Origin of the sequence: Ruminococcus champanellensis 18P13 = JCM 17042 (assembly GCF_000210095.1) — a bacterium.
GTDB classification, from domain to species: domain Bacteria; phylum Bacillota; class Clostridia; order Oscillospirales; family Ruminococcaceae; genus Ruminococcus_F; species Ruminococcus_F champanellensis.
This window is the reverse complement of the sequence record NC_021039.1, coordinates 774,873-829,053: the sequence shown is the minus strand read 5'-3', so window position 1 is coordinate 829,053 and position 54,181 is coordinate 774,873. Positions and strand designations below refer to the sequence as shown.

The following is a 54,181-nucleotide window of genomic DNA, read 5'->3' as shown; positions in this document are numbered from 1 at the left end:
TATAGAGGACATTGACTCCATTCTGTCCCAGCTTTCTGCACCTGCAGCAGAGCCGAAGCCTGCGGCAGAAGCACCCAAGGCAGCACCTATGGAGGACATTGACTCCATTCTGTCCCAGCTTTCTGCGCCTGCAGCTGAACCGGAGCCTGTAAAGCCGGAAGTGATCCAGCCGGAGCCGGTACATCCCGGATCCATCTCCATCACCACCGGTGCATCCGACATTGTAGCAGTGACCGAACAGCAGATGCAGAGCTGGGATGACGTGGCAAACAGCCTGTTCAGCAATTCCCAGCCCTCCAAGGGATATACCGCTTCCTTTGATGAAGAACCTGCTCCCATTCCCGTAGAGCCGGTTGCAGTTGCACCCAGTCCGGCACCTGTTCCGGTACAACCCGTTATGCCGGAGTCTGCTCCCATTCCCGTGGAGCCGGTTGCAGTTGCACCCAGTCCAGCACCTGTTCCGGTGCAGCCTGTTATGCCGGAGTCTGCGCCCATTCCCGTAGAGCCGGTTGCAGTTACGCCCAGTCCGGCACCTGTTCCGGTGCAGCCTGTTATGCCGGAACCTACGCCCATTCCCGTGGAGCCGGTTGCGGTTGCGCCCAGTCCGGCACCGGTTCCGGTGCAGCCTGTTATGCCGGAGCCTGCGTCCATTCCCGTGGAGCCGGTTGCAGTTGCGCCCAGTCCGGCACCTGTTCCGGTGCAGCCTGTTATGCCGAAGCCCGCACCGGAGGAAGCCATTGCGCCGCCCCCTGCACAGGTGGTGGACAACATCGACGATGTTCTGGCAAGCATGCAGCAGAAATTCGCTGCCACCGCCCCGGTTCAGGCGGATGCCCCCACACCGGCACAGCCCACGGCACCTGTCAAGCCCAACCCGATCTTTGTGGGCTACAGTGCCCAGGGACAGCCGGTATACCAGGAATTCGACAACTATGGTCAGCCCATTCCCATTACCCAGCCGGTATACAGCCTGCCTCCCGTACAGCAGACACCGCACTCCTCGTATGGGACAAATGGAGGAAACGTGTTCCAGCAGGCAATCTCCAATCAGAATGCAAACAAGCGTTCCGTCTTTGATATGGAAAACGGCAACGCCACACCTCCTGTCATCAGCAGCGTAGAGGATATGCTCAGCGCCATGGGTGAAACAGTCACCAAGAAAAAGCAGGATGACGACAAGGTTGCGATAAACTTTGTAGAATACAAGGCGCCCCCAAAGCAGAAGCCTGCACCCAAGGCTACGCCCAAGCTTGCAGAGCCGCCCAAGCCGACTGCACCCATGACCAAGGCAGAGGCAAAGCGGCAGAAGAAGCTGGATAAGATCAACGCAGAATTTGAAAAACAGCTGAAGGCACGGGGCTTTGACACCACAGAAGGCAACCGCATGAAGCGGGGTTAAACGGAAGGACGAAACACGATGGCAACCACAATCCAAGAAGCTCTGGCAATTTGCAACGCCAATCTGACCGGAGATCTGAAAACCGACATTCCCTACCTGGAGGGGCAGGTGCGCCGCTATGCCCACGAGCCCAACGGCGAGGAGCTGGCAAAACGCATTACCGAGCTGGCATTCAGCCTGCTGCCCAAGGAACAGCAGGATCAGTTTATGACCGCTACCACCCTGAACGGCAAGCGGCTGGATGAGCTGTTTCATGAGGCACGGGAGCTGCTCAACCAGGAAAAATACCAGGAGGCAGCAGTGTCACTGCGTGCCTTGACTGCAAAATGCGAGGAGGGCTTCGGCAAGGAAAGCAAGCTGCATTATTTCAGCTTCCGGAATCCCTTTGAGTACCACCTGTACCGGATGCTCTATCCGGGACAGTCCAATATTGAACGTGCCCCCTATGATTTCGCCATGTACTATACACTGTACGGCTACGCCCTGGTGGAGCTGGGAAAGCTGGACGATGCAATCGAAGCGCTGGAGCAGGGCATCCGGTTCAACCCGGTAAGCTGCGATGTACGCTTTGAACTGGCGGAGGTCTACAAGCTGAAAAAGGAACCGGAAAAGCTGCTGGCTGTAATCAGGGAATTGTTCCCCATTGCCAACAGCACCTATGCCATGTCCCGGATCTACGCAGACCTTGGATTCTACGCCATTGCGGTGCATGATTACGATGCAGCGGTATGCTTCTTCTACGAAAGCCTGGTCTACAACAATCACCCGGGAGTACAGGCAGAGCTTGTAAATCTGCGAGGGCTGATGGGGCATAACATTGAACCGCCCACCCGGAAACAGGTTCTGGCGGTATTTGAAAAGTACGAACTGCCTGCCGGCCCCAATGAGGAACTGATCCGGCTGGCGCTGGTGCTGGCGAAAACTGCCGTACAGGATGAGCAGATGCAGCTGGGGGCATACTTCTACTCCATTGCCTATGACCTGACCCGGGATCCGGAAATCAAGAAGCAGATCGACGCCATCCGGGCTGCCATGACACCGGAGGAAAGCAAGCAGGCATGAGCATGCGGCGAACAGACCGGCAGATGGACAGGGATTCTGCCTGGCAGGCAGTGGACGCATGCAGCTTCGGCACGGTTTCCATGCTCCTGCCGGAAGGTGAACCCTACTGTGTGCCCCTTTCCATTGCACGGATCGGAGAAACCCTGTACTTTCACTGTGCCCAGGAGGGACTGAAGCTGAAGGCGCTGCGGAAGCATCCGGCAGTGTGCGTCAGCTGCGTGGGTATGGCGGAGCCGGTGCATGACAAATTCACCACCCGGTATACCTCAGCCATTCTCACCGGCACAGCCCGGGAGGTTACGGATGAGGCGGAAAAGATCCGGGCACTTCGGGCGATCTGTGAAAAGTATACCCCGGAGAATATGTCCCGGTTCGATGCCGCCATTGCGCAAAGCCTGTCCCGCACGGGCATCTGGCGGATCGATGTGACGGGTATTACGGGCAAATGCAAAAAATAAGGCGAAAGCCGGAGGAACTTCATCCTCCGGCTTTTTTGCGTCCGGAAGTATGTTTCCCAAAAAGCAGCCCATACTGCTACCAGAGCGGCAGAAGCCGCAGCCGCAGTGCGGCGGAAGGGAGCAGTTTATGAAACAGTTTGTGTATACCATTACGGACGAGAACGGCATCCACGCAAGACCTGCCGGGCAGTTGGTGCAGGCTGCAAAGGCATACGAAAGCGAGATCACCCTGACCAAGGGGGACAAAACCGCCAGCGCCAAGAAGCTGTTTGCTCTGATGGGACTGGGGGTCAAGCAGGGGGATCCGGTAACAGTGACCGTGGAGGGATCGGACGAAGCAGAGGCTGCTGCCGGGGTAGAAGCCTTTCTCAAAGCAAATCTGTAAGCCGGAGGGATGGACATGAACAAAATACAGGGCAAGGGGGTCTGCGGTGCCGTCACCATGGGGAAGCTGTACTTTTACAAAAAGGACAACGACACCATCAGCCGGAAAACCATAACGGATCCGGAGGCGGAGCAGCAGCGATTTGACCGGGCAAGGCAGCAGGCAGCACAGGAGCTGGATGCACTCCACGAAAAGGCACTGCGGGAGGTGGGGGAAATCCACGCCCAGATCTTTGAGATTCACCGGATGATGCTGGAGGATGAGGACTATTGCAGCAGCGTCAGCCACATTATCCACACCCAGCGAGTGAATGCAGAATACGCCGTGCTGCGCACCTCCGACTCCTTCTCCCAGATGTTCTCCACCATGACCGATGAGTACATGCAGGCACGGGCGGCGGATGTGGTGGATATCTCCAACCGGCTGATCCGCTGTCTCAGCGGCGGCAGCGAGGAATCCCTGCTGACCCGGGAGCCAGTGATCCTGGTGGCAGAGGATCTGACCCCCAGCGAAACAGTCCAACTGGACAAGGAAAAGATCCTGGCGTTTCTCACCCTCCGGGGCTCGGAGAACTCCCACACTGCCATTCTGGCACGCACCATGGCAATCCCGGCAGTGGTGGGGCTGGGTCATCTGGATCCTGCCATGGAGGGGAAAACCGCCATTGTGGATGGATTCACCGGGACAGTGTGCATCGATCCGGATGCAGAAGCCATTGCCGCATACACCCGGAAAAAGCAGCAGGAAGAGGAAAAACACCGGCTGTGGCAGTCGCTCCGGGGCAAGTCCAACACCACCCTGGACGGCAGGAGCATCCGGCTTTACGCCAACATTGGGGGGCTGGATGACATCAGCGCCGCCCTGCAAAACGATGCCGGGGGTATCGGTCTGTTCCGCAGCGAATTTCTCTATTTGCAGAACGACCACATGCCCACGGAGGAGGAGCAGTTCCGGGCATACCGGGAGGCGGCGGAGAAACTGGCGGGAAAGCCCGTCATCATCCGCACCATGGACATCGGGGCAGACAAGCAGATCGATTATTTTCATCTGCCCAAGGAGGAAAATCCGGCGCTGGGGTATCGAGCCATCCGGATCTGTCTGTCGGAACCGGAGCTGTTCCGTACCCAGCTGCGTGCCCTGTACCGGGCAGGGGTATATGGGGATCTGTCCATCATGTTCCCTATGATTACCAGCCCAGAGGAAATCCGGCATATCCAGAAACAGGCGGAGCTTGCCAGGCAGGAACTGCGTCAGCAGGAGATCCCCTTTCGGGAACACATGGAAACCGGCATCATGATCGAGACCCCTGCCGCTGCGGTCATCAGCGATATTCTGGCACCTATGGTGGATTTCTTCAGCATCGGCACCAACGATCTGACCCAGTACGCCCTTGCCATCGATCGGCAGAACCCCTCCCTGGAGGCTTTTTATCAGCCCCATCACGAGGCGGTGCTGCGACTGATCCATCAGGTGATCCGAAATGCCCACAAGGCAGGCATCTGGGCGGGCATCTGCGGCGAACTGGGGGCGGATCCGGCACTGACGGAGCGATTCCTGCGAATGGGCGTGGATGAACTGTCCGTATCCCCAGCACAGATCCTGCCCATTCGGGAAAAGATCCGCAGTATGGATCTAAGGCAATAACTGAGGAGGTAATATGGAAATCAAGCTGATCGCATGCGATCTGGACGGCACCCTGCTGGACAGCCGGGGCAGGCTCAGTCCGGAAAACCTGGATGCCATCCGCCGGATGACGGACAAGGGCTATTGCTTTGTGCCTACCAGCGGCAGGAACCGGGAACAAATCCCCCAGGCGCTACAGCAGTTTCCCGGCATCCGGTATCTGATCACCCTCAGCGGTGCCTGCGTCACACAGTTGCCGGAGGGCAAAGCCCTGTTCCGGCATCCGCTCTCCCGGGAGCATGCAGACCGACTTCTTCGCATTGGCAAACAGCAGGGAGCCGCCGTGCTGCTGTATACACCGGAGGGGGTGCTGCTGGAGCATGGGGCACTGGAACAGCGGCAGGATCGTGCCCTGTTGGAGGATGCCATCGGTATATGCCGACCGGTGGAGGATGCACAAGCCTTTTGCCTTGCCGAAGATGTGCAGGTGGAAAAGGCAGTGTTCTTCTGCCGGGATGCTGCCCAGGAAACCCGGCTGCATCAGGCACTGGATGACGGCACATTTCAGCTTTGCGTCTCTGCGGAAAACTGCCTGGAGGTCACCGCCCGGGGCATTCACAAAGCCACCGGCATCCGGGCACTGCTGCTCCGGCTCAAGCTGCTGCCGGAACAGGTACTGACCATCGGCGATTCCGGCAACGATGTTTCCATGCTGGAGCTGACCCCGAACTCCTTTGCGGTTGCCAACGCCATGCCGGAAGCAAAGCGTGCAGCCCGGCATCTCACCGTGTCCAATGACCAGCATGTGGCGCTGCGCATTGCCCGGCTGCTTGGAATATAGGGCAGCACCGCACAAAGCTGTGCGATGTTGCCTAAAACCCGTGACAAGCCCCGATTTTTGTGGTATACTAAAAGACAACATAAAGGACAACACCGGAGGCATTACATGGAACCCATCGCATACATTCACACGGACTTTCCCACCAAATTCGGACTGCCCCGTCAAAGCGGCCTGGTGGAGGCGCTGGAGGGGCAGGTAGTCTTTCTGCCTGCCTACAGCAAGCCGGAGGCATTCCGGGGACTGGAGCAATTCTCCCACATCTGGCTGATCTGGGAGTTCTCCGCCGCCAGGAAGCAAGGGGACTGGTCTCCCACTGTGCGGCCGCCCCGGCTGGGGGGCAACCAGCGCATGGGGGTATTCGCCACCCGCTCCCCCTTCCGGCCAAACAGCCTGGGGCTGTCCTGCGTCCGGCTGCAGGGGGTCAGCTTTGAGGGCGGACAAGCCGTGCTGCACGTTTCCGGCATTGATATGATGGATGGCACCCCGGTTTACGATGTAAAGCCCTACATTCCCCTGGCGGACTGCCGGACGGACGCAAGCCAGGGCTATACCCGGCAAACTGCAACCCACCAGCTAAAGGTTCACTTTCCGGCGGCATTGCTGGAACAGCTGCCGGCAGACAAGCGGGATGCGGCAGTGGGCATTTTACAGCAGGATCCCCGGCCGGGCTATTCTGAGGATCCGGATCGGATCTACGGAGTTGCCTTTGCCGGATTCGATCTGCGGTTCACAGTGACGGAGAATCAGCTGACGGTTCGGAGTGTGGAGCCTTTGGATAAACCATAGACAACACCGCACAGAGCATGCCTGGCGGCCGCCCATAAAATATCGCCCGATCTGGCATCAGATCGGGCGATGGTGTTATATGACAAAATCCCCGCCGGATTTGTCTGCGATCAGGTCCGCAATGGTAATCCCGGAGAAGAACTGGGTAATCAGCTCATACAGCCTCTTCCACATATCCAGCGTCCGGCAGTATGCAGCCCGGTCACAGGTCTTTGCGCCCGGTTCCAGACATGCCACCGGTGCCATGGAGCCCTCGGTTACATACAGAATATCCGCTACCGTGTACTGATCCGGCGCACGGTTCAGCCGATAGCCGCCTCCCTTGCCCCGGAGTGCATCCACCAGTCCTTTTTTGCTGAGCATGGACACAATGCTTTCCAGGTATTTCTCCGAGATCTCCTGCCGCTCGGCAATATCCGCCAAAGGTACATATCCGCCGCTGTTGTGCTCCGCCAGATCGATCATCACCCGCAGGGCATACCGTCCCTTCGTGGAGATCATCATAATTCCCACCTCCTTTGTTCAGCCGGTCATGGCTGCCTCTGATCTTATAAACCTATTATACCACAGGAAAAATAGAATTTCAACTCTTTTTTTCTGAAAACCCCTTGACAAGCAGGAAATGTTCTGCTATAATACAATCAACATATAAACCCACCGGGTAAATGAAAGGAAGGAATGTTATGAGTTATCAGTTTGAAACATTGCAGGTACACGCAGGACAGGAGAAGCCGGATCCGGCTACGGATGCCCGGGCAGTGCCCATCTACGCCACCACGTCCTATGTATTCAAGGACAGTGCCCAGGCGGCAGGCAGATTTGGTCTGACCGAAGGGGGCAATATCTACACTCGTCTGATGAACCCTACCTCCGATGTATTTGAACAGCGGATTGCTGCTCTGGAAGGCGGCGCAGCGGCTCTGGCAGTTGCCACCGGCTCCGCAGCCATTACCTACGCCATCCAGAACATTGCCCTTGCCGGGGATCATGTAGTCGCATCCCACAACCTGTACGGCGGCACCTACAACCTGCTGGCAAACACTCTGCGGGAACAGGGCATTACCACCACCTTTGTGGATCCTTCTGATCCGGCGAACTTTGAAGCAGCCATCACGGACAAGACCAAGCTGATTTACGCTGAGACCCTGGGCAACCCCAATTCTGACGTGATCGATCTGGAAGCCATCAGTGCAGTTGCCCACAAGCATGGCATTCCTCTGATCGTGGACAGCACCTTTGCAACCCCCTATCTGCTGCGTCCCATCGAGCACGGTGCAGATGTGGTGGTGCATTCCGCCACCAAGTTCATCGGTGGTCACGGCACAGTAATGGGCGGTGTCATCGTGGATTCCGGTAAGTTTGACTGGACGCAGAATGACAAGTTCCCGGGACTGACTGCCCCCAACCCCTCCTACCACGGAGTAGTATTCTCCCAGGCATGCGGCAACATTGCCTACATCATGAAGATCCGCACCACCTTGCTGCGGGATCAGGGTGCCACCATCTCCCCCTTCAACTCCTTCCTGCTGCTCCAGGGTCTGGAGACCCTGTCCCTGCGGGTAGAACGGCATGTGGAAAACGCCCTGAAGGTGGTGGACTATCTGTCCAAGCACCCCCAGGTTGAACGGGTCAACCACCCCTCCCTTGCCACCGGTCACGCCAAGGAGCTGTACGACAAGTACTTCCCTAATGGCGCAGCTCCCATCTTCACCTTTGAAATCAAGGGGGGCGCAGAGGAAGCAAAACGCTTTACAGAAAGCCTGCAGTTGTTCTCCCTGCTGGCAAATGTGGCGGATGTAAAATCCCTGGTGATCCACCCTGCCTCCACCACCCACTCCCAGCTGTCGAAGGAGGAACTGCTGGCAAGCGGCATCAAGCCCAACACCATCCGGCTGTCCATCGGCACGGAGCATATCCAGGACATTCTGGCAGACCTGGAACAGGGCTTTGCGGCAGTACGCTAAACACACAACCCTTCTACGGAGCATGCAGATCTGCATGCTCCGTTTTTGTTTTGCAAAAATAATATCCCCCGGGGGATTGATTTCACATGGGATTTTCGGTATAATATAATAGTATGGGTCCGATAAGACCCGAAAATGATACCAGCAAGGAGCAAAAACATGCTTGAATTACAGAACGTCTGTTTCGAGGCAGAGGGCAAGCAGATTCTCCGGGACATCAGTCTGACTCTGGAGGATCGCTTTGTTGCAGTCACCGGGCCCAACGGCGGCGGCAAATCCACCCTCGCCAAGATCATTATGGGCATCGACCAGCCCACCAGCGGCAGGATCCTCTTTGACGGCACGGATATTACCGGCATGTCCATCAGCGACCGGGCAAATCTGGGCATCAGCTACGCTTTTCAGCAGCCGGTACGGTTCAAGGGACTGCGGGTGCAGGATCTGCTGAAGCTGGCAAGCAAAAAGGATACCACCGTCACGGAGGCGTGCAGCGTCCTCAGCGAGGTGGGACTGTGCGCCCGGGATTACATGAACCGGGAGCTGAACAGTACCCTGTCCGGCGGCGAATTAAAGCGGATCGAGATTGCCATGGTACTGGCACGGGGCACCAAGCTGTCCATTTTCGATGAGCCGGAGGCAGGCATTGACCTGTGGAGCTTCCAGAATCTGATCCACGTATTCGAGAAAATGTACGAGAAGATCCGGGGCAGCATCCTCATCATCAGCCACCAGGAGCGGATCCTGAACATGGCGGACAAGATCCTCTACATCAAGGATGGTTCCGTTGCCGCATACGGCGCAAAGGATCAGATCCTGCCCCAGCTTCTGAAAAATCAGGACAGCAGCACCTGCAAGGTACTGACGGACAAGCTGGCAGAGGGGAAAAAGGAGGTGCCGGTGGCATGAAGGAACTGAACACATACGAAAAGGAGCTGCTGCACCAGGTAGCCGAGCTGGATGCGCTGCCGGTGGGGGCATACAACATCCGTGCCAACGGTGCAAGTGCTGCCCGGAATACCACAGCGCACATTGACATTGTGACCAAAACGGACAAACCCGGCATCGACATTATCATCAAACCCGGCACCGTGAATGAAAGTGTACATATTCCGGTCATCATCAGCGAAAGCGGACTGAAGGACAATGTGTACAACGATTTCTTCATCGGCGAAAACTGTGACGTGACCATCATTGCCGGCTGCGGCATCCACAACTGCGGCTCCGGCGACAGTCAGCATGACGGTATCCACACCTTCTTTGTGGGGGAAAACAGCAAGGTGCGCTATGTGGAAAAGCACTACGGCGAAGGAGAAGGCAGAGGCAAGCGGTTCATGAACCCCACTACCATTGTGCATCTGAACAGGAATGCCCGGATGGAGATGGAAACCACGCAGATTGCCGGCATTGACGACACACTGCGGAAAACCACTGCGGATCTGGCGGAGGGCTCCAGCCTGGTGATTCACGACAAGATCATGACCACCGGGGATCAGCACGCCATTGCAGAGTTTGATGCAGATCTGAACGGAGCAGGCAGCAGCTGCAACATCGTCAGCCGCAGCGTTGCCAAGGAGAACAGCAGGCAGGAATACACCAGCCGGCTCAACGGCAATGCCCCTTGCAGCGGCCATACGGAATGTGACGCCATTATCATGGACCACGGCTGCGTACTGGCAAGTCCCCAGCTGACTGCCAATCATGTGGACGCATCCCTGATCCACGAAGCCGCCATCGGCAAGATCGCCGGAGAGCAACTGATGAAGCTGATGACCCTGGGACTGACCGAAAAGGAAGCGGAAGAACAGATCATCAACGGGTTCCTGAAATAACATCCTAACGCAAAACAGTCCGGGAAGCAATGCTTCCCAGACTGTTTTTTACGTTATGGGCGGTGGCAGCTGCACACCCGGGAAAAAAGCGGAAACGAAAGGAACCTCCGGGGCGGTCACGATCCTGCCGCTAAGAGGTGCCAATGCACCATCCAGTTCCGGAAAGCCCAGCCGCCACGCCCAAAGCTGCTGGGTGAACACCCGGTACCGCCGATTTGCCCGGACGCTTCCATACTTGTTATCCCCCAGCAGGGGCGCTCCCAGATGGGCAAGATGGGCACGGATCTGGTGCGTCCTGCCCGTATGCAGAGTCACCAGTACCAGACTCAGTCCCTGCTCCTGCGCCAGCACCCGGTATTCCGTATCAATGGGCGCAAAGCCCTCCGCCGGTGCATCCCGGATCTCCACCAGGTTTCCGGCAGGCTGCTTCCGGTGGTATGCCTGCACCCGATCCTGCTGCCTGGGAGGCAGCGCCGCCGTAACGCACAAATACTGCTTGCACAGCTGACGACTGCGGATCAACTCGTTTACATCCCGTAAAGCAGCGGCGGTCTTTGCCGCGATCACCAGCCCTCCCGTGTTCCGATCCAGTCGGTTGCACAAAGCCGGCGTAAAGGACTGCTCCCCGGCAGGGTCATAGGTGCCTGCCTGGTACAGATGATGCAGCACCCGGTGGATCAGGGTATCCTCCGTGCCTCCATTGTCCGCATGCACCACCAGTCCCACCGGCTTGTTGAGAATCAGCACCTGCGTATCCTCATACACCACGTCCAGCTTCGCAGGGGCTTTGAGAAAGTCCGGAGTCTGCTGTGGGGCATGCTCCGGAAAAAAATCATCACTGATGAAAAAGGTCAGCACATCCCCCGGCTCCAACCGGTCGGAAATGGCGCAGCGCTTGCCGTTCCGCTTGATATGCTTGGTGCGGATGAATTTGCACATAAGCCCTTTGGGCAGAGCAGGCATGGATTTGGCAAGGAACTTGTCCAGCCGCTGTCCGGCATCGTTTTGCTGAATGGTAATCTGTCGCATGGCGGCTCCTTATGAGAACCGGATGTTCAGATCCACATCCCCTTCGATGCCCGGCACCTTCCCCTTACAGCTATACTGCCAGTACTGACAGTCATAGTAGTAAGTGGGGATGCTGCCGTATTCCGCCAGCCAGAAGGAAATGCCCTGGAGCCGGGGCAGATCCAGCTTCAGTAAGGATGTACGCTTGTTCTGGTAGATCATGGGCTCGTAGCCTGCATGCTCCACCACCCCGGAAAATGCCAGGCAACAGTCCGTCAGCACGTCCACCGGCACATTGTCCGTCCGGGCAGTATCGTCATAGATCAGCTCCCAGTCGTAGGTCACAGGCAGCTCCAGCTTGCAGCCCTGCAATTGCTTGACCACAAAGTTCGCCTCCTGTACAGCCTCCTCCTCACTGATGGCCTGGGAGAAGAAATAGACCCCCACCTGGAGTCCGGCAGCCTTTGCGCCCTCGTAGTTCTGCCGGAACATACTGTCCGCCATAATGTCCCCGCCGCCGTAGGTGCGGTAGCCAATGCGGATGAATACAAAATCGATGCCGGACGCCTTCACCTTGTCCCAGTCAATATCCCCCTGGTGGGCGGACACGTCAATGCCCATGTCGGAAGTGATCTGTCCGTCGCTGACATAATACCGTCTGCCGTTCCGGTTCACGATCTGCTCCCGGTTCTGGGCAAAGGCAGGCACGTTATCATATACCGGCAGGTAGATCTGTCCGTATGTAGCATCACTCAGCAAAATTTTCTTGCCAGACAGCTCATAGTTCCAATCCACCTCGATCTCCCCCTTGGGGATCACAGAGATATCCTCCTGCACGCTGTTCTGCGCCATCCCTGCATTGGCTGGCACCGCCGGTTCCTCCTGCTGACGCATGCGGATCAGCAGAAATGCCACCAGGCACAGCAGCCCCAGGATCAGCACCGACTGGATGCAGATGATAAAATTTTTACGGGTTTTCGCCATAGCTTGCTCCTATCCTTCTTCTCTTTGTATGCCTGATACAGAAAGGCAATACCCCACAAGTCTGTGCGATATTGCCTGAAACACCGAACGGGTTATTTACATACCCCGTACTGTTCACGATATGCAATCATCTTGTCCAGGTATTCCTTGCCGGGCACAATATCGTTGGCAATGGCGTCAATGATATCCGCCATGGTCACGATGGGGTACACGTCAATGCCGAACTCTGCCTTGACCTCCTGGACGGCGCTCTTGTCGCTGTTCAGCCCCCGTTCCATCCGATCCACGGTGATCACCATGCCGGTAATGTTCACGTCCGCTGCACCCTTCAGCTTGGGGTATACCTCCCGGACAGCCTTACCAGAGGTCATTACGTCCTCGATGATGACAACCTGTTCCCCGGCTTCCAACTGCTTACCTACGAACATGCCGCCTTCTCCGTGATCCTTGACTTCCTTCCGGTCAAAGCAGTAATGCACGGACTTGCCATACTTGTGATACAGGGCAACTGCCGCAGATACGGACAGGGGAATGCCCTTATACGCCGGACCGAACAGGGTCTGTACCGGAATGTTGTTCTCCTGGATGCATGCAGCGTAGTATTCACCCAGCTTTGCCAGGTGCTCTCCGGTGTTGTAATTGCCCGCATTCACAAAATAGGGCGCAACCCGTCCGCTCTTGAGGGTAAATTCTCCGAAGGTCAATACTCCGCAGTCCACCATGAATTTGATAAAGCTTTCCTTGTACGTCATAATATCCTCCTATGTATGGGGCGATGCCCCAAAATTATACATCAATCTGTTCCAGCTGCCGGATCCACTGCGCCACACAGGCATCGCTGGGCATCCGCCAGTCTCCTCTGGGAGAAAGGGTCACGCTGCCGATCTTCACCCCGTCCGGCAGGCAGGAGCGCTTGAACTGCTGACTGAAAAACCGCCAGTAGAACTTCCGCTCCCACTTTAAGATCACATCCGGGGCAAACTGCCCGTCAAAGGCAATGCACGCCATCCGGAAGATCTTCTTCGGAGGCATGCCGAACCGCACCATGTGATACAGGAAAAAGTCATGCAGCAGGTAGGGCCCCACCAGATCCTCGGTTTTCTGACGGATCTCCCCGTTTTCCTCCGGCGGCAGAAGCTCCGGGCTTACCGGCGTGTCCAGCACATCCAGCAGTACGCTGCGCAGTGCTTCCTCCGACTGTTCCGCCCGGTGTGCAACCAGATACCGCACCAGGGTCTTGGGCACGGAGGCGTTGACCCCGTACATGCTCATATGATCCCCGTTGTAAGTCGCCCAGCCCAGCGCAAGCTCCGACAGATCCCCGGTGCCGATCACGATGCCCCCGCACTGGTTGGCAAAATCCATCAGCACCTGGGTACGCTCCCGTGCCTGCCCGTTTTCATAGGTCACATCGTGACAATCCGGATCGTGACCAATGTCTGCAAAATGCTGCATCACGCTGTCCCGGATGGGGATCTCCCGGAGATCCGCCCCGTATGCCTTTGCAAGGGCGCAGGCGTTCCGATATGTCCGGTCTGTAGTGCCGAAACAGGGCATGGTAATGGCGTGAATCCCATGATGGGGCAGTCCCAGCCGGTCATATGCCATAACGGTGACGATCAGCGCCAGGGTGGAATCCAATCCCCCGGACAGACCGATCACCACGTCCTGGCAACGGATATGCCGCAGCCGGGTCATAAGCCCTACCGCCTGCATCTGCAGGATCTCGCCGCACCGGTCGTCCAGCTCGCTTTTCCCGGCGGGCACAAAGGGCGTTGCCGGGAACTGCCGCTCCAGCCGGGTCTCCCGGATGGGATAATCAAAATACTCCACCACAAAGGCAGGCTCCTCCGCCCCGTGGGCAGTGTTGGTGCGCCGCCGCTCTGCCGTCAGCTTCTGTATGTCAATATCCCCGTAGAGAATGCCTCCGGCAAAGCGCTTTGCCTCCGCCAGAGTGGTGCCGCTTTCTGCGATCAGATTATGCCCGGCGAACACCATATCCGTGGTAGATTCTCCGATGCCTGCATCCGCATAGGCATAGGCACAGAACAGACTGCCGGACTTGGCTTCGATGATCTTCTTCCGGTACGCCGCCTTGCCGATGGTTTCATCGCTGGCGGACAGATTCACGATCAACACCGCTCCCTGGGCAGCCAGCCGGTCGGAGGGGCTTGCCCCCACCCACACGTCCTCGCAGATTTCCACGCCAAAGGAAAACTCCGGCATATCCACGCAGGAAAACCGCATGTCCGCTCCCATGGGGCAAGTGCGCCCGTGGATGCTGCAATGCCGCACCATCCGGTTGCCGGGGGTGAAATAGCGCAGCTCCTGGAATTCCCCGTAATTGGGGATATTCAGCTTGGGCACGATGCCCAGGATCTGTCCGCTCTGGCATACGGCAGCGCAGTTGTACAGCTTCCCGTCCACTGCAATGGGCAGTCCGATCACTGCGAGCATATCCAGTTCCTCTGTCTGCTTCAGAATGTCAAACAGAGCGTCCAGTGCCCCCTCCAGCAGGGTGTCCTGCAAAAACAGATCCAGACAGGTATAACCTGTGATGCAAAGCTCCGGAAATACCGTCAGCGCCGCTCCGGCATGTGCCGCCTCCTGCATCATACGGACAATCTGCTCCCCGTTATAAGCGCAGTCTGCCACATGCACATCCGGTGTTGCGCAGGCGATTTTCAAAAAGCCGTCCTTCACGCCCTGACCTCCCTTTCTTCTGACGGCATCCCATCAGTTTGATTCAGATGTATTTATTATACCCTGAATCCACATAAAATGCAAGGGGACGGAGAGAAATCCCCGTCCCCGAAGCTTTTATGAAATGCGGAGGGATGCTGCCGCCCAGCCTTCCTTTTCCCGAACCTCCAGCAGGGTGAAGCCTGCGCTTTTCAGCTGATCCAGCACCTCGTCCCGGCGCTCCATGATGATGCCGGACACGATCAGCGTGCCCTCCGGTCGCAAAAATCGCCGGAACAGCTGCTTCATGGCGATCAGCACGTCCGCCACAATATTGGCACAGATCAGATCATAGCCATCACCGATCTCCCGACACAGCGTTTCATCCTCCAGCACATTGCCGCAGAATACCCGGTACAGGGTCGGGTCAATGTGGTTCTTCCGGGCATTCTCCGTTGCAGTGGCTGCCGCATTTTCCTCGATATCCACTGCGGTGGCGCCGGATGCCCCCAGCAGCAGTGCCCCGATGGACAAGATCCCACTGCCGCAGCCCAGATCCAGTACACGATCCCCCGGATGCATCAGCTGCTCCAGCAGCTCCAGGCAGAGCCGGGTGGTGTGGTGCTGCCCGGTGCCGAAGCTGGATGCCGGATCGATCTCCAGCACTGCCCGGTTCCGGGGATTTTCACATGTCTCCCAGGAGGGCTTGATGAGGAGCCGTTCTCCCACGGTGAAGGGCTTGAAATACTGCTTCCAGTTGTTCGCCCAGTCCTCCTCCCGGACGTTTTTCAACGTCAGCTCCAGGGTGCCGAACAGTTGCGCATCGTCCCGGGCGTGGATCTGCGCCAGCATTGCCCGCAGGGCAACCAGCTGCTCCGCCCCCTGGGCATTGTCCGGCAGGTACACAGTCACTGTCGTGTCCCCCTGGGCCATGCCCAGCAGATCCTGGTCAATGTAGTCCCACTTGCCTTCCTTGTTCTGCAAAAACTCCTGGAAATCTGCCGGATCCGCAATGGAAAAGCCCTTGATGCCCAGATCCGTCAGCATGGCGCAAAGGGCATCCACCCCGGCAGAGGCGGTAATAATCTGTGTTTCGATCCAATTCATGTGGTATAATCCTTCCAATCATATAATCCATCCTGCATGCGCTGCATCAGCACCACATCCATCAAGGTCAGTTCGCCGTCCCGATCCACGTCCGCAGCCTCCAACTGTCGGCTGTTCAGCTCCAGATTTCCTGCCAGATACGCATACAGCAGCACTGTATCCACAGCGTCCACCTGTCCGTTGCCGTTCAGATCGCCCGGCATCAGCGTGTCCATCGTGGTCGTGGTGGTCTGCTCCGGCGCTGTCGTTACGGGCACTGTGGTCTGTGTGGTTGTGGTGGTGCTGGTAGTCGTGGGCTGGGGCGTGGTGGTTGTGGTGGTTGTAGTTGTGGTAGTAGTGGTGGTCGTAGTCGTTGCAGTCGTAGTGGTGGTCGTAGTCGTTGTTGTGGTGGTGGTAGTAGTGGTGGTCGTTGTCGTTGTTGCGGTAGTAGCAGCTACCGGCTCCATATACTTCATACATACCCAGCCGGTCTTGCCTTGATAATTCAGCCTGCCCCAGCCATCCTGCACCTCCAGGATCTCTACTTCCTCCAGATACGCCAGCATGCCGATGGCACCGGTGGTGGAACCCACACCGCCCCGCACATACAAGCCGTTGTCCGAGGTGGAGCGATACCGCCCCGTGGGATAGGAGTAATCCCCTTCCACATAGGTACAGTATTCCAGACAGATCCAGCCCACCTTGCCGTTGTAGGTGATCCGACCCCATGCACCGGAGGTACCCTCCACGGTCACCAGAGTACCCTTGGGGATATCCGCCAGGATCTCATAGGTGATGCCTGCGTTCGCCCGGAAGTTCAGCCCCGTATTGGTGGTGTATCTGCCGGTCTTGTAATAGCTCTCCACCGGTGCATTCCCGGTGGTAGGCGGAGGATTCAGCCCCTTGAACAGGCGGATCTGGGTCACGCCGGCGCAGTCGTAGGAATCAAACAGATTGGTCTTTGCGTTGCTTGCCGGATCCATGATATACACTTCCCCGTCCTTGATATAATCCACTGCCACCCAGTGCCCCTGATTCTTCACGGACACCGCCATGTAGTATCCATCCTGGATGTATTTTTCAAGCTCCGCCACTTTTTCAGCCTCCGTGGTGGTCTTGAAGCTGGTGTATGCACAGAAGTGGAATTCCGGCACAAGTCCGGTTACTACAGTCCAGTAAATATTGCCGGAGCTGTCGAAACCGCCGTTTTTGCTCAAATAGTTGCACAGCTTACCCGGGTCAAAGGTTTCCTCCGTTGCAGAACCGGAATGTACCACCAGCTTCGCAAGGGATGTGACGGCGCAGCCAATTCTGGACATGGTTGCGCCACTGGAACCCAGCTGAATGCTTCCCCAACGGGAGTCTGTCTGCAGCCAGCTTTTATATTCGCCAGTTGCTGCCTGCACCGGGATGCTCAGACGGCATATGCCTGTGATCATGATCATAGCCGCCAGCACCGCTGCTGTCATTCGCTTTCCGAGTATGTTCATCATAATCCCCACTTTCGGTTCAGTTATGCCAATTCCATGCTGTCCCCTTTTTTTCGTTTTCTTCTTTTCTTTCTTGCTTCTCTTTGTACCTGTGTGATCCGATCCCGTGCCAGGGTGTATTCTACATACAGTCCCGGAACCGCCGCCCCCTCCATGGGTCTTTGTGCGTAGATGCACTGCTCCAGTGCAGCAAGGATCCTGTCACAGCCTGCCTGATACTGCACTTGCAGCTGCCGTGAAAGCTCCTCAGCGGTACAGCCATCGGAAAGCTGTGCCTGTTTCTTGATCCGTGCCATCAGCAGGGATGCTGCCTGCTCCGGCGCAGTGCGGAATACCCGCCAGCGGAACCATGCCTCTGCAATGCGCCTGTGCAGCAGCCACCAGAGCAGCACTGCCAGCGCAAAGCCACCCAGCACCATCAGTCCGATGAACCGCACCAGGCTATCCACCTGAAGCCCATCGGATGTATCCCCGGCGGAAATGGTAGGATCCATGGAGTACCAGCCAATGCCGGTCAGATACACCTCCGCAAAGGCGTGGGCGTCATCTCCCCGGATCACGAACATGCCCTTCTGGTCGGTTTCGTTCATGGAGTACCCTTCCACATACCGGGCAGGGATCCCCACCGCCCGGCACATCAGCACATAGGAGGTGGCAAAGTCAAAGCAGATGCCCCGGCGGGTGCTTGTCAGAAAGGTCTCCGCATTCTCCCCCGGACTTTTGTAATAGGTTTTGTCGTACACAAAGCCGTTGTGCCAGAAGTACTGCTCCAGCAGCTGTGCCTTTTCCAGGTCGCTCTGTGCATCCCCCACGATGGACTGGGCAAGGGCCTTGACCCCCTCCGGAATCTCCGGTGCATCCGCAGCCATGTAGTCATCTGTCAGCAGACGGCTGTACCGGACAATGCGGTAGGCACGCTTCAGCGCCTCTCTTTCCTCCGCGGGCAGGTCGCTTGCCCCGAACCAGGCATGCCGCAGCAATTGCTTCCACTGCTCCTGATCCAGCGTCCGGTTCAGGTACACTGCCAGCTCCGTCAGCTGATCCTGCTGCCCGTAGTACTGCACCCGGTAGCTGCGCATCACACTGTTATCATACAGCACGCCGCTGCGGGTCACGCTGCTGTTGTTGGCGCCGTAGCAGATACTCCAGCAGGTAGGAGTCAGTCCGAAGTTATACTGTGCCTTTTCCGCATACACCGTGCAGGCACGGGCAGTGGTGCGGGGCTGTTCGGAAAAGCCCGTCAGATCCAGCCCGTATCGCGCCCCGATGGAAGGATCCGCAGTCAGCACATGCAGCAGCGCATTGGACAGCAGAGCTGGATCCACATTCACCGGATCCTCTGCCGGCGATATGGTACCATCCGGTTTTTGATCCTGCTTCCCTGCTTTCCAGGTATCCGTTGCGGGATCGTACAGAGTGAAGGTCTTGAATTTCAGATTCAGCGGCTCCTGTGCCTGTACATAGAACATGATCTTGCTGCTGTTCTGATAGAACCCATCCACATGGGAGGAATCGGTAAATTCATTGATGCGTTCCATCAGGAAATCCGTCAGAGAGTCAAAATTCAGCAAGCTTTCGATCAGCTGCCGATCCGCCTGCACCGCAGGCTTCGGCAAAATCAGCACCGCCGCCAGAGCAATCCACAGAAAGATGGTGCCGGAGCAGATTTCCGCCGGCTTCGGTGCATCCGAACTGGGTCGCCGGTTCCGGCAATAGATCATCACCGCAAAATAGGCTGCAGGCAGCAGGAGCATCAGCCATACCGGCATAGGATCTCCTTCACGGCCGAACAGCAGGAAGGGGAACATCATCAGTACAAAGGTCACCAGAACCCTGTACTGAATCCGGGTAAAGAAATGGACACAGAAGCCGATGAAAATGCCGAACAGCAGGAACATCACCAGGGTGTAGGACCCGGAAAAGTCCAGAACGGACTGGGGGGTCAGCACCCAGATGAAAAACTCCACCTGCTGACTTGGCTCGACCAGCTGAATCAGCTGGGAGATCAGAAACAAGGACAAGATCAGCCCTGCCAGATAGATCAGCCAGCCCCGCCAGCGCATTTTGTGGATCCAATCCAGTACCCGGAATTGCACCAGCATCACAACCAATGAACCCACTGCCGCCAAGGGCAGGTAATGCCCGGCGTAATAGCTCATGATCCCGGTCAGAATCAAGGCGGCAAACACCACCGGCACCCAGTCCAGCCTGAGCAGCCGTTTTACCATAGGACGTTGTAGCAACAGTTCCATAAGCGCATCCTTTATGTCATCGGCAACAGCCGGAAATCAGACTGCAGCCACCAGAAATGCAGCTTTGCGCCGGCAGCATCCATGCCGCCGGGCATTACGATATGTACCTCGCCCCGCATATGGGCTGCCTGGGACAGCAGCTCCGGATCCGGGTTTGCAGTATAGATGAGATACACCCCGTTGCCGGAACCGGACAGAAAACTGCCGGACAGCCGGGCTGCACCCAATTCTTCAGAAAAGCCCCGTTCCAGCACATGCAGTGCCAGCTCCTCCACCGCCTCCGGGCTTTCTGCCAATACCTCCTGCCAGCCGGACAGGCTTTGATAGGAAAATACCGCCGCCATGCCCTGCCGGGCACAAAGCGCCAGCATGCCAAGCGCCCCCTCGGTGATCTGCTGCTCCAGCAGGAACCGGGACTTGTATGCAGGGGCGCCCTGAGGCCGTGCCAGATCCAACAGCACATGTACCCGGGACAGGGAAACCGCCTCATCCATCCGCACCATCAGGCTCTGCCGCTTGGAGGACAGCTTCCAGTTGATCCGCTTCAAAGGATCCCCCGGCACATAATCCCGGTGTTCATAGCCTGCAGTGGTGGCAGCGCCAAACGCAACCTGGGTATTGGTCTCCTCCTCGCTTTCTGTCTGCACGGCGGTGCTCATAACGGTAAACAGCGCATCCTTGGCGGTCAGCTCCGGCACCTGGGGCACGATCATGACCTGCGCCGGGGCGGGCATCTCCAGTTTCAGCTTTAAAAAGCCAAAGTAGCCAATCACCCGTGGATCCGCCGCATCCACCTGCGCCTGTCCGCATATCCGGGGCAGAAGCTCCGCTTGTCGGGTGTCCTGCCTGCCGAATGCCAGAGCCGTCTGCACCGGCACCATGGGAGAATCAAAATGCCCGTCCGGCTCCAGCCGGAACCGGACAAAAGGCAGTGGAATCCGCCAGCGCTTGGTGATCTCCGCTGTCAGCATGCATGTCCCACCCTTTTTCACGCTATCAGGCAGGGTCAGCCGGATTTTCAGCTGCCGCCGGGCAAGAAGGGTCAGCAGGGCGGACGCTGCCGGAAGCAGCAGATACACCGCCAAAAGCTGCACCCCCGTATCTCCATCCATATAGAAGGTGAACAGAGCCAGGATGCCCAGCACCGCCAGATAGCCCACTACCGCTGCCATCACTCAGCCCATGGGCACAGCCACACGATCCAGCACGGATGCCAGACACGCCTGGGGTGTGCCAAAAACGGTTTTGCCCTTTGCGGAAAGCAGGATCCGGTGCGCCAGCACACATTCCGCCATGGCCTTCACGTCGCCGGGGGTCACATAGCTGCGCTCGAACATAAAAGCGTTTGCTTTTGCCGCCTTGTACAGTGCGATACTGCCCCGGGGGCTGACCCCCAGGGTGACCTCCTCCATGCTCCGGGTGGCACTGACGATGGAAAGGATGTATGCCTTCACACTGTCCGCCACGGTGACCTGCGCCACCTGCTGCTGCAACCGGAGAACGGAATCCAGCGTTACCGCCGGTGCTTTGATATTTTCAATGGGATTGTAATGCTCCGTGCGCTCCAGGATCCGCATTTCCTCCTCCGGGGTGGGATACCCCATGCTGATGCGCATGAAGAAGCGATCCATCTGCGCCTCCGGCAGGTGATAGGTACCGTAGGTCTCCACCGGATTCTGGGTAGCCAGCACCATGAAGGGACGGGGCAGCGGACGGGTCTGACCGTCCAGACTGATCTGATATTCCTCCATGACCTCCAGCAAACTGGACTGCACCTTCGGGGAGGCACGGTTGATCTCATCCGCCAAAAGAAAATTGCACATCGCTGCACCGGGACGGTATTCCAGCTTTCCGGTCTGCTGATCCACCATAGAAAAGCCCACCACATCAGAGGGCATAATATCCGGCGTCAGCTGAATCCGGTTGAAGCTCCCACCCAGGGAACGGGACAGGGATGCTGCCAGCTGGGTCTTGCCCACCCCGGGCACATCCTCGATCAGTACATGACCATTACAGAGCAGTGCAGCCACTACCCGGGTAATCACCGGGCGCTTTCCTACGATGACCTGCTCCACACTGTCAAGCAGCGCCTGAATCTGATTGTTCATAACTTCCCTTTCTGTCAACAGCATCTTTACAATGCTGCATATTCTATCTATGTCTATTCATTATAGCATAGAATCCGTGTTGTTTCAAGGGCATTTTTGTATGTTTCCTACAGAATAATTTGGATAAGGATCAAAACCAAAACGGCAGCGTTCTGCTGCCGTTCCGTTTGTTACTGAGGCTGCTGAGGGTTCTGATCCTGGGGATCCGCCGGAGCCTGGGGCTGTTCGGTCTGAACCGGAGCCGCCGGCTGCTGGGGTACGGCTGCCTGTGCAGCTCCATTGGCTTTGTTCATCTTGAGGATCTTGAACACGAACACCTCAATGCTGATGAGTCCTGCCAGAACGGCAAGAACAATGATCCACAGCTTGCTGCCCCCATCCTTCTTTTCCCCGGACTGGTTGGAGGCTGCTGCCGCTGCCTGCGGCGTGCTGCCTGCCACCACCGTACCGGTGCCGGCAGTACCCGCTGCGGAATTGGATGCAGGGGTGGTGGTCGCATTGGCTGTACCGCCGCTGCCGTGGGTCACGGTAATGCCCCCTGCCTTTTCTGCCAGGAATGCGGTCATCCATGCCAGAGGGGTGTTCCAGTTGATGGTGCACTCATTCACAGACCAGGCTTCGATGTGATCCAGATAGCACTTTGCCGGTGCGATCTGTCCCTCCTTCCAGCCAGAGCCCTTTACCCAGGGATCCTCCATGCCGGAGTTGGGACCGCCCACCAGAACCCCGTTGGGTGCCAGCGGGTAGGAATCCTGCACCTGATGCGCCCAGAACCGATGGTGGGGATACTTGACGGCGTGGGTGCCGTAGCCTGTTACATAGGAGTAATCCATGGGGTTTCTGCCCAGCAGATAGTCCATGGCGCTGACTGCCCCGGTGAGATATGCGTCATTTTCCGTCATATCGTAAGCGTAGGACAGCAGGATGGCGTTGTCCGCTACAAAGGAATTGGAACCCCAGATATAGCCGGTATTCTTGTTTGCGTAGGAAATGGTGCTCTGCCCATAGGGCTGCCCATAGCCCTGGTCTGCCGCCAGCTTTGCGAAATAATCCCCTGCGGTGGTCAGATTGCTCTTGAGCTGATCTGCGTCAGCCCCCAGTTGATCGGTGTACAGGGTCAGGGTCAGAGAACCCAGAGCTGCGGTATGTCCCCAGTCAAAGCAGCCCACCGTATCCACGGATTCGCCGCCGCTCAGTGCTGTGGGCAGTGACAGATAGTGCTTGGAAGCCTTCATGTCGTTCAGATAACTGCTGTCCCCGGTGGATACAAACAGCTCACAGGCTGCCCAGTAGAATTCATCCGTTGCGTCGTTGTCCCCGTATGCGCCGCCGCCCTTGGATTCATCCAGAGGTGCGTACATTTCCGGATGCGCCTTGGCTGCGGTGTATGCCGCCTTGGCAGTATCCAGACACTTCTGTGCAAATGTGGCATCAAGCTCCTTCCACAGCCGGTACGCCTGCGCACCGCATGCTGCCACGTTCAGGGTTGCCGCTGTCGTGGGCGGCTTGATGATACGCTCCTCCGTATCCTCCGCCGGTGCCACTGCCAGAGCTGTCCACTTGGAGTCATGCACCTTGTGGTACGCCATGCCTGCATAGTCTCCGCTCTGAACGATCATCTTCATGAACCATTCCATTTCATACCGGGCTTCATCCAGCAGATCCGGATAGCCGTTGGCGTTCTCCGGAATGGACATGGTTCCGTCTGCGTATACCGAAACATCCCCCTTCTTGAGGGCATGCTCATACTGGTTCTGCATCAGCCACAGGGAAATGCCGCCGTTCACCACATATTTTCCGTGGTCGCCGGCATCATACCAGCCGCCGGTAATGTCCTGGGTGCCGCTGCTGCCGCTGTAGCCCCAGGTCTGCTCGATGGTGGCAGTATCCGGGTTATGACCTGCCGCCCGGGCAAGACTGGCGCTGTCCCCGGAAATGATGTACTGGCTCTGGATCTCGATGCCGCTGCGGTTCTGATAGAAATAGTTCAGCGCATCGTACAGCATATTGGAGTACAGTCCCCCGTTGCCGATCTGGAACTCCCGGCTCTTGGCGCCGGAGGCAGTTTCCAGATAATACGTTCCGACGGTGGTGTATTCGCTGAAATTCAGCTCATGCACATTGTCCCCGGAATCCGCATCCAGTCCCTTAGGGGTGGAGGTACCAGTGTACACGGTGCTGCCGCTGGCATCCTTCAGATAGAACTCCACACCGCTGCTGTCACTGGAAAGCAGGGTTGCCTTCTTGCTCATGTTCTCAAAGTAGCCCAGCTGGTTGGTGAGGATATCCGAGCGCACCCAGGGCTGCTCCGCCACATAGTCATGCTCGCTGCTGTCCGTACAGATCAGGGACATGTTGTCAAAGGTGAAGACGGTACCGGGCTGCACGCTGTCGCCGCCGATGTGGAATGCCCACTCCACCTCCGCAGTGCGCTTTGCGGTAAAGCTGCCCTTCACGGTGGTTTTCTGGTTGGCTGTCAGCTGCTTCACATCCCAGTAGCTTTCATGCTGGGAATCGTCCGGCTCACCGTGCCAGTCCTCCACAAAAGGCTCACCCATATCGCCGATCTTGGTGTAATAGGTGCAGCTCTGGCTGGCGGTGATATCAAAGGATACCTCATAGTGACAACCGCTGACCAGAGTCAGCCCTCTGTGCCGGAACTGACAGTCCCAGCGATCCTCGCCGCCCCGGGATGCGCCCCCCGGATTGACGATCTCGATGGTATACACCCCGTTGTCAATGTTAAAATTCATTTTACCCGTCAGAGACTCGCATACATGCCAGGGCAAGCCCACCCCGTCGTCAAAATTGGTCTGTCCCAGCTGCTGTCCTGCGGATGCAGGCAGTGCGCAAAGGCTTCCTCCTGCCACCAGGGTCGCCGCCATTGCCGCCGAAATTACACGCTTCCATATCTGATTCAAGAAAATGACCTCCTTGTTGTACTCGTTGTATATACTGTAATCTATTTTTCGGCACTTGTAAAGACCAGTATTTCCCTTTCCAAAAAGTTTGGCGGAATTGTCCAGTTTGGAGAATGGTTCCCCCTGCTCTTTTGAGCATATTATTTTACGATTGTTTGAACAGAATATTGAAAGTCTGTGCGCAGTAAAATCGGCATTTTCGGGCATGCTAAAACAAAGGCAGCCATTCGATCCCGGACTGCACAGAAAGGATTTGATTATGGATTTACTGAACGTGACCGCAGCCTCCATCGGCTCCATCATCGCCCTGTTTCTGTTGACCAAGCTCATCGGCAACAAGCAAATGTCCCAGTTGAACCTGTTCGACTATATCAACGGCATCACTATCGGCTCCATTGCTGCCGAAATGGCGACTTCTCTGGAAAGCGACTTTCTCAAGCCCCTGCTGGCTATGGGCATCTACGCCCTGGCAACAGTACTCAGCGATCTTGCCTCCAACCGGTGGCTGTCTGCCCGGCGCTTTCTGGAGGGGCGCTCCCTCATTCTTTACGACAACGGCAAGCTGTACCGGAACCACCTGAAGCGTGCCCGGATGGATCTGAGCGAATTTCTCACCCAGTGCCGCACCGGCGGCTACTACAATCTGGATAGCCTGCAATTGATCGTTATGGAGGCAAACGGCAGGCTGTCCTTTCTGCCCAAGCCGGACGCACGACCCGTGACCCCGGCGGATCTCAACATGCAGCCCCAGCCGGACAGCCCCCAGATCCCTGTGATCCTGGACGGGAAGATCCTGACGGGTAATTTGCAGGACAGCGGCAAGGATATGCAATGGCTGAACCATCAGCTTGCCATGCACCATTACACCCCCAAGGAGGTGCTGCTTGCCCTGTGCAATCCGGACAATACCCTGTCCGTATACAAAAAGGAAGACACCAACAGGCATACGGATCGGTTTCAATAAAAAATACCGCACAAAGCCGGGACCCCAGCCTTGTGCGGCATTGTCATTTACTTTTGCATACCGGATACATGAATGCGGTTCAGTGCCCGCTGGAGCTTCAGCTCTGCACGGCGCAGCTCCGCATCGCTTTTTGCCTTGTTTTTACGATCGATCGCCTGCTGCTCGGAGCGCTTTGCCCAGGCAAGGTCAATATCCTCCGCCCATTCTATGGCACAGGCAAGGATGGTAGTCCCCTCCTTCTCCACCTGCACCACGCCGGTGGAGAGGGCTGCATAGCGATCCGCACCGTCCACGGTGATCCGTACCGGGCCGGAGGGCAGGCTTGCCACAAACGGTTCATGCCGCGCCAGAATACACAGGTCGCCCTCTGAGGTGCGCAGCACCACACGCTCCGCCGAGCCATCAAAAAAGATCTTCTCCGGCGTCACGATCTTCAACGGGAATGCCGTCATTCACTCACACCCTTTTTCGCCTTTTCCACTGCCTCATCAATGGTTCCCACAAACAGGAATGCAGACTCCGGCAGGTCGTCGTGCATGCCCTCAATGATCTCCTTGAAGCCCCGGATGGTTTCCTTGATGGGCACATACTTGCCCTTCATGCCGGTAAACTGCTCCGCAACCGAGAAGGGCTGGGACAGGAACCGCTGGATCTTTCTTGCCCGGCTCACCGTCAGCTTATCCTCCTCGGACAGCTCGTCCATGCCCATAATGGCAATGATATCCTGCAATTCTGTATACCGCTGCAAAATGGTCTGCACTGCCCGTGCTACCTCGTAATGCTCCTGTCCCACGATCTCCGGGGTCAGGATCCGGGAGGTAGAATCCAGAGGATCCACCGCCGGGTAAATACCCAGGGAGGAGATCTGACGGGACAATACGGTGGTGGCGTCCAGATGGGCAAAGGTGGTGGCAGGTGCCGGGTCAGTCAGGTCATCCGCCGGCACATAGACTGCCTGTACGGAGGTGATGGATCCCTTGTTGGTGGAGGTGATCCGCTCCTGCAAAGCGCCCATTTCCGTTGCCAGGGTGGGCTGATAGCCTACGGCGGAGGGCATCCGCCCCAACAAAGCGGAAACCTCGGAGCCAGCCTGGGTAAACCGGAAGATGTTGTCGATAAACAGCAACACATCCTGCCCTTCCTGATCCCGGAAGTACTCCGCCATGGTCAGACCGGACAATCCCACACGCATTCTTGCCCCGGGGGGTTCATTCATCTGACCGTACACCAGCACGGTCTTGTCGATGACGCCGCTTTCCTTCATTTCGTTGTACAGGTCGTTGCCCTCACGGGTACGCTCCCCTACGCCGGTGAACACGGAGATGCCTCCGTGCTGATTTGCCACGTTGTTGATCAGCTCCTGGATCAGTACGGTCTTGCCTACGCCGGCACCGCCGAACAGACCGATCTTGCCGCCCTTCAGATAGGGGGCAATCAGGTCGATGACCTTGATGCCGGTTTCCAGCACCTGGCTGGATGCGGTCTGCTCCTCATAGCTGGGGGCTTCCCGGTGGATCGCCCAATGCTCCTTCACCTGGGGGGCAGGCTTATCATCCACCGGCTCACCCAGCAGATTGAATACCCGGCCCAGGGTCTCTCTGCCCACCGGCACCCGGATGGGACTGCCGGTATCCACTGCATCCGTGCCCCGCACCAGACCGTCGGTGGTGCCCATGGCAATGCAGCGCACCACATCGTCACCGATATGCTGGGCAACCTCCAGCACCAGCCGAGCGCCGTGATTGTCCACTTCGATGGCGTTCAGCAGCTTGGGCAGATGCTCCGGTGCAAAGCGGACGTCCACCACCGCACCGATGATCTGCACGATTTTTCCGATATTCTGCATACTCTATGGTTATGACGTGCTTGAGCCAGCGCCGTCATGCTCCTTTCCTGAATCGGTCAGCTTTGTGCGTTGGCACCGCTGACGATCTCCGTAATTTCCTGGGTGATCGCCGACTGCCTTGCCCGGTTGTAAACCAGGGACAGATCCGTGATCATCTCTGTTGCATTGTCCGTTGCGTTTTCCATCGCCAGACGCCGTGCCGCCTGCTCTGCGGCAAAGGATTCGATCACCGCACAGTACAGCATCCCCGCCAGATATTTGGGGATCAGTGCGTCAAACACCGCCTCCGGAGAGGGCTCGTAGGTGGTCAATGCATGGTAGCCGCCGGGGGCGTACTCCAGATGCTCTACCGGCATCACATGCATATGGTGCGCCTCCTGCACCAGAGGGGATACATAGTTGGTGTAGATCAGCTCTACAGCCTGAATGTCGCCCTTTTCGTACAGGGTCACGATCCGTTCCGCAATATCCAGCGCCTTGTATACGGTAATATCCTCGCCGATGTTTTCAAACTCCGCCAGGATCCGCACATTCCGCCGCTGGAAATACTCCACCGCCTTTCTGCCGATGGCAATTACCACCGGCTCCCGGCCTGCCGTCTGCAGCTCCTCCATCCGGATCTGCACCTGCTTGAACACGTTGCTGTTGAAGCCCCCGGCAAGCCCCCGGTCGCCGGCAATGGCGATCAGCAGAACGGCGCCGCCGGTGTGATGCTGCAAAAAGGTGGACTGAAAGTCCCCGGATTCCGCTACGATCTGACACATCATCTGGTACAGCATGTTGAAAAACGGCTCGGCACGCTCTGCCTTTTCCTTGGCACGGCGCAGCTTGGAGGACGCAACCAGTTCCATCGCCTTGGTGATCTGCATGGTGCTTTCCACGCTCTTGATCCGACGCTTGATATCCTTTAAATTCGCTGTTGCCATGACATTTCCCTATGCCTGAAAACGGCATATCTCCTTTCGGGTTATTGGGCGCTCAGATACTGTGCGGCAAAGTCCCGGAGCACCGCATCCAGAGCCGCCTGGGTTTCCTGGTTCAGATCTCCCGTATCCCGGATGGATTGGATGATGTCCGGATGGGTCTCGTCCACATGGGTGCAGAGTGCATGCTCAAAGTCGGAAATCTCCTTGACCGGGATCTCCCGCAGGAAGTTATTGACCACCGCATAAATCACGATCACCTGATGCTCCACCGTCATGGGAGCATTCCGGTTCTGCTTGAGCACCTCCACGATCCGTTCGCCCTTGGCAAGCCGCTCCTTGGTGTCCTGATCCAGATCGGAGCCGAACTGGGAGAATGCCTGTAGCTCCCGGTACTGGGAGTAGGACAGCTTCAGAGAGCCGGATACCTTCTTCATGGCCTTGATCTGGGCAGCGCTGCCCACACGGGATACGGAAATACCCGGATTGACCGCCGGCCGCACACCGCTGTTGAACAGATCCGTTTCCAGGAAGATCTGTCCGTCTGTGATGGAGATCACGTTGGTGGGGATATAGGCGGAAACGTCCCCTGCCTGGGTCTCGATGATGGGCAGCGCCGTCAGACTGCCGCCCCCGTATTTTTCATTCAGGCTGCATGCACGCTCCAACAGACGGGAATGCAGATAGAACACATCGCCGGGATATGCTTCACGCCCCGGGGGACGCTTCAGCAACAGGGAAAGTGCCCGGTATGCCACAGCATGCTTGGACAGATCATCATATACACACAGCACATCCTTGCCCTGGGCCAGGAAATATTCGCCCATGGCACAGCCTGCATAGGGGGCAATATACTGCAAGGGTGCCAGCTCGGAGGCGGTTGCGGATACCACAATGGTATAGCGCATGGCACCTGCCTTTTCCAGGGTTTCCACCACGTTTGCCACAGTGGAGCGCTTCTGTCCGATGGCAACGTAGATGCAGATCACGTCCTTGTCATGCTGGTTGATGATGGTGTCCAGGGCAATGGCGGTCTTGCCGGTCTGCCGGTCGCCGATAATCAGCTCACGCTGTCCTCTGCCGATGGGGATCATGGAATCAATGGCCTTGATGCCTGTCTGCAAGGGCTTGTGTACGGACTTTCTTGTAATAATGCCGGAGGCCACCTTCTCCACCGGGGCGGTTTCATGAGTCAGAATGGCGCCCTTGCCGTCAATGGGCTGTCCCAGGGCATTGACCACTCTGCCCAGCAGCTCCTCCCCTACGGGAACGGATACGATCCTGCCGGTACGCTTGACCGCAGCACCTTCCTTGATGTCCCGATCCGAGCCGAGCATAACGGCACCTACAAAATCCTGTTCCAGGTTCAGCGCCATACCCTGCACGCCGCCTTCAAACTCCAGCAGCTCACCGGACATACACTTGTCCAAGCCGTGAATGGTGGCGATGCCGTCGCCTACGGTCACGACCGTACCCACATCGTTCAGCTCCAGCTGGGCATGGTAATGCTTCAGCTGCTCTTTGATAATGCCGGTTATTTCATCCGGGCGTAAATCCATAGATACACCTTCTTTGTTCTGTTATGGCAGCACCCACAGAAATTGTGCTGTGCCGCATTATTGTTTCAGCTGCCGTCTGACAGCCTCCAGCCGGGATCTTACACTGTTGTCCAGCAGGGTGTCTCCGTACTGTACGATGACGCCCCCCAGAATGGCGGGATCGATCCGTTCCGTCAGTTCCACCTGCTTGCCGTATTTTTTCTGCAAAGCGGCGATCAGCTGCTGCCGCTGGGTATCCCGCAGGGGCACACAGGTAGTCACCGTCATCCGGGCAATGCCCTTGTGCTCCCGGTAGAGATCGTTAAACGTATCCGTCACCGCCTGCACATAGGGGATCCGCTGCCGCTGGGTCAGCATGCATACCAGGGATACCACCGTCTGGTTCCCTGCAAACAGCCGTTCCACCAGCGCCCGCTTTTCCTCCAGGGGAATGGTGGGCACCTCCAGCAGCTGGGCAAGCCCCGGCTCCTTCCGGAACACCGCCGCACAGGCGTTCAGATCCTTGTATACCGGCTCCAGCGTGTCCTCCTCCAGGCAAAGGTCAAACACTGCGTCCGCATATACCTTTCCTACCTGCCCGGTCATTGGCTGTCACCCACCGAGTCAATGAAATCCGAAATCAGACGGTCATGATCGCTCTGATTGAGATCACGCTCCACAACCTTCTGGGCAATCTCTACCGCCAGGTCGGAGATCTCGCCCCGCAGCTGGTTCCGTGCCCGTTTCTTGTCCTGCTCGATCTGCGCTGCCGCATGCTCCAGCATGTCCCCGGAGTCCTTCCGTGCCTGGGCAAGGATCTCCTCGGAACGGGACTGGGCGGTTCTTGTGGCATTGCGGATCAGCTGTTCGGATTCCGTCTTTGCGTTCTGCATCAGTCCGGTGTATTCCTCCTCCAGTTCGCTTGCGTGTCTGGAGGCATCCTCTGCATCCTGGTAGGTCTTGGCGACCTCCTGCTGTCTTGCCTCCAGAACGGCATGCACCCGTCCGAACAGGAAATGCTTGATGACCAGAAACAGGATCAGGGTATTCAACAGTGTAAAAAGCAGACTGCCAACATCAATGGAAAGAAAATCTAACATGCTATGACATTGTTCCCCGGATCCAGAGACGGGGAAGCTCCTCTACTTTCTGTAAATTTCGGAGCCATGTTCCCACAGGACTCCTGCATGGATCAAAGCTTGCCCAGCAGCGGATTTGCGAACAGCAGGATCAGGGCAACCACGAAGCCGTAAATACCGGTGGATTCTGCCACCGCACAGCCCACGAACATGGTTCTGGTGACCGGACCGGAGGCTTCCGGCTGACGGCCGATTGCCTCACAAGCCTTACCAACTGCGTAACCCTCACCGATACCAGGGCCGATACCTGCGATCATTGCAAGACCGGCACCAATCGCAGAGCCTGCCAACAAAATTGCCTTTTCCATAAACAACCTCCAAAATATCAATCAGAATTTGCGGGATGTACCCGCCCGAAGCCCTATTCCTCCGAACCAAAGGCGCTGTCAAGATACGCCATGGTCAGCATAATGAAAATAAATGCCTGCATGAACCCGGTAAACAAGTCGAAGTAAACCGAAAGCAGTGCGGGGATGCCCACTGTCAGAACCGGAACTGCAAGTCCCAGGGCAGTGGACGCTGCCGTCAGCGCAAAGTACAGCAGACTGGTGATAATCATACCGCCTGCCACATTGCCGAAGTGACGGAAGCCCATGGACACCGGCGTTGCCGCCTCACTGAGCAGATTCAGCGGCAGCATCAGCGGGATCGGCTCAAAGAAGCCCTTAAGGAATCCGCCTATGCCGCTGGTCTTGATCTTCGCCCGTTCCACCAGCACAAAGGTCATCAGACCCCAGCAGAAGGTGGTGTTGAAATCGCCGGTCACCGGCCGCAGACCGATCAGACTGATCAGACTGCCGAAGCAGGAAAATACAAAGATCGTAGCAATATAGGGGGCAAAGCTGCGGAATTTCTTTCCCATACTGCTGTCCACCAGATTTTCCACCGTCTCCACCAGCATTTCTGCAATGGCCTGCCGTTTGGTCACCGCCCTGACCTGCATATTATGGGTCAGAAACAGAATGACAGCCAGCAGGATCAGAATCACGATCCAGCCCACAACAATGGTTTCGGTCAGATTTATCGTCAGATCGATCCCGGGAATGGTAAAGGACGTAATGACCTTCGGCCCGTTTACCTCAACCTCCTTGACGCCTGTCAGAAAATCTGACAATTTCATAGCTTGCATCATCTCCTATCAATCTCCTAAGATGCCGGACTGCATGTCCAAAGCCGGCACCGCACAGAACCTGTGCGGCACTGGATTACAGCTGCTCGCCGTTTTTGTGCAGACATGCATGCCCCACATAGATCAGCCGGGGATAAACCAGAGGGATCATTGCCGCAAAGGCGTTGATCCAGCTGATCTGCATCGCCAGCAGGAACACTGCACCGATCAGCACCAGCCGCAGCAGATATCCGCTGACCATCTGTACCTGGGGACGGCCGCCGGGCTGCTCCACCGACCGGGCAACCGACCGGGACAGCAGAAGCAGATAGACGAACAGCAACGCTGTGCCAAGCAGAAGCCCCACAGCAAAGGAAAGCGTAAACCCCTGCACCAAGCCGGAGATCAGATAGACCGCAATATTCAGGAACACGGTTCGTATGCCGATCACCCGGAATTCATGCAGCAGCGCATCCTTCTGCATCCTGTTTCCCCTCCTTTCTGAACTACATCTGTATTATAACATGGAAAACCGAAAAACAAAATAGGCTTTTCTAAGAATTTGCACAAAAAGTCGAAAAAACTTCTGTATAAACAAGCTGCACCCTTGTGCATTTTGCCGCATTGACTTTTTCTGACCCATGCATTATAATGTAAGTATGCTACATCCATGTTAAAACATACAAGGAGGACGAGATTATGAAATTTGAAACGCAATGCATGCATGAAGGCTACACACCTGCCAACGGAGCACCCCGTGTCATGCCCATTGTGCAGAGCACGACCTATGCGTTTGATTCTACGGATCATATCGGTGATCTGTTCAACCTGCCCAACGAACACATGTACTCCCGCTTCTCCAATCCTACAGTAGAATGTGTGGAAAAGAAGATTGCCGCTTTGGAGGGCGGCGTGGCAGCAATGTGCACCTCCAGCGGACAGGCTGCAAGCCTGCTGTCGGTCATCAACGTATGCAGTGCCGGAGACAGCTTCATTTCCACCAACTCCATCTACGGAGGCACGGTCAATCTATTTGCTGTGACCCTGAAGAAGCTGGGTATCGAGTGCATTTTCGTCAGTCCGGAAGCCTCTGACGAGGAGCTGCAGGCTGCCGTCAAGCCCAACACCAAGCTGGTATTCGGTGAGACCCTGGCCAATCCGGCTCTGACCGTACTGGATATTGAACGTTTTGCCGCATTTGCCCACCGGAATAACCTGCCTTTGATTGTGGACAACACCTTCCCCACGCCTTACCTGTGCCGCCCCATTGAACACGGTGCGGACATTGTGATCCACTCCACCACCAAGTACATGGACGGCCATGCGCTCCAGGTGGGCGGCGTCATTGTGGACGGTGGACATTTTAACTGGGCAAACGGCAAATTCCCGGATTTCGTAGAGCCGGATGAAAGCTATCACGGCATCAGCTACACGGAATCCTTCGGGAACCAGGCCTACATTATCAAGGCAAGAATGCAGCTGATGCGGGATCTGGGCTGCTATCCGGCAGCAAACTCCGCATTCCTGCTGAATCTGGGGCTGGAAACCCTGGCTATCCGCATGGATCGGTACTGCGACAATGCCCAGAAGGTTGCAGAATATCTGGAAGGCTGCAAGCATGTAGCATCCGTCAGCTACCCGGGTCTCAATAGCAGTCCCTATTATAACCGGGCAAAGCACTATATGCCCAAGGGTTGCAGCGGTGTTATCACCTTTAATATCAAGGGCGGCAAAAGCGCCGCAGTCAAGTTCATGGACGCTTTGCAGCTGGCATCCAAGGTGGTGCATGTGGCAGACATCCGCACCTGCGTGCTGCATCCTGCCAGTGCTACCCACCGGCAGCTCACTGACGCACAGCTGGAGGCAGCCGGCATCGATGGCGGCATGATCCGCTTCTCCGTTGGTCTGGAGAATGTGGAGGACATCATTGCCGACATTGCACAGGCTATGGACAAGCTGGACGCATAACGAACTTTTTCTTATACAAATGCAAAGCGCCTGGGAGCATCTGCTTCCGGGCGCTTTGTGACTATAAGGGCTTTTGCAAATATACCAGATCCCGCAGCTGCACGCCGGCTTCAAAGATGGGGTGGTCATAATACTGCGTGAAAAAGTCCGGGATTACATGGCTCCGGCGAAAACCGCAGGCTTCATAAAAGGGCACGGTCAGAGGACTTTCCCCGGTTCCTGCCTGCAAAAGCCGGTACTGCCCCCGGTAACGGGACTGTAGAAACTCCAGCATCGCCCTGCCATAGCCCCTGCCCTGGACAGCAGGAGAAACCGCTATATTTTTCAGCTCCAGGATGCCGTTTCCTTCATCCGTCACCACGCACACGCCTACCGGCTCCGGATCCTCCAGCACATACATGGCACCCCGTTCCAGATACCGGTCAATCATATTCTCCTGCTCATCCCCCAGAAGCAGCATCTCCAGGTACCGCTTCTTCTGTTCCGTCACGATTCTGATCTGCATGCCGCCTCCTATTCGATCGCCTTCATGGAGCCTGCCATATCGATCCGCCGCAGCTTGAAATACAGCAGTCCGTTGACCAGTACAGTAAATACAATGGTCAGCAGCGCTGCCAGGCCAAAGGCATACGCCGGAATATCCGGGTAGAACATCACTGCATCCACCTGGGCGGTATCCACCACAAAGTGACACAGGAAGATTCCCAGCACCAGTCCTGCCAGCATACCCAGCAGAGCGGAAATCGTATTCTCCCGGTAGATGTAGGCTGCCACCTCCCGGTCATAAAAGCCCAGCACCTTAATGGTCGCCAGCTCCCGCATCCGCTCGGTGATGTTGATGTTTGCAAGATTATACAGCACCACAAACGCCAGCGCACCGGAGGAGATGATGATCAGCAGCACCACATAGTTCAGCGTACCGATCAGTTCATGGAACTTGTCCCCGGCATGGGAATTATAGGACAAAGAGCGCACTGCTCCGTTGGCAAGCAGGATTTCGGACAAAGCATCCTCCGAAGTACCCGCCGCCAGCTTCGCCGCAAAGCAGTTGGGGGTGTATTCCCCGTACAGGGCGGTGTACTGTGCCGGGGACAGATACACATAATGGAACACATACTGCTCCGTAATGGCAGTCACCGCCACCGGCGCAGATGCCCCCTCCAGGGTGATGGTGTCCCCCACCCCTACGTCCAGCATCCGGGCAAGCTTCTCTGTCACCACCGCTCCCTGCTCCTCCAGGGTATATGCCGCATCGGTTTTCCGGTCGATGAGCCGGATAAATTCCGGCAGTCGCTCCGGCTCCTGCGGCACGAACAGATACGCCTCTATGCTGCCGCCGGCGCCGGTGATGGTGGCGCTTTTCTGCAAAGCATACAGAGTATCCGTCAGTTCCGGGGTATCCGTCACCTTCTGATGCAGATCCTCCAGCTTCTTGGTATCAGCGTCCGGATCATATACCCCCAACAGGTCATACTGATACACCCGGGAGTACTGCAAATCCACAATGACAGAAATGGCGTTGCGCAGCCCGAAGCCGGTGAGCATCAGAGCGGTGCAGCCTGCCACACCCACCACGGTCATCAGCACCCGGTTTTTGTAGCGGAACACGTTCCGGATGGTGACCTTGGCATGGAATCCAAGTCGTTTCCACAGCCAGCCGATCCGCTCCAACAGCACACGCTTGCCGTTTTTGGGTGGCTTCGGCCGCATCAGCTGTGCCGGCACGGAGGTCAGCTCCACATAGCATGCCGCCAGGGAGGTGGCGCCGGTACAGAGCAATGCAGCACCCAGGGAGCCAAGGGCATAGCCCCAGTGGAAGGGACAATGCACCGGGGGCAGATTATACATCAGCAGGTATGCCGCATAGATCACCCGGGGAAAGACCTGGGTGCACAGTCCCACGCCGGCAAACACTCCCAGCAGGCTTGCCGCCATGGAATACAGCAGGAATTGCCCCGCCACCGCAGCACCGCTGTAGCCCAGCGCCTTCAGCGTACCGATCTCCGTGCGCTGCTCCTCCACCATACGGGTCATGGTGGTCAGGCACACCAGGCATGCTACCAGGATAAAGAAGATGGGAAATACACGGGCAATGGAATCCACCCGGTCCGCATCCTCCCAGAAGCTGTCATAGCCCACATTGTAGGAACGATCCAGCACATACCACTGAATCTGCTCACCGATGGTGTCCAGCTTCGCCTCCGAGTTCTTCAGTTCCGCCTCTCCCTGTTCCAGTTCCGCCTTGGAATCCGCCAGCTTCTGCTCTCCCTGGGCCTGCTGATCGGCGATTTCCTCCTCCCCCTGTTCCAGCTTTGCCTGGGCATCGGCAATGGCCTGCTGCCCCTCCTGGAGCTGCTGCTTGCCCTGTTCCAGTTCTTTTTTCTTGGCATCCAGGGTACTCTGCGAAGCATTCAGCTTCTTTTGTGCTGCCGTCAGCTGTGCGCCCTGTCGATCCAGATCCCCCTGCTGATTGTACAGAGACGCCTGGTAATTCTGGGCATACAGCTTCAAAGCGGATGCATGCATGCCCTTTTCCGCAGCATCCACAGGCTCAGTAATATACTGCCGCAGCATTTTGGTAAATTCCATGCCGCTGCCATCCAGTACGGAGGCATTGTCGATCAGCTGCTCCGTCTGGGCATCCAGGGGCGGCACCATGCAGGTGTACCGGTAGTTGTCAATGGCAGTCAGCAGATTCTCGGAAAACTGCACCGCATCCGACAGGGTCTGCTGCGCCTGCTGAAATGCTGTCTGCTGGGTCTTGAGGGAGCTTGCCTGGGCATCCAACTGCTTCTGGGAGGCTGCCAGGGTCTTCTCTCCCTGCTCCAGTTCCTTCTGCTTGTCTGCAAGCTGACTGATCTGCGCATCCAGATCCGTTCTGCCATCCTCCAGCTTCTGCCGGGCAGCAGCCAACTGATCCGCCAGCTCCTGCTTGCCGGATTCATAGGCTTCCCAACCCGCATCCAGATCCTTTCTTGCCTGATCCAGTTCCTTTTGCGCATCCGCCCGCAGCTGCTCCTCCCGGAGACAGTAAATGTCCGGTGCGTCCGCCTCCAGCTGTTCTGCGTATGCCTGCACTGTATCCGTATAGACCTGGTCATAGGCATACAGCTCCCTGGTATCCTCCAGAGTCAGGAACACGTCCGTGTATACCTCAAGGGTGAACGCCTCCGGCGGCACCAGGATATAGCTTTCCACCTTGCCGTTGCCTACGGTGGTGGTACCCCGCTCAAAGTCCACATACATGGACCAGTCCGCAACCCCCACAATGGTGAAGGTATCGGTTTTCAGGGTATCCGTCACCGGCTCCTCCCCCTTTGCCGGATCCAGGGTCAGAGTATCCCCCACCTTGAATTCCCCCGGAGTACGCACCTCGATGAGGCATTCGTCCGGCTGCTCCGGCCATCTGCCCTCCCGAAGGGTGGGGGTATTCAGATCCTGGGAAGAGCCGGTGCCAACCTGGGTAAAATCCACAGACCAGATCCGGGCAATGGCGCTGGCGGTATCCTCCGCATGCAAATACTGATCCGTGGAATAGCCCCCATAACAGCCGGCAATCCCCTGGCGCTGTGCCAGCTTCTGAACCTCCGCCCGGGAGAAGCCCACCGTGGATTTCAGATGCAAATCCGCCAGGTGGGTGTCCTTGTAGTAGGCATCCGCCGTCAGCTTCATATCCGGACTGGTGACCTTGACCCCGGCGAAAAATCCGCTGCCCAGGGCGATGATGGCGAAAATAGCAAGGAATCTGCCCTTGGTCTTCCAGATGCTCCGCAAAGTATTTTTGAATATGCTCCGATTCATACCGTCACCACTCAATCTGCTCTACCGGCTCCGGATGCGCATTCATCCGAACCCCGTGTACCTTGCTGTTCTTGATCTCGATGACCCGATCCGCCATAGGGGCAATGGCAGAATTGTGGGTGATGACCACCACGGTCATACCATCCCGGCGGCATGTATCCTGCAACAGCTTTAAGATGTGCTTGCCGGTCTGGTAATCCAGGGCGCCGGTTGGCTCATCGCACAGCAGGAGCTTGGGGTTTTTCGCCAGTGCACGGGCAATGGACACACGCTGCTGCTCCCCGCCGGACAGCTGTGCCGGAAAATTGTCCATCCGATCTTCCAGCCCTACCTTTTCAAGCATCTGGGCTGCGTCCGCCGCATCCCGGCAAATCTGGGTAGCAAGCTCCACATTTTCCTTGGCGGTGAGATTCTGCACCAGATTGTAAAACTGGAACACGAAGCCGATGTCGTACCGGCGATACCGGGTGATCTCCTTTTTCTTCAGTCTGGCAATGTCCTGCCCGTCCACGATGATTTCCCCGGAGTCGCAGGTGTCCATGCCTCCCAGCATATTCAGCACGGTGGTTTTCCCGGCACCGGAAGGCCCCACGATCACCACGAATTCTCCCTTCTCCAGCTCAAAGGAGATGCCGTCGGATGCCTTGATCAGCACCTCCCCCATCCGGTATTCCTTCCGTACATCCCGCAGCGTTACAAATGCCGCCATACATGTTCCTCCTATGTACAGGCACCCCTCCATGGGCATGCCAAAAAATCAGGCAACGCAGTAGCACCTACCGCATTGCCTTCATTGTAGCATGTTCCGGGCAAAATAACAAGGTTTTCACCATATTTTCACCCAATTCGACAAATCAGATCGCCGGCATCACTCTGCCGCCGCACACAGGAATAAACGCTCCGGTGGTGAAGCTGGCAAGATCGGACACCAGGAACGCTGCCATCTGTGCAATCTCTGCATCCGTGCCCCGGCGGCCCATGGGCACCTGCCGGTCGTAATCCGGCTGCACCTGCGTATTAGCATCCCGGTCACGTTCCGTAATGGTCCAGCCCGGCGCAATCTGGTTCACGGTGATCCCGTCCTCTGCCACCTCCTTGGCAAGACACCGGCACAGCCCGTCCAATCCCCGCTTTGCCGCTGTGTATGCCCCGCAGCCAGCCTCTGCCAGTGCAGCGCACTCCGTGTTGATTACCAGGATCCGCCCGTAATGGGCAGCTTGCATGGCAGGCACAAACGCCTGTGCCATATACACCGTCTGCATGACGCAAGAGCGGTACTGACTGTCAAAATCCCCGGGATCCTGCTGCAAGATGGGCTTCCATGCATACTGAATCACCGCATTGTGCACCAGAATCTGAGGCATGCCCAGCACCGCCTCCACCTTGTCCCGCATGGCGAACACGCTGTCCCGGTCGGTCACATCCGCCTGCACCGCCAGTGCCCGGCGTCCCATCCGGGTCAGCTCCGCCACCAGCTTGTCCGCCTGCAGCCGGTTGGCGTGATAATGCACCACAATGTCCGCTCCGCAGTCCGCAAGGGTATGCGCCATGACACGCCCAAGCTGTCCGGTGGCTCCGGTAATCAAAGCGATTTTTCCTGTCAGATCCGGTTCCAGCATATCCATTCCTCCTTGGGGCAAAGGGTCAGAACCTGCCCTTTGCCGGTCTTATGGCAAATTGTAATTACATGCTCCGGCAGCAGCAGCTGGGTGAACCCGGCATCCATCCGGCTCCGGATGCTCTCCTCCGTCAGGGTGAAGGTGACCTCCTGGAGGGGCACCCCGATGCCGGTGCCGGTTGCCTTTACATAGCTCTCCTTCGCCGTCCACAGCCGGATAAAGGCATAATCCGGATCCGGCTGGGACAGCACCCAATCCTGTTCCTCCCTGGCGCATGTACGCTCCAGCACCCGTTCCCGCAGGGGACGCACCGGCTCTGCATCCACCCCCACCGGCGCAGCATCCACTGCCGCCGCCGCCAGGAACCTGCAATGGGTCACATTTACATGCACTTGGGGATACATGGGCAAAAAGGGCTTTCCCCTATCCTGACGCTCCAGCAATGCATGCCGGATTCCGGATTCCCGCCACAGCCCCCATGCCAGGGCATCATAGGCGGCACGATGCTGCCCGGAGTGATTATTTTCCTCCGCACGAAGCCACCGCAGATATAGCATACCCATCCCCCTACAAAAAACGGACGGCAGGATACCGTCCGTTAAATTTATTACTCCTTGCGCTTATAAAACATATTCACAGGTTCACTGGTGCTTAAGATAAAGCAGATCGCAAAGCACAAAATCAAGGCAGCGCCGTATCCTACAGCGGTCAGCGCCATGCCCTCCTCTTTTTTCTGCATCAGCATGGGCAGACCCGGGAACAGCAACAGTGCCGTCATCAATCCGAACAGGAAAGAGCCCAGCTTTTTCACAAAGCCCACCCGCAGGATCAGCAGAACGGATACGACTCCCAGCCCGAAGCTGGTGTAATTCATCACCTTGGTGACACCGCTGTAAAAGCCGTTGTCCATACTGTCCTGGAATTCCCGGACGGAGAAGAAATACAGGGCAGCCGCTGCCAGCAGTCCCAGGATCATCAGAACGATCACGACCGTAAAGCCCTTCTTGGCAAGCTCCGCTTCCCGTTCCATCCGCAGCTCGTTCATCAACCGGCGGCTTTCCGCCTTGTCCACATTTGTGGTCATGTTCAGAGACTGCTCAATGGCACGCTTCTGGGCGTTTGCCTTTGCTGCCTCCAGATCCGCTTCATTGAACCGGGACACCTTCCGCTCCGGCTCCGGGGCAGGCTCCTCCAGCAGGGATGCGGCAGCAGCAGCGGAAACCTGTGGCTCGTGCTTCTCCTTGACCGGCGGCGTATAGGTGCTTTCCTCCAGCACCGGTGCCTTGACCTGGGGCTGGGGGGCAGGCTCCGCCGGCTGGCTTGCTGCATGGGCAGCCACCTGCCGATCCATATATGCCTTCTGAATGGCAGCAATCTGCTCCGGAGTATAGGGAGGCTGACCGGACTGGGCACGCTGCTGTGCCAGAACATCCAGCTGCTGCTGGGTCAGGGGTACAGGGGTAAATGCAGCCGGCTGTGCAGGCTTGGATGCGGCATGCGCATCCGGATCCTCCAGCACCGGTGCCTGTACCCCTTCCAGGCTATGCTTTTTCCGGGTATCCACATAATCATCATCCGCCAGCGTGGGTGCTGCCACGTCTGCAAGATGGGACTTCTTTTCCTTGGGCGCAACGTATGCCGTATCCTCCAGCACCGGCGCAGCTACGCCCGCCAGCCGATCCTCCTTCTGCTTGGGCACATAGGTGGACTCCTCAAGCTGGGACAATCCGTTGTTCTGTTCTTCGCTCATTCCCATCACCTCCGTATGATTGACCGCTGCTTACCGTTCCAGAATCTGGCTTCTGTCCGGGCCAATGCCGATCATAGCGATCCGGCAGTCGCACAGCTCCTCCAACCGGGCAATGTAACGCTTGCAGCTTTCCGGCAGCTCCTCAAAGCTCTTGCAGCCGGAAATATCCTCGTCAAAGCCCTCTGCTTCCTCGTAGATGGGCGTACAGCCAGCCAGCTCCTCCAGTGTGGGAGGCAGGTTCCGGGTGATGGTGCCGTCCGCCATTTTGTATGCGGTACAGATCTTCAGAGTGCCCAGACCGCTGAGGGTATCCAGCTTGTTGATGGCAAGCCCGTCCAGACCGTTCACACGCACAGAGTGCCGCACGATCACTGCGTCAAACCAGCCGGTTCTCCGGGGTCTGCCGGTGGTGGTGCCGAATTCGCCGCCTACGTTCCGGATCTTCTCCCCGATTTCATCGTTCAGCTCGGTGGGGAAGGGTCCCTTGCCCACACGGGTGGTATATGCCTTTGCCACGCCGATGATGTTGGAGATCATCCGGGGGCCAACACCAGTACCTACACATACCCCTGCGGACAGAGGATGGGAGGAGGTAACGTAGGGGTATGTACCAAAGTCAATGTCCAGCAGGGTCGCCTGCGCACCCTCAAAGAGGATGGTCTTCCCTGCCTTGTCCGCCTCATAGGTCAGCACGGATACATCCGCCAGGTAGGGCAGCAGCCGCTTGCCGTATTCGGTGTATTCCTGGATCACAGCGTCCAGGTCGATGGCCTCGCCCCCGTATACGGCAGTGATGATCTTGTTCTTCAGTGCCCCGGTGCTCCGTGCCTTCTGGGCAAACACCTCCGGATGGGTCAGATCGTACATCCGAATGCCGCAGCGCTCATATTTGTCCATATAGGTGGGCCCGATGCCCCGCTTGGTGGTGCCGATGTCGGAATTGCCCCGGAATTTCTCGCTGAGTCCGTCCAGCACAATGTGCCAGGGCATCACCACATGGGCACGGGGGTCGATCTTCAGATTGTCCGTCGAAACCCCTCTTGCATGCAGATTGTCCAGCTCGGAGATAAAATCCTTGGGATCCAGCACAACCCCGGCGCCGATCAGGCAGGCAGTGCCCGGATACAGAATGCCGGAGGGCACCAGGTGCAGCTTATAGGTCTGTCCGTTGTTTACCACCGTATGACCGGCGTTGTTGCCTCCCTGGGAACGTACTACCACTTCCGCACGGGATGCAAGAATGTCAATAATCTTGCCCTTTCCTTCATCGCCCCACTGGGTGCCGATTACAATATTAGCAGGCATACTCAATTCCTCATTTCTTTGTCCTTAATGGATGCATGAAGCATACATCAGTTAGTATAGCATCTTTTCGTCGAAAAAGCAAGTGAATCCGGGGGAATTTCCACAGCAGGATGCCCCTTTTCCGGCTTTTCAGCGAATTGCATAGAAAACCTGTGCGCTTTCTCGTAGTTGCATGCTAAAGTGATGAATCATCCTTCCCTTGAAGGGTGATGATCCGCAGCTCAGGGGGATTAAACAGTCTGGGCTTGGCGATGCCCCCGGTGACGATCAGATCCGTATGCCCCTGCCGGTAATGTCCCCTGGAATATGCCGGGAAGAGTTTCCGTTCCGGGGAGAGCAAGCCCCCCACCACCGGCAGACGGATCATACCCCCATGCACATGACCGGACACCACCAGCTCCGCTCCCCAGGCAGCATAGGTGTCCAGAGCCAGGGGGCTGTGCGCCAGCAGCAGCGTCATGCCCCGATGCACGCCCACCGCCTGCTCCATGTCCTCCGGTGTATACTTGGAAAGCCCCGAAAAGCCCCGGTTCTGGTTCCGGAACATGCTGTATTTCAAGGTGACGCCGCAGAGCGCCAGTCCCTCTAACTGCACAGTCCGGTTGCACAGCAGCACCGTACCGGTAGCTTCCATCGTCCGGTACAGCTTCTGCCGCATGGGTTCCGTCATATCCAGCTCATGATTGCCTGGCGCATAGTACACCGGAGCAATGGCGCACAGCCCGGTCAGCAGCTGCTGCACCAAGGAAAAGTCCGTGCAGGTTCGGCTCACCAGATCCCCGGGAACGAGGATCAGATCCGGCTTTGCTGCCCGGACTGCCCGGAGCAGCCGCTGACAGCGCCTCTGCCGCCGCCGGTTGATGATGTGGGTATCCGACACCAGTGCCAGCTTCAAGGGGTGCCCGGTGTATGCAGGCTGATCAATGGTATCCTGCCGCACCGCCAGCATGCAGCAGTTTTCACGGACAAGCTCTGCGGTCAGTAGCCCTGCCGCCGCCCCGGCAATGATTCCGATCATGCTGTTCCTCCCTTCCGATTCTGTATTGCCTTATCTTTTATTATACCGGATTTCCCCGTCGAATGCAACGGATTTGACGGATCCGGAAAAATGTAGTATATTAACAGAAGGATGATCCGGGCTGCACCGCGCAATCTTTGGACGGCGTTGCCTTTGCCCGGTTTCTTAAGAAATCTTTAAGAATTCCCTTTTCTTTTTTCTAAGGAATGCGAGTTATGATAAAGACAGGCAAACGAAAGGAGTGGCGCAGCACCTGTCTGCGCAATATGATGATGGATTACACACAATGCACCGTCCTGGTGGCGGACGACGACCGGGATATTGTCCGTGCCATTGCCACCCTGCTGGAACAGGAGGGACTGACCGTACTGCGGGCATACAACGGGCTGGAGGCTCTGGAGGCTGTAGCAGAGCATCCGGTTTCCCTGATCCTCATTGACGTGATGATGCCAAAGCTGGACGGTCTGTCGGCGATGATGAAGATCCGGGAACAGAAAAATATACCCATCCTCATTCTGTCGGCAAAATCCGAGGAAAGCGACAAAATCCTGGGGCTGTCCATGGGGGCGGACGACTACATCGCCAAGCCCTACCACCCCCAGGAGCTGGCGGCACGGGTAAAATCCAGCCTGCGGCGGTATCTGCACCTGGGTGCGGCGGACAGTGCCCGGATGCAAAAGCTGATCCGGGTGGGCGGACTGGAGTATGACCCGGACACCCGGCAGCTGACGGTGGACGGAGAGCCGGTGCGGCTCACCTCCAAGGAGCTGAAGATCATGGAGCTGTTCCTGCGGAATCCGGGGCGGATCTTTTCCGCAGAGGAGATCTACAGCCGGGTATGGAACGAGGACGCCTATGCAGTGGAAAACACCGTCATGGTACATATCCGTCATATCCGGGAGAAGATCGAGATCAATCCCCGTGAACCGAATTATCTGAAGGTGGTGTGGGGCATCGGCTATCAGCTACAGGACCCTGCTGCCCGAAAAGGAGGCAAGAAGCCATGAAAGCAGGAAAACATACACGCCGAACGATGTTCTGGGCAATGGCGGCTGCCCTGTGCATGGGGTGCTTGACAACCCTGGTGCTGCTGATGGATGTCCATCCGGCAATTCGACCATACACCCCCTTGATCCTGGGTACAGCCGTCAGCGGCTTGCTGGCAGTATTATGCACCTTGATCGTACTGGTCAAAGCGCTGCGCAAACCGGAGCAGATCCCAGAGGCGCACAGCGTTCTGGATCCATTCTCCCTGGAGAGCATTCTTCTGCTGATCCTATGCACTATACCCGTATGGTGGGCGATCTGCAAGCACCACGAAAGCATGCCGAAAGCCGCATTTCTCCGGCAGGAGCCTCTTGCCCAGTGCAATGTGGGACTGTATGCAGCACTGCTCTGTTTCCTGTCCCTGGAGTCCCTGGCAAGCCTGCTGCGCCGGATCCGGAGCGGACAGCTGGCTGCCACCTCCCTGCTTGCAGCCTTTTTTCAGACACCGGTTCGCCAGGAAAAGCGTGCAGCCCTGCATGAACGCTTGCATGCGCCGATCGAACTGCCGGATGCTAGCGGAGACAAGCTGCATGCAGCCGCTTCCTCTATACGCCAACGGCTCAATGCACCGGTCACATTGCCGGATACCCCCGCCGGCAATCAGCTGCGCCGGATCATCAACCGATGTGCGCAAAGCATCCGGAACCGGAAAGCCCAATGCAGAACCCGTTGGCACAGCCTCCCCTTCTCCCAGCAGACAGCCCTGCACAGCATGGCTGCCATGGTGGTGATTCTTAGCTTGGCGCTGTGTTTTTCCCCCTTTGATCGCCCCAACCAAATCAGCGCCATGCTGCTGTTATCCCTCCTGGTGATCGCCGTTTACATCGGCATCCAGATGCGCCGCAGCCAACAAATCGACCGGCTAAGTCAGCGGATCCACACCATCAGCCAGGGGGATTTCTCCCCTGCCGCCCCGGCGGAGGGTTCCTGCGTAGCGGCACAATTCCGGGAACTGGATCAGATCCAGGACAGCACCCGGGACGCCATTGCCCGGCAGGTACAGGCGGAACGCACCAAGGTCAACCTGGTCACCAATGTGTCCCACGACCTGAAAACGCCGCTGACCTCCCTCATCAGCTACATTGACCTGCTGTCCAAGGAGGAGCTGCCGCCCCAGGCCATGGACTATGTGCATGTGCTGGAACGAAAATCCCAGGGGCTACGCCGGATGGTACAGGATGTATTTGATCTTGCCAAGGCGGCCAGCGGGGAGGATGTGTGCTGCACCCGGCTGGATGCGGTCATGTGTCTGCGGCAGGTACTGGCAGATATGGAGGATACCATTCAGCGATCCGGCAGAGACATCCGGCTGCAAACCGACCTGGATCGCTGCATCATCCGGGCGGAGGGCAACAAGCTGTACCGGATCTATCAGAACCTGTTGGCAAACGCCCTGCGCTATTCCATGGAAAACACCCGGATCTACATTCGGGTCACCGGTACACAGACGGAATTCTCCTGCTGCATCCAGAACACCTCCTCCTACGAAATGCATTTTACCCCGGAGGAGATCACGGAACGGTTCACCCGTGGGGACGCCATGCGCAGTACGGAGGGCTCCGGTCTGGGGCTTGCCATTGCCAAGAGCTTTGCGGAGGCCTGCGGCGGTGGTTTCCGGGTCGCCATCGACGGAGATCAATTCAAAGCCATTCTCACTTTCCCATGCTGCGGATCTGACGCATCCCTGGAGGCATAGCCCGGTGCTATGCCTCTTTTTCTATGGGGAAAGGGCAAAGGATTCCGGGCAGGGGGGATGAATTTTGTCGGATTACCCAATGACAAGTCGCAGAAAATATGATACAATAGACTTATATATCTTTATGAAGAAAGTATGGGATTGTTATGACTAATCACTATGACGTCATCATTGCCGGAGGCGGCGCTGCCGGTCTGTACGCTGCTCTCAACCTCCCTGCATCCCTGCGGGTGCTTCTGATCTGTAAACGGGAGCTGACCCTGTGCAACTCCGCCCTGGCTCAGGGGGGCATCGCCGGTGTCTACGACTCCCCGGAGGATGATGTACAGCTGCACAAGCAGGATACCCTCGTTGCAGGCGGATTCAAGAACAACACAGAGACCCTGTCCATCCTGGTGAACGAAGCCGCCCAGGATATCGGCAGGATCATCGACCTGGGGGTGGAGTTTGACCGGAATCCGGACGGTTCCCTCCACCGCACCCTGGAAGGGGGGCACAGCAAGCACCGGATCTTCCACCATAAGGATGCGACAGGCTTTGAGATCGTATCCAAGCTTTTGCAGACTGTACGGACGCTGCCCAATGTAGAGATCCTGGAAAACACACTTTTGTGCGGCGTAGCAAAAACCGGAACAGGCTTTTCTGTGGATACCCTCCACGAAGGCACCTACACCGCCTTCCACAGTCACTTCCTGCTGCTTGCCACCGGCGGCATCGGCAGAGTGTACGAATTCACTACCAATTCCGCCATTGCCACTGGGGACGGCATCACCTTTGCCTATGAGCTGGGAGCTCCTATCAAGAATCTGAGCCTGGTGCAGTTCCACCCCACCGCCTTCAACAACCGGCACACCCGGGAATGCTTCCTGATTTCCGAAGCGGTGCGGGGCGAGGGGGCATACCTGCTGAATGCTGCGGGGGAGCGGTTCATGCAGCGGTACGATGACCGGCTGGAGCTGGCACCACGGGATGTGGTATCCCACGCCATCATTCTGGAAAGCCGCCGACAGGATTCCCAGGAGTTCTATCTGGATATCAGTCACAAGGATCCGGAATTTTTGAAGCACCGGTTCCCCATGATCTACGAAAACCTGCTCAAGCAGGGCTATGATCTGACCACTGACCGGATTCCGATCTTCCCCTGTCAGCATTATCTGATGGGAGGCATCGACGTGAATGCAGATTCCCGTACCGCCCTGGATCGGCTGTACGCTGCGGGAGAATGCTCCCACACCGGGGTACACGGCAACAACCGGCTGGCAAGCAATTCCCTGCTGGAGGCACTGGTATTCTCCCGACATGCGGCAATGGACATTGCCAAGCACCTGTCCGAAGTGCCGGATACCTTTGAGGAGCACAGCTTCCCCCATGACCCGGATGCGCCCCCCATTCCCCAGGGTCTGCGCACGGAGATCCGGCATATTATGCAGCACAGCTACTTTGTCATTCCGGACAGGGAGGCTGCCGCAGCAGGCTTTGAACGGGTTGCCCGGATCCGGCAGATGCTGCTGGAGGGCAACTACCGGATCAACGCCGATTACATTGAAGCAAAATCCCTTGCCACTGTGGCATATCTGATACTCAAGGAAGTCATCTGACGAAAGGAGCGATCCCTATGAATCTGCCCCAGAATTATATTGACGATCTGATCCGCAGAGCCCTTGCGGAGGACATTACCTATGTGGACATCACCACGGACACCCTGATGCCGGATTCCCACACCAGCGAGGCGTACTATATCGCCAAGGACGAGGGCGTGCTGTGCGGCATGGACGTGGCGCTGCGGGTCTTTGACCTGGCAGGGGGCAATGTGGAGACCAGGGCACTGTTTCACGATGGAGACAAGGTGTGTAAAGGCGACATCCTCGCAACCATGACCGGCAGCACCAAGACCCTGCTGAAGGGAGAGCGCACGGCGCTGAATCTATTGCAGCATATGTCCGGCATCGCCACCGCCACCAACCGGTGCGTCCATCTGGTGGAAGGCACCCGTGCCCGGATCACCGACACCCGGAAGACCCTGCCCGGCATGCGTGCGCTGCAGAAGTATGCAGTGGTGGTAGGCGGCGGCAGAAACCACCGGTTCAACCTGTCCGACGGTGCCATGCTCAAGGACAACCACCTGGACGCCTACGGCGGCATCACCCCTGCGGTGGCTGCTCTACGGGATAAGATTGGGCATATGGTCAAAATCGAGGTGGAGGTGCGGAACCTGGAGGAGCTGCAGGAGGCTCTGGATGCAGGCTGTGAGATTATCATGCTGGACAATATGTCCTGCGAGGATATGGCAGCGGCGGTGCAGATCAACGCAGGGCGTGCCCTGCTGGAAGCATCCGGCAACGTGACCGCCGAAACCATCCGCCCCATTGCAGAAACCGGCGTGGATATTATTTCCCTGGGGGCTCTGACCCACAGCGTGAAATGCTTTGACATCTCCATGCGGATCAAACAAGCTAAGTGAGGTGCGTTATGAAGCCGTTCAGACAAATCGCACTGCTGACAGCGGGTATGCTGCTGCTGAGCGCTGCCGGCTGCGGCAAAAAGGAGGATTCTCAGATGCAGGACAGTTCATCCCAGAGCACTTGGAGCATGGCGGATCCCTCCCTGAATCTGCCCACCCTGAATCTGGGGCACACCACGGAGGATATGATCCGGCGTGCAGTGGTCAATCCGGGTAATACCGCCCGGTTGGCGGATGCCATGAAGCGGGCGCAGGCAGGTGAGAAGATCACCATCGGTACCATCGGCGGCTCCATTACCCAGGGTACTGCCGCCTCCACCACTGACGAGCGGTATGCAAACCGGGCGCTCCAGTGGTGGGCAAAGGCATTCCCCAAGGCGCAGCTAGACTTTGTCAATGCAGGCATTGGCGCTACGGATTCCTACATCGGGGTACACCGGGTGGATGCAGACCTGCTGAGCAAGAAGCCGGATGTGGTGATCGTGGAATTTTCCGTAAACGATACGGATGCGGCACTGAATCTGCAAACCTACGACAGCCTGGTGCGGAAGATTTTGCAGGCAGAGAACCATCCGGCAGTGATCCTGCTGTTCACCACCCAGGAGGACGGCACCAGCCTTCAGGACACCCATATGCAGATTGGCTCGGCATATAACCTGCCCATGATCAGCTATAAAAATGCGGTGCTGCCGGAGATTGAAGCCGGCAAGTTCACCTGGAAGGACATTTCCCCGGACAATATCCACCCCAACTCCGTGGGACACGGCATCATCGGCGAGCTGCTGTGGAGCTATTTCAACTCGGTTTACGCAAAGCTGGATCAGATCGATACCTCTGACCTGACCTTCACAGCTACCCCGGTCACAAAGGATCTGTACGCCAAGGGACAACTGCTGGACAGCAAGACACTAACCCCCAAGACCATGCAGGGCTTTGAGCAGGCGGAGGTTTCCAATCAATTCCCCAACGACTGGACCACGAAGGAAGGCGGCGAGCTGACCTTTGAAGTTACCGGCAGCAACATCGGCGTGCTGTACTATAAGACCGTGGACGGCAAAAGCGGTCAGTACTGCGTCTATGTGGATGACCGGCTGATCCAGGTGCTGGACGGCGATTTTACCGGCGGTTGGGGCAATTACGCACAGGCGCAGCAGGTTTACACCTCTGACACGCCATCCACCCATACGGTAACCATCAAGCAGCTTGAGGGCACAGATCTGACGCAGTTTACCGTTTTGGGCTTGCTGGTAAGCTGACGTGAGCAACCTGGAATTCAGCCTGAACGCAACGATGCCGGTGTTCTTCGTCATCTTTGTGGGCTGGTTCCTCAAGAAAATCGGTATCATCCGGAAGGACTTCCAGGACGCCAACAATCGGCTGGTGTTCCGGGTGCTGCTTCCGGTCATGCTGTTTTGCGACGTGGCGGAAACAGATCTGTCCGCCACCTTCAGCATGAAATTCTTTCTGTTCTGCGTATCCGCCACCCTGGCATGCTTTGCGGCGGTATGGATTCTGGCAGCGCTGTTCTACAAGGACAGAGCAAGCATCGGCAGCTTTGTACAAGGCGCCATCCGGGGCAGTGCCGGAATCCTTGGAGTGGCATTTGCGGAAAACATGTACGGCCGTGCAGGCATGGTTCCTCTGATGATGATCGCAATTGTGCCCATCTACAACATCGGCTCTGTGATTCTGCTGACCATGTACAGTTCGGAGCGTCCACCCCAGGGACAGATCAAAAAGGTATGCCTGGAGGTTCTGACCAACCCTCTGATCCTTGGGATCCTGGCAGGCATTCCCTTTGCGCTGCTGCACGTGCAGTTCCCGGCACTGGTGCAGAAATCTCTGAACAATCTTTCAATGATCACTTCTCCCCTGGCGCTGCTGATGGTTGGAGCCGACTTTGATCTGCAAAAGGCATCCGCCCAACGGATCCCTGTACTCCTTGCAACCGCCATCAAGCTATTGATTCAGCCGGCGATTTTCCTGCCCATTGCAGTACTCCTGGGATTCCGGGACGAGTCCCTGATTGCGATCCTCATTATGCTGGGCGCCCCGGCAACGGTTTCCGGCTATATTATGGCACGGGGCATGCACAACAATGTCTCCATGGCAGGCAGCATCGTGGTACTGACAACCATGCTTTCCGCCGTCACCGTCACAGGCATTATCTTTGTACTGCGCACCTTCGGGTATGTCTGATGCAATCCCATATAGCAAAAGTCCGTGAGCGAATTCGCTCACGGACTTTTTTAGCATCAACATCATGAAGCTGCTCCGGCAGAATAGACCTTGGCAAAAGGCCCTGCATAAAATGAAACAAGGCGAACCGTTTCCGGTTCGCCTTGTTTACTGCGTGCTGCATCAGCAGCAGCGCTTCATTTTGAGATCAGAGCTTCTCAATGGTTCTGAATGTGGATTCATCGGAAGGATCAATCAGGTCATAGCCGACAATCTGCTCCCATGTTGCCGAGCCGTTTGCAAGAACTTCAGCACGGAACATCAGGATATTAACCGCATCCGCTACATTGAGGTCATCGCCCTCCTTGATGCAATCAACGTTGCCCAAGAAGTAGCCAAGCTTGTGGAGATCCGGATCCTCGTTAAATACATAAGTCGGATTGTTCGGATTTGCCATCATGTCTGCACGATACATCAGGATCTCAACTGCATCCGCAACGGTTACATCGCCACTCAGGTTTGTATCACCCTTTACGCCAATGAGTACCTGATGTGTGCCAACGATTACATCCGGATTACCTTCGTAAGCAAACTCAAGCATGTACTTGTAAATCTGCGTCTCGTAGGTATCCTCAGGAGTAGCAACCTGCTTGTCGTTGCAGAAGATGGTCATGCACTGCTCAGTGATATCCACTGCTGCAGGCTGTTCCTCAGCTTCAACAACGGTGCCGTCCTCATGGATGATGAAGATTGTTTCCTGGAGAATTACCTTCAGACCTTCCAGATCGAAGGGTCTGTTGTCGTGAGACCAGTAGCATACTCTCGTAGGCTCTGTGAAGGAGAAGGACTGGGATACACTGGTTTCAGTGGTGGTCTCAGAGCCGCTCGCCTCACTGCTTGTTACAGTAGTTTCTGTGGTAGAAACTGTGGTTACTTCACTGCTTGTTACAGTGGTCTCTGCCGCAGTAGTGGTGGTTGTGGTTGTGGTTGTTACCAGAGCCTCAGTGGTAGAGGTTGTGGTAGCATCCGGATCCGGAATGTAGATTGCGCCGTTGAAGTATCCAACAGTCAGTGCGTTGCCGTTTTCGTCAACAGTGCTGCAGTTTTCCACTACGAACTCTACCGGGAATCTGTCGCCGGGCTGTGCATCATCCGGAACCTTATAAGTCAGGGTGGTCAGCACCGCACCGCTCTTTGCGGTTTCAGCTGTATCCAGACTCCAATTCAGCGTGTAGCTTGCTGCATCCCATACCGGCATGCCGGTGTATGCATTGCCCGCTGCATTGGACTGGTACTTCAGTCTGCTGTCAGCAGTGAACTGAACGGTCAGACCCAGTGTGCCTGTGTCATTTACTACGTAAACCGGTACCGGAACCTTCTCGCCGGGCTGAGCCTCTACTTCAGCGATCTGGTAGTTTACACGTCCGGTTGTCATTGTAGTAGAAATGGTCTCGGAGGTAGTGGTAACAGGAGCAGTTGTAGTAACTGCTTCAGGGGTTGTTGTGGTTGTTGTGGTTGTTACCGGTGCCTCAGTGGTAGAGGTTGTGGTAGCGTCCGGATCCGGAATGTAGATTGCGCCGTTGAAGTATCCAACTGTCAGTGCGTTGCCGTTTTCGTCAACAGTGCTGCAGTTTTCCACTACGAACTCTACCGGGAATCTGTCGCCGGGCTGTGCATCATCCGGAACCTTATAGGTCAGAGTGGTCAGAACAGCACCGCTCTTTGCGGTTTCAGCTGCATCCAAATTCCAGTTCAGGGTAAAGGATGCTGCGTTCCAAACCGGCATACCGGTGTATGCATCTCCGGCCTTGTTGGACTGGTACTTCAGTCTGCTGTCAGCAGTGAACTGAACGGTCAGACCCAGTGTACCAGTATCATTGATTACATAAACCGGTACCGGAACCTTCTCACCAGGCTGTGCCTCTACTTCAGCAATCTGATAGTTCACACGACCGGTTGTAACGGTAGTGGATTCAGCCGTGGTAGTAGTGGTTGCCGGAGCAGTGGTTGTAGTTGTTGCCGCAGTAGTTGTGGTAGTCTCAGCCGCTGTAGTAGTAGTGGTTACTTCCTCAGTGGTTGTAGTAGTCTCAGCCGCTGTGGTAGTAGTGGTTACTTCCTCAGTGGTTGTAGTAGTCTCAGCCGCTGTGGTAGTAGTGGTTACTTCCTCAGTGGTTGTAGTAGTCTCAGCTGCTGTGGTAGTGGTAGCTGCCGCAGTAGTTGTAGTGGTCTCAGCTGCTGTGGTAGTAGTAGCTGCCGCAGTAGTTGTGGTAGTCTCAGCCGCTGTGGTTGTAGTGGTTACATCCGGGATAATGATTGCACCGTCTACAGTAACAACATCGATGTTGGAACCGAAGGTGTCTACTGCCTCTGCACTCTCGAAGGTGATCGGGAATACATCGCCGGGCTTTGCATCATCCGGTACCTTGAAGGTGACATTGAACATTGCAGCCTCATTGTCAGCTGTTACGTTCTCGCCCTCTCCGCTGGACCAGGAGTAGATCAGCTTTGCCTGGTTCCACTGACCGCCTGCGTATACGCCTGCTGTATAGCCAACGTAACCCAGTCTTGCGTCAGATTCCAGATCGATTACAACGCCTGCTGTGCCGGGATCACCCAGTACCTGTACAGGCATGCTTACCTCGTCACCTGCTGCTGCGGTTACGGTAGGTACAACATAGGTTACTGCACCTGCATCCGGCAGTGTGGTGCTTACCGGTGCTGCAGTTGTTGTAGCAGCCGGAGCAGAGGTTGTGGTTGCTGCTGCGGTGGTTGTAGTAGTCGCTACCGCTGTGGTAGTAGTAGCTGCCGCAGTGGTTGTGGTGGTCTCAGCTGCTGTGGTAGTAGTAGCTGCCGCAGTGGTTGTAGTGGTTACTTCCTCAGTGGTTGTAGTGGTTACATCCGGGATAATGATTGCGCCATCTACAGTAACAACATCGATGTTA

At 56.8% G+C, this 54,181-nt stretch carries 46 protein-coding genes and 1 pseudogene; 18 read left to right on the top strand and 29 right to left on the bottom strand.

From position 1 onward, the window contains the following. The 7 genes and pseudogenes from RUM_RS11960 to tsaA form a co-directional block, all read left to right on the top strand. Positions 1-1,399: pseudogene (locus RUM_RS11960) on the top strand (hypothetical protein); the annotation flags it as partial. A gap of 18 nt (positions 1,400-1,417) precedes the next feature. After that, positions 1,418-2,461, top strand: coding sequence for a tetratricopeptide repeat protein (locus RUM_RS03650; protein WP_015557860.1), 1,044 nt, complete (start codon positions 1,418-1,420; stop codon positions 2,459-2,461). Positions 2,462-2,463: 2 nt separating this feature from the next. Next, a complete protein-coding gene (locus RUM_RS03645) occupies positions 2,464-2,919 on the top strand; it encodes a pyridoxamine 5'-phosphate oxidase family protein (RefSeq protein WP_041326557.1) in 456 nt (151 codons plus the stop codon). A gap of 127 nt (positions 2,920-3,046) precedes the next feature. After that, positions 3,047-3,304, top strand: a complete 258-nt coding sequence (locus RUM_RS03640; protein ID WP_022357699.1) for an HPr family phosphocarrier protein — start codon at positions 3,047-3,049, stop codon at positions 3,302-3,304. Positions 3,305-3,319: 15 nt separating this feature from the next. Further along, entirely contained in the window at positions 3,320-4,948 is a 1,629-nt protein-coding gene (gene ptsP, locus RUM_RS03635; protein ID WP_015557857.1) for a phosphoenolpyruvate--protein phosphotransferase, read from the top strand. Positions 4,949-4,961: 13 nt separating this feature from the next. Then, positions 4,962-5,768, top strand: coding sequence for an HAD family hydrolase (locus RUM_RS03630; protein ID WP_015557856.1), 807 nt, complete (start codon positions 4,962-4,964; stop codon positions 5,766-5,768). Positions 5,769-5,873: 105 nt separating this feature from the next. Continuing rightward, positions 5,874-6,554, top strand: a complete 681-nt coding sequence (tsaA, locus tag RUM_RS03625; RefSeq protein ID WP_015557855.1) for a tRNA (N6-threonylcarbamoyladenosine(37)-N6)-methyltransferase TrmO — start codon at positions 5,874-5,876, stop codon at positions 6,552-6,554. A gap of 75 nt (positions 6,555-6,629) precedes the next feature. Here the strand turns inward: tsaA and RUM_RS03620 are convergent, their stop codons facing one another. Next, positions 6,630-7,058, bottom strand: coding sequence for an RrF2 family transcriptional regulator (locus tag RUM_RS03620; protein ID WP_015557854.1), 429 nt, complete (start codon positions 7,056-7,058; stop codon positions 6,630-6,632). A 179-nt stretch (positions 7,059-7,237) separates the two neighbouring features. Between RUM_RS03620 and RUM_RS03615 the strand changes: the two genes are divergently transcribed. The 3 genes from RUM_RS03615 (at position 7,238) to RUM_RS03605 (ending at position 10,347) form a co-directional block, all read left to right on the top strand. Next, a complete protein-coding gene (locus RUM_RS03615) occupies positions 7,238-8,518 on the top strand; it encodes an O-acetylhomoserine aminocarboxypropyltransferase/cysteine synthase family protein (RefSeq protein ID WP_015557853.1) in 1,281 nt (426 codons plus the stop codon). 159 nt (positions 8,519-8,677) lie between these two features. After that, a complete protein-coding gene (locus tag RUM_RS03610) occupies positions 8,678-9,424 on the top strand; it encodes an ABC transporter ATP-binding protein (RefSeq protein ID WP_015557852.1) in 747 nt (248 codons plus the stop codon). Continuing rightward, the gene (locus RUM_RS03605; protein ID WP_015557851.1) at positions 9,421-10,347 is read left to right on the top strand and encodes a SufB/SufD family protein; all 927 of its coding nucleotides are present in this window, start codon (positions 9,421-9,423) and stop codon (positions 10,345-10,347) included. The genes RUM_RS03610 and RUM_RS03605 overlap by 4 nt, the downstream gene beginning before the upstream one ends. 48 nt (positions 10,348-10,395) lie before the next feature. On the opposite strand, the gene RUM_RS03600 is transcribed toward RUM_RS03605, so the two are convergent. From RUM_RS03600 to RUM_RS03555, 10 genes are all read right to left on the bottom strand, one after another. Continuing rightward, positions 10,396-11,376 (bottom strand): RluA family pseudouridine synthase, encoded by a 981-nt coding sequence (locus RUM_RS03600; protein ID WP_015557850.1) that lies wholly within the window; start codon positions 11,374-11,376, stop codon positions 10,396-10,398. A 9-nt stretch (positions 11,377-11,385) separates the two neighbouring features. Beyond that, positions 11,386-12,339, bottom strand: a complete 954-nt coding sequence (locus RUM_RS03595) for a GH25 family lysozyme (RefSeq protein WP_015557849.1) — start codon at positions 12,337-12,339, stop codon at positions 11,386-11,388. Positions 12,340-12,431: 92 nt separating this feature from the next. Beyond that, positions 12,432-13,091, bottom strand: coding sequence for an orotate phosphoribosyltransferase (gene pyrE / locus RUM_RS03590; RefSeq protein ID WP_015557848.1), 660 nt, complete (start codon positions 13,089-13,091; stop codon positions 12,432-12,434). A 34-nt stretch (positions 13,092-13,125) separates the two neighbouring features. Further along, entirely contained in the window at positions 13,126-15,042 is a 1,917-nt protein-coding gene (locus RUM_RS03585) for an NAD(+) synthase (protein ID WP_041326246.1), read from the bottom strand. Between the two features lie 117 nt (positions 15,043-15,159). Next, positions 15,160-16,128 (bottom strand): 50S ribosomal protein L11 methyltransferase, encoded by a 969-nt coding sequence (gene prmA, locus RUM_RS03580; protein ID WP_015557847.1) that lies wholly within the window; start codon positions 16,126-16,128, stop codon positions 15,160-15,162. Further along, positions 16,125-17,600 carry an SH3 domain-containing protein gene (locus RUM_RS11955; protein WP_081459964.1) on the bottom strand — a complete coding sequence of 492 codons (1,476 nt, stop codon included), beginning with the start codon at positions 17,598-17,600 and terminating at the stop codon, positions 16,125-16,127. The genes prmA and RUM_RS11955 overlap by 4 nt, the downstream gene beginning before the upstream one ends. A gap of 20 nt (positions 17,601-17,620) precedes the next feature. Beyond that, positions 17,621-19,849: a transglutaminase domain-containing protein gene (locus RUM_RS03570; RefSeq protein ID WP_081459963.1), complete on the bottom strand. Its 2,229-nt coding sequence runs from the start codon at positions 19,847-19,849 to the stop codon at positions 17,621-17,623. Between the two features lie 11 nt (positions 19,850-19,860). Continuing rightward, a complete protein-coding gene (locus RUM_RS03565) occupies positions 19,861-21,021 on the bottom strand; it encodes a DUF58 domain-containing protein (RefSeq protein ID WP_015557844.1) in 1,161 nt (386 codons plus the stop codon). Positions 21,022-21,024: 3 nt separating this feature from the next. Then, positions 21,025-21,957 carry an AAA family ATPase gene (locus RUM_RS03560; RefSeq protein WP_015557843.1) on the bottom strand — a complete coding sequence of 311 codons (933 nt, stop codon included), beginning with the start codon at positions 21,955-21,957 and terminating at the stop codon, positions 21,025-21,027. Between the two features lie 170 nt (positions 21,958-22,127). Continuing rightward, positions 22,128-24,878: a glycoside hydrolase family 9 protein gene (locus tag RUM_RS03555; protein ID WP_242821745.1), complete on the bottom strand. Its 2,751-nt coding sequence runs from the start codon at positions 24,876-24,878 to the stop codon at positions 22,128-22,130. A 259-nt stretch (positions 24,879-25,137) separates the two neighbouring features. On the opposite strand from RUM_RS03555, the gene RUM_RS03550 reads away from it, so the two are divergent. Continuing rightward, complete coding sequence (locus tag RUM_RS03550; RefSeq protein ID WP_015557842.1) at positions 25,138-25,842, top strand: DUF421 domain-containing protein; 705 nt, start codon at positions 25,138-25,140, stop codon at positions 25,840-25,842. Positions 25,843-25,889: 47 nt separating this feature from the next. Here RUM_RS03550 and atpC read toward each other — a convergent pair whose 3' ends face one another. The 9 genes from atpC to RUM_RS03505 form a co-directional block, all read right to left on the bottom strand. Then, the gene (gene atpC, locus RUM_RS03545) at positions 25,890-26,294 is read right to left on the bottom strand and encodes an ATP synthase F1 subunit epsilon (protein WP_015557841.1); all 405 of its coding nucleotides are present in this window, start codon (positions 26,292-26,294) and stop codon (positions 25,890-25,892) included. After that, positions 26,291-27,688: a F0F1 ATP synthase subunit beta gene (atpD, locus tag RUM_RS03540; protein WP_015557840.1), complete on the bottom strand. Its 1,398-nt coding sequence runs from the start codon at positions 27,686-27,688 to the stop codon at positions 26,291-26,293. The genes atpC and atpD overlap by 4 nt, the downstream gene beginning before the upstream one ends. 56 nt (positions 27,689-27,744) lie before the next feature. Beyond that, positions 27,745-28,614, bottom strand: coding sequence for an ATP synthase F1 subunit gamma (gene atpG / locus RUM_RS03535; protein WP_015557839.1), 870 nt, complete (start codon positions 28,612-28,614; stop codon positions 27,745-27,747). Positions 28,615-28,655: 41 nt separating this feature from the next. Then, positions 28,656-30,170 carry a F0F1 ATP synthase subunit alpha gene (gene atpA / locus RUM_RS03530; protein ID WP_015557838.1) on the bottom strand — a complete coding sequence of 505 codons (1,515 nt, stop codon included), beginning with the start codon at positions 30,168-30,170 and terminating at the stop codon, positions 28,656-28,658. A 57-nt stretch (positions 30,171-30,227) separates the two neighbouring features. Next, on the bottom strand, positions 30,228-30,755 hold the full coding sequence (atpH, locus tag RUM_RS03525) for an ATP synthase F1 subunit delta (RefSeq protein WP_015557837.1): 528 nt from the start codon (positions 30,753-30,755) through the stop codon (positions 30,228-30,230). Continuing rightward, positions 30,752-31,249: a F0F1 ATP synthase subunit B gene (gene atpF, locus RUM_RS03520; RefSeq protein WP_015557836.1), complete on the bottom strand. Its 498-nt coding sequence runs from the start codon at positions 31,247-31,249 to the stop codon at positions 30,752-30,754. The genes atpH and atpF overlap by 4 nt, the downstream gene beginning before the upstream one ends. Positions 31,250-31,341: 92 nt before the next feature. Continuing rightward, positions 31,342-31,596, bottom strand: a complete 255-nt coding sequence (gene atpE / locus RUM_RS03515; RefSeq protein WP_015557835.1) for an ATP synthase F0 subunit C — start codon at positions 31,594-31,596, stop codon at positions 31,342-31,344. A 53-nt stretch (positions 31,597-31,649) separates the two neighbouring features. Beyond that, entirely contained in the window at positions 31,650-32,408 is a 759-nt protein-coding gene (locus RUM_RS03510; RefSeq protein ID WP_015557834.1) for a F0F1 ATP synthase subunit A, read from the bottom strand. Between the two features lie 85 nt (positions 32,409-32,493). After that, entirely contained in the window at positions 32,494-32,880 is a 387-nt protein-coding gene (locus RUM_RS03505) for an ATP synthase subunit I (protein WP_015557833.1), read from the bottom strand. Between the two features lie 215 nt (positions 32,881-33,095). On the opposite strand from RUM_RS03505, the gene RUM_RS03500 reads away from it, so the two are divergent. Next, positions 33,096-34,364: an O-acetylhomoserine aminocarboxypropyltransferase/cysteine synthase family protein gene (locus RUM_RS03500; protein WP_015557832.1), complete on the top strand. Its 1,269-nt coding sequence runs from the start codon at positions 33,096-33,098 to the stop codon at positions 34,362-34,364. A gap of 61 nt (positions 34,365-34,425) precedes the next feature. Here RUM_RS03500 and RUM_RS03495 read toward each other — a convergent pair whose 3' ends face one another. The 8 genes from RUM_RS03495 to RUM_RS03460 all read right to left on the bottom strand — a co-directional run bounded on the left by RUM_RS03495 (position 34,426) and on the right by RUM_RS03460 (position 43,857). Further along, positions 34,426-34,869 (bottom strand): GNAT family N-acetyltransferase, encoded by a 444-nt coding sequence (locus tag RUM_RS03495; protein WP_015557831.1) that lies wholly within the window; start codon positions 34,867-34,869, stop codon positions 34,426-34,428. 8 nt (positions 34,870-34,877) lie between these two features. Continuing rightward, entirely contained in the window at positions 34,878-38,165 is a 3,288-nt protein-coding gene (locus RUM_RS03490) for an ABC transporter permease (protein WP_015557830.1), read from the bottom strand. Between the two features lie 4 nt (positions 38,166-38,169). Further along, a complete protein-coding gene (locus RUM_RS03485; protein ID WP_015557829.1) occupies positions 38,170-38,874 on the bottom strand; it encodes an ABC transporter ATP-binding protein in 705 nt (234 codons plus the stop codon). 145 nt (positions 38,875-39,019) lie between these two features. After that, positions 39,020-39,784: an SDR family NAD(P)-dependent oxidoreductase gene (locus RUM_RS03480; RefSeq protein ID WP_015557828.1), complete on the bottom strand. Its 765-nt coding sequence runs from the start codon at positions 39,782-39,784 to the stop codon at positions 39,020-39,022. Continuing rightward, positions 39,766-40,341 carry a 4'-phosphopantetheinyl transferase family protein gene (locus RUM_RS11950; protein ID WP_015557827.1) on the bottom strand — a complete coding sequence of 192 codons (576 nt, stop codon included), beginning with the start codon at positions 40,339-40,341 and terminating at the stop codon, positions 39,766-39,768. Before RUM_RS11950 ends, RUM_RS03480 begins: the two co-directional genes overlap by 19 nt. A gap of 50 nt (positions 40,342-40,391) precedes the next feature. Then, positions 40,392-41,534, bottom strand: coding sequence for a hypothetical protein (locus tag RUM_RS03470; protein ID WP_015557826.1), 1,143 nt, complete (start codon positions 41,532-41,534; stop codon positions 40,392-40,394). Between the two features lie 30 nt (positions 41,535-41,564). Further along, on the bottom strand, positions 41,565-42,839 hold the full coding sequence (locus tag RUM_RS03465; protein ID WP_015557825.1) for an adenylosuccinate synthase: 1,275 nt from the start codon (positions 42,837-42,839) through the stop codon (positions 41,565-41,567). 175 nt (positions 42,840-43,014) lie between these two features. Continuing rightward, complete coding sequence (locus RUM_RS03460) at positions 43,015-43,857, bottom strand: metallophosphoesterase (protein WP_015557824.1); 843 nt, start codon at positions 43,855-43,857, stop codon at positions 43,015-43,017. A 272-nt stretch (positions 43,858-44,129) separates the two neighbouring features. On the opposite strand from RUM_RS03460, the gene RUM_RS03455 reads away from it, so the two are divergent. The 6 genes from RUM_RS03455 to RUM_RS03430 all read left to right on the top strand — a co-directional run bounded on the left by RUM_RS03455 (position 44,130) and on the right by RUM_RS03430 (position 51,260). Further along, positions 44,130-44,864 carry a response regulator transcription factor gene (locus tag RUM_RS03455; protein ID WP_049775560.1) on the top strand — a complete coding sequence of 245 codons (735 nt, stop codon included), beginning with the start codon at positions 44,130-44,132 and terminating at the stop codon, positions 44,862-44,864. Then, on the top strand, positions 44,861-46,600 hold the full coding sequence (locus tag RUM_RS11945; RefSeq protein ID WP_015557822.1) for a sensor histidine kinase: 1,740 nt from the start codon (positions 44,861-44,863) through the stop codon (positions 46,598-46,600). Before RUM_RS03455 ends, RUM_RS11945 begins: the two co-directional genes overlap by 4 nt. 146 nt (positions 46,601-46,746) lie before the next feature. Further along, positions 46,747-48,198: an L-aspartate oxidase gene (locus RUM_RS03445; protein ID WP_015557821.1), complete on the top strand. Its 1,452-nt coding sequence runs from the start codon at positions 46,747-46,749 to the stop codon at positions 48,196-48,198. Between the two features lie 17 nt (positions 48,199-48,215). After that, complete coding sequence (gene nadC, locus RUM_RS03440; protein WP_015557820.1) at positions 48,216-49,061, top strand: carboxylating nicotinate-nucleotide diphosphorylase; 846 nt, start codon at positions 48,216-48,218, stop codon at positions 49,059-49,061. A gap of 8 nt (positions 49,062-49,069) precedes the next feature. Continuing rightward, entirely contained in the window at positions 49,070-50,317 is a 1,248-nt protein-coding gene (locus tag RUM_RS03435; RefSeq protein WP_015557819.1) for an SGNH/GDSL hydrolase family protein, read from the top strand. Position 50,318: 1 nt separating this feature from the next. Continuing rightward, positions 50,319-51,260, top strand: coding sequence for an AEC family transporter (locus RUM_RS03430; RefSeq protein WP_041326245.1), 942 nt, complete (start codon positions 50,319-50,321; stop codon positions 51,258-51,260). Between the two features lie 187 nt (positions 51,261-51,447). Here the strand turns inward: RUM_RS03430 and RUM_RS12835 are convergent. Next, positions 51,448-54,181 (bottom strand): cohesin domain-containing protein (locus tag RUM_RS12835; RefSeq protein WP_041326244.1); only part of this gene is annotated, 2,734 nt, incomplete at its 5' end.

Bases quoted from the DNA above. Each gene is read 5' to 3' on its own strand.
- atpC (WP_015557841.1), bottom strand. From the start codon at position 26,294: ATGACGGCATTCCCGTTGAAGATCGTGACGCCGGAGAAGATCTTTTTT.
- RUM_RS03485 (WP_015557829.1), bottom strand. From the start codon at position 38,874: ATGGCGGCATTTGTAACGCTGCGGGATGTACGGAAGGAATACCGGATG.
- RUM_RS03640 (WP_022357699.1), top strand. From the start codon at position 3,047: ATGAAACAGTTTGTGTATACCATTACGGACGAGAACGGCATCCACGCA.
- atpF (WP_015557836.1), bottom strand. From the start codon at position 31,249: ATGTTAGATTTTCTTTCCATTGATGTTGGCAGTCTGCTTTTTACACTG.
- RUM_RS03620 (WP_015557854.1), bottom strand. From the start codon at position 7,058: ATGATGATCTCCACGAAGGGACGGTATGCCCTGCGGGTGATGATCGAT.
- RUM_RS03595 (WP_015557849.1), bottom strand. From the start codon at position 12,339: ATGGCGAAAACCCGTAAAAATTTTATCATCTGCATCCAGTCGGTGCTG.
- RUM_RS03550 (WP_015557842.1), top strand. From the start codon at position 25,138: ATGGATTTACTGAACGTGACCGCAGCCTCCATCGGCTCCATCATCGCC.
- RUM_RS11945 (WP_015557822.1), top strand. From the start codon at position 44,861: ATGAAAGCAGGAAAACATACACGCCGAACGATGTTCTGGGCAATGGCG.
- RUM_RS03490 (WP_015557830.1), bottom strand. From the start codon at position 38,165: ATGAATCGGAGCATATTCAAAAATACTTTGCGGAGCATCTGGAAGACC.
- RUM_RS03505 (WP_015557833.1), bottom strand. From the start codon at position 32,880: ATGCAGAAGGATGCGCTGCTGCATGAATTCCGGGTGATCGGCATACGA.
- atpH (WP_015557837.1), bottom strand. From the start codon at position 30,755: ATGACCGGGCAGGTAGGAAAGGTATATGCGGACGCAGTGTTTGACCTT.
- RUM_RS03470 (WP_015557826.1), bottom strand. From the start codon at position 41,534: ATGAGCGAAGAACAGAACAACGGATTGTCCCAGCTTGAGGAGTCCACC.
- RUM_RS03650 (WP_015557860.1), top strand. From the start codon at position 1,418: ATGGCAACCACAATCCAAGAAGCTCTGGCAATTTGCAACGCCAATCTG.
- nadC (WP_015557820.1), top strand. From the start codon at position 48,216: ATGAATCTGCCCCAGAATTATATTGACGATCTGATCCGCAGAGCCCTT.
- RUM_RS11955 (WP_081459964.1), bottom strand. From the start codon at position 17,600: ATGATGAACATACTCGGAAAGCGAATGACAGCAGCGGTGCTGGCGGCT.
- RUM_RS03435 (WP_015557819.1), top strand. From the start codon at position 49,070: ATGAAGCCGTTCAGACAAATCGCACTGCTGACAGCGGGTATGCTGCTG.
- RUM_RS03445 (WP_015557821.1), top strand. From the start codon at position 46,747: ATGACTAATCACTATGACGTCATCATTGCCGGAGGCGGCGCTGCCGGT.
- RUM_RS03600 (WP_015557850.1), bottom strand. From the start codon at position 11,376: ATGCGACAGATTACCATTCAGCAAAACGATGCCGGACAGCGGCTGGAC.
- atpD (WP_015557840.1), bottom strand. From the start codon at position 27,688: ATGCAGAATATCGGAAAAATCGTGCAGATCATCGGTGCGGTGGTGGAC.
- tsaA (WP_015557855.1), top strand. From the start codon at position 5,874: ATGGAACCCATCGCATACATTCACACGGACTTTCCCACCAAATTCGGA.
- RUM_RS03645 (WP_041326557.1), top strand. From the start codon at position 2,464: ATGCGGCGAACAGACCGGCAGATGGACAGGGATTCTGCCTGGCAGGCA.
- RUM_RS03630 (WP_015557856.1), top strand. From the start codon at position 4,962: ATGGAAATCAAGCTGATCGCATGCGATCTGGACGGCACCCTGCTGGAC.
- RUM_RS03615 (WP_015557853.1), top strand. From the start codon at position 7,238: ATGAGTTATCAGTTTGAAACATTGCAGGTACACGCAGGACAGGAGAAG.
- RUM_RS03565 (WP_015557844.1), bottom strand. From the start codon at position 21,021: ATGGCAGCGGTAGTGGGCTATCTGGCGGTGCTGGGCATCCTGGCTCTG.
- atpE (WP_015557835.1), bottom strand. From the start codon at position 31,596: ATGGAAAAGGCAATTTTGTTGGCAGGCTCTGCGATTGGTGCCGGTCTT.
- RUM_RS03500 (WP_015557832.1), top strand. From the start codon at position 33,096: ATGAAATTTGAAACGCAATGCATGCATGAAGGCTACACACCTGCCAAC.
- RUM_RS03605 (WP_015557851.1), top strand. From the start codon at position 9,421: ATGAAGGAACTGAACACATACGAAAAGGAGCTGCTGCACCAGGTAGCC.
- RUM_RS03455 (WP_049775560.1), top strand. From the start codon at position 44,130: ATGGATTACACACAATGCACCGTCCTGGTGGCGGACGACGACCGGGAT.
- atpA (WP_015557838.1), bottom strand. From the start codon at position 30,170: ATGGATTTACGCCCGGATGAAATAACCGGCATTATCAAAGAGCAGCTG.
- RUM_RS03610 (WP_015557852.1), top strand. From the start codon at position 8,678: ATGCTTGAATTACAGAACGTCTGTTTCGAGGCAGAGGGCAAGCAGATT.
- RUM_RS03495 (WP_015557831.1), bottom strand. From the start codon at position 34,869: ATGCAGATCAGAATCGTGACGGAACAGAAGAAGCGGTACCTGGAGATG.
- RUM_RS11950 (WP_015557827.1), bottom strand. From the start codon at position 40,341: ATGCTATATCTGCGGTGGCTTCGTGCGGAGGAAAATAATCACTCCGGG.
- RUM_RS03510 (WP_015557834.1), bottom strand. From the start codon at position 32,408: ATGAAATTGTCAGATTTTCTGACAGGCGTCAAGGAGGTTGAGGTAAAC.
- RUM_RS03570 (WP_081459963.1), bottom strand. From the start codon at position 19,849: ATGGAACTGTTGCTACAACGTCCTATGGTAAAACGGCTGCTCAGGCTG.
- ptsP (WP_015557857.1), top strand. From the start codon at position 3,320: ATGAACAAAATACAGGGCAAGGGGGTCTGCGGTGCCGTCACCATGGGG.
- RUM_RS03460 (WP_015557824.1), bottom strand. From the start codon at position 43,857: ATGATCGGAATCATTGCCGGGGCGGCGGCAGGGCTACTGACCGCAGAG.
- RUM_RS03560 (WP_015557843.1), bottom strand. From the start codon at position 21,957: ATGAACAATCAGATTCAGGCGCTGCTTGACAGTGTGGAGCAGGTCATC.
- RUM_RS03465 (WP_015557825.1), bottom strand. From the start codon at position 42,839: ATGCCTGCTAATATTGTAATCGGCACCCAGTGGGGCGATGAAGGAAAG.
- pyrE (WP_015557848.1), bottom strand. From the start codon at position 13,091: ATGACGTACAAGGAAAGCTTTATCAAATTCATGGTGGACTGCGGAGTA.
- RUM_RS03480 (WP_015557828.1), bottom strand. From the start codon at position 39,784: ATGCTGGAACCGGATCTGACAGGAAAAATCGCTTTGATTACCGGAGCC.
- atpG (WP_015557839.1), bottom strand. From the start codon at position 28,614: ATGGCAACAGCGAATTTAAAGGATATCAAGCGTCGGATCAAGAGCGTG.
- prmA (WP_015557847.1), bottom strand. From the start codon at position 16,128: ATGAATTGGATCGAAACACAGATTATTACCGCCTCTGCCGGGGTGGAT.